Source organism: Sphingomonas sp. STIS6.2, assembly GCF_000732685.2.
Taxonomy (GTDB): domain Bacteria; phylum Pseudomonadota; class Alphaproteobacteria; order Sphingomonadales; family Sphingomonadaceae; genus Sphingomonas; species Sphingomonas aerolata.
The window spans coordinates 11277-68947 of sequence record NZ_JPDP02000101.1; the positions used below are offsets into that span (position 1 = coordinate 11277).

Sequence of the window (57671 nt, forward strand, 5' to 3'; positions counted from 1 at the left end):
TTCGGTGACTTCGAGCTTCCAGCCGCTCGGATGATCGACGCATTCGCCGATCTGCGGGACATGGCCTGCGAGCAGCGCGGCGAGGCCGCCCAGCGTGTCGATATCGCCATCGACCTCGGCGAGCCGCGGGTCGATCAGTTCGGCGGCGTCCTCGAGCTCGGCGCGCGCGTCGACGTCCCAGGCGCCGCCGTCGATCGGCGTCATCAGCACCTGCGGCGCGTCGTCATGCTCGTCCTCGATATCGCCGACGATCTCCTCGATCAGGTCCTCGAACGTGACGAGGCCCTCGGTGCCCGAATATTCGTCGAGCACGATCGTCAGATGGACGTGCTTCTGCCGCATGTCGGCGAGCAGATCGAGCGCGCCGCGCGACATCGGCGCGTAGAGCGGCTCGCGGATGAGGCCAGCGAGCGTCGTCGGATGCTCGGCGCCGGTCGCGAGGATCGTGAAGACGTCCTTGATATGGACCATGCCGATGATCGTATCGAGATTGTCGCGATAGACCGGCAGGCGGCTGTGGCCGGCCTCGGCGAACAGCTTGACGAGGTCGGCGAACGACGTCTCCTCCTCGACCGCGATGATGTCGGCGCGCGGCACGCCGACATCGCCTGCGTCCCGCTCGCTGAAATGCAGCAGGTTGCGGACCATTTGGCGCTCGAGCGGGGTGAGATCGCCCTTGGCATCGGGGGCGGGATCGCCCTCGTGCCGGTCGATCGCATCCTCGAGCTGATCGCGCAGCGATTCGTCGGGGGCACCGAAGATCAGGCCTTTCAGCCCGCGCCAGATACTGTCGGTACTATCGCCGTTTCCGGCATTGGGGCCATCGGCCATCGTGGTCGTCAGTCCTCTGTGATGAGATAGGGATCGTGGAGCCCGAGCGCGGCAAGCGCGTCGCGTTCGATCTGCTCCATACCCTCCGCCTCGTCGTCGTCCATATGATCATAGCCTAGCAGATGCAGCGTGCCGTGCACCATCAGATGCATCGCATGATCCTCGACCGAGATGCCGCGCTCGGCGGCTTCCGCGACGCAGACGCCGTGCGCGAGGATGATGTCGCCGAGCAGCACCTCGCCATCGTCCGAATTCTGCGCGATCGTCTCGAGCAGATCGGCCTGCACCATCGGGAAGGACAGGACGTTGGTCGGCTTGTCCTTCTGGCGATACTGCTTGTTGAGCGTGTGGACCTCGTCGTCCGAGGCGAGCCGGAACGAGATCTCGACCGTGGCGGCGCCGGTCAGCAGCTGGCCGTGCGGGGTGCGTTCGATCGCCGCGGTCGCGGCGCGCTGGGCAAGGCCGTCCCAGTCCTGGTCGGGCCAGGGAGCCTCCGAAGAGAGCGCGATTTCGAGCATGCGGGTCCTTCCGGCGGAAACGTCAGGACGAAATCATTACACAGGTGGCAAAGTTCCGCACCCTTTACGGTATGCGGACGGCCCGGCGGCTATCCCGGTATGTCCGGGACAGCCGCGTAGGGATCAGGCGTCACTGCCCTCATAGGCTTCGACGACGCGGCCGACGATCGGGTGGCGGACGACGTCGCCGACGGTGAAGCGGCACATCGAGATGCTCTCGACCCCTTCCAGACGGCGGACCGCGTCGGCCAGACCCGAGGCGGCGACGCCGCCGGGGATGTCGACCTGCTTGGGATCGCCACAGATCACCATCCGGCTGTTCTGGCCGAAGCGGGTGAGGAACATCTTCATCTGCGCCGGCGTGGTGTTCTGCGCCTCGTCGAGGATGACGAACGCGTCGGCCAGCGTGCGGCCGCGCATGAAGGCGATCGGTGCGACCTCGATCTCGCCGCTCGCGATGCGGCGTTCGACCTGCTCGGCCGGGAGGCAGTCGTAGAGCGCATCGTACAAGGGGCGGAGATAGGGATCGACCTTCTCCTTCATGTCGCCGGGGAGGAAGCCCAGCCGCTCGCCCGCCTCGACCGCGGGGCGCGACAGGATCAGCCGCTGGACGCTGCCGGTGATGAGCTGCTGGACCGCCTGTGCGACCGCGACATAGGTCTTGCCGGTGCCTGCCGGCCCGAGCGCGAAGATCATGTCGTTGCTGGTCAGCTCGCGCATGTAGTGCGCCTGTGCCGGCGTGCGCGGGACGATCGTCTTCTTGCGCGTGCGGATCATGATCGGGGGGGCAGCGCCGCCGCCGGCATGGGCGCGGATGATGCCTTCAAGCACGGGTTCGTCGGCCATCGCGATCGACGCGTCGACGAGGCCGGTGTCGACATCCTCGCCGCGCTGGATCCGGGCATAGAGATCGTGGAGCACGTCGCGCGCCTTGGCGACCTGTTCCGCGGTGCCCTCCAGACCAATCTTGTTGCCGCGCGCGGTGATGTACACACCGAGGCGGTTTTCGAGCGCTACCAGATTCTGGTCGTACTGGCCGAAGAGCCGGACGAGGAGTTGGGGCTTGTCGAACAGCAGCTCGACTCGGGCGCGGTCACCGGACTGGGCGGGAACGGGTTTACGGCTCATGCGGTCCTTTCGGGGGCAGACGTGTCGGATCGGTGATCGGGTATGGTCGGGCCGGCACGCATCACGCCTGGGATGGCGTTCGACCAGAGATGAGCATGGGAGCCCGCGCGTTCAAGCGGCGCCGGGGCGCCTGGCTGGCGATGATTCGAGTCGCGTGGGCGAAGCTGCATCGGGGGAGAGTGTGGCAGGGGATTCGGGTGGGGGACAGCGGTAGTTTTGGTGTTGCGTGCGAAGGCTGGGGGGGCGTTGCCTGAAAGCCTCAGCGGGTGGGCGGCGGGCGCGATTGCCACGATCACCATACTACCCCGGCGGAGGCCGGGGCCCAGTTGAGAAGGTCGATGTAACGGAGGATCGTCCGTTGTTACGTCCGTCCCCCAACTGGGCCCCGGCCTTCGCCGGGGTGGTGGGAAAAGGTGGGGGCTGTTTCAGGCGGCCTGCGCGATGCGTTCGATGCCGGTGAGCGAGTTGGGCCCGGCCGCCGCGAGCGTGACCTCCACCAGGTCGCCGATCGCGTGGTCGCCGATCAGGTGGACCGATTGCAGCCAGGGCGACTTGCCGATCAGCTGGCCGGGGAGCTTGCCGGGGCGTTCGAGCAGCACGGTGCAGGTGCGGCCGACGGTGGCGGCGTTGAACGCGTGCTGGTCGCGGTTGAGCGCGGCCTGGAGGCGCTGGAGGCGCTCGTCCATCACCGCCTCGGGGACCTGCTCGACGATCGCGGCGGCGGGGGTGCCGGGGCGCGGGCTGTATTTGAAGCTGTAGGCCTGCGCATAGCCGACCGCGTCGACGAGGCTCAGCGTATCCTCGAATTCGGCATCGGTCTCGCCGGGGAAGCCGACGATGAAGTCGCCCGACAGCGCGATGTCGGGGCGCACCGCCCGGACGCGGTCGAGCAGGCGGAGATAGGAATCGCGGGTGTGGCTGCGGTTCATCGCCTTGAGCACGCGGTCGCTGCCCGCCTGGACGGGAAGGTGGAGGAACGGCATCAGGCTCTCGACGTCGCGGTGCGCGTCGATCAGGCCCTGCGTCATGTCGTTGGGGTGGCTGGTGGTGTAGCGGATCCGCGCGAGGCCGGGGATCCGGTCGAGGTCGCGGATCAGGTCGTGGAGACCGCGCGTGTCCTCGGACCAGGCGTTGACGTTCTGGCCGAGCAACGTGATCTCGCGCGCGCCGGCGTCGACCAGCGCCTTGGCCTCGTCGACGATCGCCGCGAACGGGCGGCTGATCTCGGCGCCGCGCGTGTAGGGGACGACGCAATAGGTGCAGAACTTGTCGCAGCCTTCCTGCACGGTCAGGAACGCCGACGGCGCGACCTTGCGGCGGGTCGGAAGCGCGCCGAACTTCGACAGCAGCGGCATGTCGGTGTCGAGCGACGGCGTGCCCGCGGCGGCCTTGGCTACGAGGTCGGGGAGGTTGTGATAGGCCTGCGGGCCGACGACGACGTCGACCTTGGCGCGGGTGAAGATCTCCTGCCCCTCGGCCTGTGCGACGCAGCCGGCGACCGCGATCATCGGCGTCTTGCCGTTCTTGCGCAGCTGATCCTTGCGCAGGCGGCCGATGTCCGAATAGACTTTTTCGGTCGCGCGTTCGCGGATGTGGCAGGTGTTGAGCACGACGATGTCGGCGTCGACCGCATCGGCCTGGGTCAGCCCGTCGGCGGCCATCAGTTCGGCCATGCGCTCGCCGTCATAGACGTTCATCTGGCAGCCGAACGACTTGACGTGATAGGTCTTGAGTTTCGAGGTCATGCGCGCGCCGTACCAAATTTGTGTGCGTGGGGGGAGGGGCGTTGCTGTTCGTTCGTGAGAGCACGCTGCGATACGCACGATCTGCACCTCCCCGGCGGAGGCCGGGGTCCAGTTGGGGGACGTTGCTGACTGAGGGCAGCGCTTCGTTACTGCGGCCTTGCCAACTGGCCCCCGGCCTTCGCCGGGGTGGTGTTGGGGGCGGGGTGAGGGCAACGCGCGCCCCCCTGTTCTCCCGCGAAGGCGGGAGTCCAGGCTGGGTCCCCGCCTTTGCGGGGAAACATAGTCTTAAAGGGCTTCGATGCGGCGGCGGGCTTCGGTGGCGATGGCTTTGCGGTTGCCGTGGTCGGCGGGGTCGAACGGCTCGGCGAAGTGCAGCGTCGCGACGAAGCTGCCGCGGCGTTTCAGGACGCGGGCGGCGTGGTGCTGGCCGGGTTCGTCGCCGACCCAGGCGAGCTCGGGCGTGGCGGGGCCATAGTCGATGCGGACCGGCTGGACGCGGACGCCGGGCGGGGGCGGGTCGAGCGCGGCGAGCAGCGCGGCCTTGAAGGGGAGGAGCGTGACGCCGTCGCCGGTCGTGCCCTCTGGGAACAGCGTGACGGGCCAGTCGCGCGCGAGCGTGTCGCGAATCTGCGCGATCTGCGCGGTCACCGCCATGCGATCGGCGCGGCTGACGAAGATGGTGGCGTTCAGCGTGCAGAGCCAGCCGACCAGCGGTACGCCGCGCAACTCGGCCTTGGCGATGAAGGCGGTGCCGGTCGCGCCCGACAGCAGCAGAATGTCGATCCAGCTGAGATGATTGGCGACGAACACCACGTCATGGCGCAGCGGCGTGCCGACGATCCGTCGCCGCGCGCCGACGATCCGGCCGGCCAGCCCGAGAAAGCGCGGCGGCGCTGGCGATCGCCGGCCGAACAGCCGCCACAGCCCGTGGACCGGCAGCGCGAGCAGCAGCGCGATCAGCAGCGCCGCGAGCCGCGCGACGAGACGCAGGCGCCCGATCGGATCAGTCCTTGCGGGTCAGCGCGACGCCGTAGAGTTCCATGCGGTGATCGACCAGCCGGAAGCCGAGCTTCTCGGCGATCGCCTTTTGCAGCTGTTCGAGCTCGGGATCGACGAATTCGATCACCTTGCCACTCTCGACGTCGATCAGATGGTCGTGATGCGCCTCGGGTGCGGGTTCGTAGCGCGCGCGGCCGTCGCCAAAATCATGGCGGTCGAGAATGCCCGCCTCCTCGAACAGCCGCACGGTGCGATAGACGGTCGCGATCGAGATGCCGGGGTCGATCGCCGAGGCGCGCTCATAGACCTTCTCGACATCGGGATGATCATCCGCTTCCGACAGGACGCGCGCGATGACGCGGCGCTGCTCGGTAATGCGCAGGCCCTTCTCGTTGCAGAGGGCTTCCAGATCGATCTTGCGCGGCATGTGTCATTCCCTTGGTAAACCCCCATGTAGGCGGTTAACGCTGTTGCGAAAAGGGATAGTGACTCGCAATAAGCTTCAGCTGCCGAGCGCGCGCGAATAGGTGTGCGCGTCATGCGCCACCCCGGACCGGCCGCGGTAATAGGCGCGGCGCTCGCCGACCTTGGCAAAGCCGTGCGCGGTGTAGAGTTGGACCGCGTCATTGCCCGCGCGCACCTCGAGATGCAGCGTGGCGACGTTCGCGGCGATGCAGTCGGCGATCACCGCGCCGACCAGCGCGGTGCCGATGCCGCGGCGGCGCGCATCGGTCGCGACCGCGATCAGCAGCAGCTCCGCCTCGTCGAGCACGGTCCGCGTCATCGCGAAGCCCGCAGGGCGATCGTCGATGAAGGCGAGGACGAGCTGGATGCCGGGCAGCGCGAGCACGCCGAGGCACTGGGTGCGCGTCCACGCCTCGCCATACGCTGGGTCGAACGCGTCGCCCATCAGCGCGTCGACGATCGCGAGGTCGCGCGCGTCGCCCGCACGCAGCACGACCGCGGATGCCGCGTCTTCGTCGGAAGGCGGGGGCACGGCGCGGGTCGCCATCAGCGCGGCACCGCCGGACGGACCGCGGCGGGCTTCGCATCGGGCGCGCGGCCGTAGATCGGGACGGGCGGCAGCGCGGTGAGCGTCTCGGGCAGCAGGATCGCGGCGCCCGCATCGGGCAGCGCCTCGGTCAGGTCGAGATCATCGGCGAGTGCGGCAAGCCAGCGCACGCCGTTACCGACCGCGCGCCGTCCCGCCAGCGCCGCGAGCGCCGCGTCGGGCTTCAGCGACACCATGTCGGTGCGCGGCGACAGATCGGCGGCAAAGCACTGCATGAAGACCTCGCCATGCCCGCCCTCTAAAACTACTGCAATATCATCGGTTAAGCGATCGTCGAATCCCGCCGCGGCGACCAAAGGCAGCGACGAGAAGCCGGTGACCGTCGCCGACCAGCCGAGTGCCAGCCCGCGCGCGGCGGCAATGCCGACGCGGACGCCGGTGAAGCTGCCAGGGCCGACATCGACGAGGATGCGGTCGGCGCGGCCGCCGCCAGGCAGCGCGGCGATCATCGGCACGAGCCGTTCGGCATGGCCGCGTCCGACGACGTCATGCGTCCGCGCGACGATCACGCCGTCATCGGCGAGCGCGACCGAACAGGCGGCGGTGGACGTCTCTATGATCAGCGTGCGCATATCGGTAATCCCTCTCCCCTCCGGGAAGAGGGCGTCATGTCAGGCGATGCTGTTGAACTTCGCGAAGTCGGGGCGCGGCGACCTGGCGAAGATCGTCGCGGGGTCGCCATAGCCGAGCGTCGCGATGAAGTTGGTGCGGACCGCAGGCGTGTCGGCGAAGAACGCGGCATCGACCTTGTCCGCGTCGAACCCCGACATCGGCCCGGTATCCAGCCCGAGCATCCGCGCGGCGATGATGAAATATGCGCCCTGCAGCGTCGAATTGCGGAAGGCGGACGCCGCACGCAGTTCGGCACTGCCCGTGAACCAGGACTTCGCATCGGCGTGCGGAAACAGCTCGGGCAGATGCTCGTGGAAGTCGGTGTCCATGCCGATGATCACCGAGACGGGGGCGTTCAGGATCTTGGGCTGGTTCTGCGCGCTGCACGCGTCGGCGAGCCTCTGCTTGGACTCGTCGCTGACGCACCAGACCAGCCGCGCGGGCAGCTGGTTGGCGGACGTCGGACCCCATTTCATCAGGTCCCAGATCGCGTGCAGATCGGCCGTCGCGACCGGGCGGTCGGTATAGCCGTTATAGCTGCGCGCCTCGCGGAAGACCGCGTCGAGCACGGCGTCGGGCTGGGGACCGCGCAGGCTCATCAGACGGCGCGCACTTCGGTGACTTCGGGGACGTAATATTTCAGCAGCTGCTCGATGCCGTTCTTGAGCGTCGCGCTCGACGAGGGGCAGCCGGCGCACGCACCCTGGAGCTGGAGGAACACCTTGCCCTTGTCGAAGCCGCGATAGACGATGTCGCCGCCGTCATTCGCGACTGCCGGCCGGACGCGCGTCTCGATCAGGTCGCGGATCTGCGCGACGATATCGGCATCGGCGGGGTCGTCGGTCAGCACGGTATCGTCGGACGGCACCGAGAAGCCAGCGCTCGCGGGGCGGAACAGCGGCATCGCAGCGGAGAAGTGGTCGAGCATGATTGCCAGCACGTCGGGCTTCAGATCCGACCAGGCGACGCCGGGCGCGGCGGTCACCGAGACGAAGTCGCGCCCGAAGAACACGCCGGTCACGTCGCCGAGCCGGAAGATCGCATCGGCGAGCGAACTCGCCTCCGCCTCCTCGGGGGTGGCGAAGTCGCGGGTGCCGGACTCCATGACGGTGCGTCCCGGCAGGAACTTCAACGTCGCGGGGTTCGGGGTGGATTCCGTTTCGATCAGCATGGGGTGCATGTGGCGACGGGGGGCGGAGGGATCAAGCAAACTCTTCTTTGGCACCGGCATAGCGTTTGAGCGGCCGGATGCCGTCAGACGTCGAGCTGTTTTACCGCGGCGTTCCAGTCGCCGATGTTGCGGACCGCGTCCTGGACGAAGGCCGAGCGGCGGACGACGTTCAGGAAGGCGTCGGCGATCCACTTGCCGGGATTGCGCAGTGGCCGTTCGAACTGGATGAGCAGGACGACGCGCGTGCCGCTCGTGTCGTTCCAGACCGCGTGGTTATAGGTGTCGTCGAACACCAGCGTCTCGCCCTCCGACCAGCGCACGGTGCGGTCGTGGACGCGCATCCGGACGTCGCCGTCGCGCGGTACGATCAGGCCGAGGTGACAGGTGATCAGCCCCTTGGTCACGCCGCGATGCTCGGGGATGTGCGTGCCGGGCGCGAGGATCGAGAAGAAGGCGCTGTTGAGGCCCGGGATCTGCGCGACGAGATCGCGCGTGCGCGGGCAGCGCACCAGATTCTCGTCGATCGGATAGCCATAGCCCCAGAGGAAAAACGAGCGCCACTTGTCGATCTCGGCGATCGCGCGGTGATCGGGCGAGATCGTCGCGAGGCTGGGCGAGGCCTCGCCGCGCAGCGCGACCGCGACCGCCTCGTCACGGATGTCGCGCCAATGCTCGCGCAGCAGCTGCGTCCAGGCGAAGTCGCGGACGTCGAGCACCGGGTCGTTCGAGACCAGCGACGAGCTCGCGATCAGCCGGTCGAACACGCCGCGCAGATGCTTGCCGACGCGGATGATCAGTGGCCGGCCGGGTTCCGCCGCGAGCGGCGCGCCGGGCCGGGGCGCACCCGAAATGACCGTCAGATCGGGGGTGCGGTGGGGGGTGCTGCGGGGATCACGACCAGAATTTCGCCACATTGCCGGACCCGTCGCGGTCCCGGTCTTCGCCCTGACTTCGGCTTGCATTCGCACTCCACTCTTCGTCGTTCGCTCGTACCGCGCGCCCGTATCCGCGCTTGCAGGTGATTGAGATAGCGCGGCTATGGGACGAAATGATGGCGCCGGACGCGCGACGGCACGGCGCTGGCGGTCGGCGGCCGGGGGCGCTACAGGACGGCATGGCGTTTACCCCCCGCGCGCTCGGCGCTCCCGTCTTCCTGTCGCTCGTGCTGTGCCTGGCGATCCCTGCCATCGGCCAATCGGGGACGCGGCCCGCGTCTCGCGCCAAGCCGCCCGCGGCGGCACCTGCTGCACCCGTCCAGCCGCAGACCGTGGCGATGCCCGGCGAGGCGCCGACCCTGCCCGGGCTGCCCGGCATCGACACGACCGCGTGGCTGTACAAGGGCAGCGATCTCACCCGCGACCCCGAGTGGAAGTTCGGCACGCTGCCCAACGGGCTGCGCTTTGCCGTGCGCAAGAACGGCGTTCCGCCGGGTCAGGTGTCGGTCCGCGTGCGCGTCGATGCCGGATCGCTGAACGAGAGCGATGCCGAGCGCGGCTATGCGCATTTCATCGAGCATCTGTCGTTCCGCGGCTCGAAATACGTCCCCGACGGCGAGGCCAAGCGCGTCTGGCAGCGGTTCGGCGCGACGTTCGGATCGGATACCAACGCGCAGACCACGCCCGTCTCGACGACGTACAAGCTCGACCTGCCCTCGGCGAGCGAGGCGGGGCTCGACGACAGCCTGAAGATCCTGTCGGGGATGATGGAGCAGCCGGTGCTGACCGATGCGACGGTCACCGCCGAGCGCCCGGTGGTGCTCGCCGAACAGCGCGAGCAGCCCGGACCCCAGGTGCGGATCGGCGATGCGATCCGGTCGACCTTCTTCGCCGGCCAGCCGCTCGCGGACAGGTCGCCGATCGGCAGCATCAAGACGCTCGAGGCGGCGACCGGCGCGAGCATCAAGGCGTTCCACGATCGCTGGTACCGGCCCGAGAACACCGTCGTCATCATTTCAGGTGACATGGACCCGGCGCTGTTCGGACGGCTGATCGTCAAGAACTTCGCGGACTGGAAGCCGGTCGGCGCGTTCACCGCGGCGCCCGATTTCGGCAAGCCCGATCCCGCCGCCCCCGCCGCACAGGCGATCGCCGAGCCGTCGCTGCCCGCGGTCGTCACGCTCGGCGTGGTCCGGCCCTGGGTGTACAAGGACGACACCGCGATCATGAACCAGACGCGGCTGGTCGACGTGCTGGCGACGCGGCTGATCAGCCGGCGGCTCGAGACGCGCGCGCGCGCCGGTGGCAGCTATCTCCAGGCGGGGGTGTCGATCGACGACGTGTCGCGGTCGGCGAACCTGACCAGCGTCAACATCGTGCCGATCGGGACCGACTGGGAAGCGGCGCTGAAGGACGTGCGCGCGGTGATCGCCGACGCGCAGACCAATGCGCCGAGCCAGGCCGAGGTCGACCGCGAATATGCCGATTTCGACACGATCATGCGTACCCAGGTCGAGACCGCGCGGGTCGAGGCGGGCGCGCGCCAGGCCGACGACATGGTCGGTGCGCTCGACATCCGCGAGACCGTCGCGGGACCCGAGACGTCGTACAAGATCCTGCAGGACGCCAAGGCGAAGGGCATGTTCACCCCCGCCACGCTGCTCGCGGCGTCGAAGCGGATCTTCGAGGGGACCGCGACGCGCGCGCTGGTCAACACGATCACGCCTGACCCCGCCGCTGTGGCCAAGCTCGAGACCGCGCTGAAGGCCGATGTCTCGGGTCTCGCGGGGCTGCGTCGCCAGCAGAATGCGGTGACGTTCGCCGCGCTGCCGACGCTGGGCAAGCCCGGCGTCGTGGCGTCGCGCGAAAAGATCGCCGCGTTCGACATGGAGCAGGTGACCTATGCCAATGGCACCCGCCTGCTGCTGTTCCCCAATACGGGCGAGACCGGCCGCGTCTATGTCCGCGTCCGGTTCGGGCGCGGTTACAGCGCGATCCCGGCGAACAAGCCGAGTCCGGCCTGGGCGGGCGACCTCGCGCTGGTCGCGGGCGGGATCGGCAAGCTCGATCAGGGCGATCTCGATCAGCTGACCGCCGGGCGTCGTATCGGCCTCGACTTCGGGATCGACGACGACGCGTTCACGCTGGGCGCGCTGACCTCGCCTGCGGATTATGCCGACCAGCTGACGCTGATGGCCGCCAAGCTCGCTTTCCCGGCATGGGATGCGGCCCCGGTCGCGCGGGCGCGGGTCGCGGCGCTGGCGGCGTTTGCGGGCTATGGGTCGTCGCCCGACGGCGTGCTGTCGCGTGATCTGGAGAAGCTGTTGCGTGCGGGCGATCCGCGCTGGGGCACGCCGTCGCGCGAGTCGGTCGAGGCGCTCAACGCCAAGGACTTCCGCAAGTTCTGGGAGCCGCTGCTCAAGACCGGGCCGATCGAGGTGTCGGTGTTCGGCGACGTGAAGAGCGAGGAGGCGATCGCCGCGGTCGCCAAGAGCTTCGGCGCGATCGCCGCGCGCTCCGCGTCGACCGCGGTGGCGGCGCCGGTGCGCTTCCCCGCGCATGTCGCGACCCCGGTGATGCGCACGCATACCGGCCCGCAGAACCAGGCGGCGGCGGTCATCGCCTGGCCGACCGGGGGCGGGATCGAGGCGATCACGGAGAGCCGTCGCCTCGACGTGCTGGCGCAGGTGTTCGCCGACCGGCTGTTCGAGCGGCTCCGCCAGGCGGCGGGCGCGAGCTACAGCCCGAACGTGCAGAGCCAGTGGCCGACCGGGATGAACAGCGGCGGTCGCCTCGTCGCGATCGGCCAGGTCGCGCCGGAAAAGGTCGCGTTCTTCTTCGAGACCGCGCGCAAGATCGCCGCCGAGCTCGTCTCGACGCCGATCGCGGATGACGAGCTGCAGCGGATCAAGCGGCCGATGGGGCAGTATATCATGCGCGCCTCGACCGGGAACCAGTTCTGGATGCAGCAGCTCGGCGGGGCGACCTATGACCCGCGGCGGATCGACGCGACCAAGCGGATCGCCGAGGATCTGGTGTCGACGACGCCGGCCGACCTGCAGGCGGTCGCGGCAAAATATTTGCGCCCCGACCGCGACTGGACGATGGCGGTGGTGCCCGCCGCGGTGCCCAAGCCGGCGGCGAAATAAGCGGACCGGGAGGGCGCGTGCCGGTCGGTGCGCGCCCTTCGCCGAAGAAAATTTCCTCGCGCAACGTCGGGCGGCGGGGATCGATCCGCACCACCGGATCGATCGTCATGCTGCGGGCGTTTGAGCCTGATTCATACCCGGGAGTGTATTGATGAAGAAGACGTGGTTAGCGCTGGCGGTTGCCGGCGGATTGGGCGTGTCCGCCTGTTCGGGCGCGGCGTCGACCGATGCGGTCGATAACAATGCCATGAGCACTGCGGGCGTATCGCTGCGCAATCTGGGCGAAACCGAGGTCGCAGCGCCAGCGCCGCCCGCGCTGACGGTCAAGGGCGACCTGATCCCGACCCCGTCGGATACCGCCTCGCGCTATTTCCTGCTGCGCGAGCGCCGGGCGATCGGCGGCACGGTGATCGCGATCATCCGCCAGGAACATGCCGGCCGCGTCGCCTATGCCCGCACCGAAGTCGATTGCGAGCGTCGTCTGTTCCATGTCCTGGGCGTCGCGCCGCGCCGTTCGCTGGTCGAGACGAGCATCGCCTATGACGGTCCGTTGCGGCCGATCGCCGGGCTGCCGCTGCGCGAGGAGCTGGCGACCTATGTCTGCAAGCGCAGCAACCTTCCGCTGGGCGCAGCCTGAGGGGGCGGGGGGCCCGATGCGGCCCCCCGTTCGTCAGCCCTTGAGGTAGAGCGCGTCGAGCCGGCCGCCGTAAGCCTGGCGAATGACGTGGCGGCGGATCTTGAGGCTGGGCGTCAGCTGTTCGTTCTCGATCGTGAACGGCCCGTCCGCCAACACGAAGCGGCGGACGCGTTCGGTGACGGTCAGATCCTTGTTCACGCGTTCGATCGCGTGACCCAGCGCGGTCCGGAACTCGCTGTTCTCGGCCAGCCTGCTGAAATTGCACGCATCGCCGTTCGACGCGCACCATTGCTGCGTCCATTCGGGATCGGGCACGATCAGCGCGACCATATAGGGGCGCTTGTCGCCGGCGATCATCGCCTGGACGATCTCGGGCTGGAGCGTCAGCATCCCCTCGATCTTCTGCGGGGCGACATTGTCGCCCTTGTCGTTGATGATCAGGTCCTTCTTGCGGTCGGTGATGCGGATGCGACCCTGCGCGTCGATCTCGCCGACGTCGCCGGTGTGCAGCCACCCGTCCTTCAGCACCTTCGCGGTCTCGGCGTCGTTGCGCCAATAGCCGTGCATGACGAGCTCGCCGCGGACCAGGATCTCGCCATCCTCGGCGATCCGTACCTCGGTATCCTTGAGCGGCGGGCCGACCGAATCCATCCGCACGCCCGCCTTGGGGCGGTTGCACGAGATGACGGGCGCGGCCTCGGTCTGGCCATAGCCCTGGAGGAAGGTGAGGCCGATCGATTCGAAGAACAGCCCGACCTCCGGGTTGAGCGGCGCGCCGCCCGAGATCATCGCCTTCAGCCGGCCGCCGAACTTCTTCGCGATCTTGGGCTTGAACAGCGTCGCGACGGCGGCCTGCGCCGGCCGGTCGATCAGGCGGAGCTTGCCGGCATAGCGCCTGGCGCCGATGTCGAGCGCGCGGGCGAGCAGATAGGCCGACGCGCCGCCCTGTTTCTCGATCGTCTTCGAGATGCGCGTGCGCAGCACCTCGAACAGGCGGGGGACGACGAACATGATCGTCGGGCGCGTCTCCTCGATGTTCGCGGCGAGCTTTTCGAGGCCTTCGGCATAATAGATCTGGCCGCCCAAGGAGATCGGGAAATGCTGGCCGCCGGTATGTTCATAGGCGTGGCTCAAGGGGAGGAACGACAGGAAGACCTCGTCGTCCCAGCCGAAATCCTCCGAGATGACCGCGGCGCAGCCTGCGCAATTGTGCAGGATCGCGCCGTGATGCTGCATCACGCCGCGCGGCGCGCCGCCGGTGCCCGAGGTGTAGATGATGCAGGCGAGATCGTCGCGGGTGAAGGTCGCGCGCGCCGCCGCGGTCTCGGGCGTGGTGGGGTGCGCGGCGATCAGCGCGTGCCAGTTGTGGAAATCGATCGCGGCGGGAACGCGCATGTCCTCGAGCCCGATCACGATCTGCGCCTGGTTCGAGCGCAGGACCGCGGGGAGCACCGTCTTCGCCAGCTTCGCGGTCGAGACGATGATCGCGCAGGCGCCCGCATTCTCGATGATGTGCAGGTGATCGCGTTCGGTGTTGGTGACATAGGTCGGCACCGTCACGCAGCCCGCCGCCATGATCGCGAGGTCGCTGAGGCACCATTCGGGGCGATTCTCGCTGACCAGCATCACCCGGTCGCCGCGTTTCAGCCCGATCGCGGTGAGGGCCGTGGCGAGGCTCGCCACCTGTCGCGCGGCCTCGGCCCAGCTGGTCGCCACCCAGGCGCCGCTCTGCTTGGTCCAGAGGAACGGCGAGTCGCCCCTCTCCGCGGCGCGCGCGAAGAACATCGTGACGAGGTTGGGGAAGGGTTCGAGCTGGCGGGGCATGGTCTCTCCTGGGGCGCTCTTGCGAACTGTGTCCCCTCGCGGGGCCGCTCGGTCTTTGGTGCGGTATAGTCTGCTAACGGTCCGTCGTCATTCCCGCGGAGGCGGGAAGCCATATTGGCTGACCGGCATGTGGGATCACCGACGTCAGCGCCAATGGATCCCCGCCTGCGCGGGGATGACGACAAAGGCGCGGGGCATGCTATTCCGGCGCGCGCTGGAGCGCACCGACGCGCTGGATCTGTGTGACGGTGCCGTCCTGCGCGATTCCGACGCCTTCGCTGCGCGGGTCCGCCGCGCCGACCCAGCGGCCGTTCACCCGCTCGACCGCGTTCGCCTTGAGGCCGAGCGCGGTGACCTGCACCGTCTCGCCCAGTGCCTGAAGCGCGGGGACCATCGCCTCGCGCTCGGTGCCCTTCTCGACCGCGGCGACATGGCCGGGCGCGTAGATCAGGCCGAGCGCGATCGAATCCTGCGCGGACAGCTTCCAGTCGACGACGCCGATGATCACCTTCGCGACCTGCGCGATGATCGTCGAGCCGCCCGCCGCGCCGACCGCGAGCCGGACCTTGCCGTCGGGGCCGTAGACGATCGTCGGCGACATCGAGCTGCGCGGGCGCTTGCCGCCCTCGACGCGGTTGGCGACGAGATAGCCGTTCTTTTCAGGCACGGTGTCGAAGTCGGTGAGCTGGTTGTTGAGCACGGTGCCGTCGACGGTGAGGCCCGAGCCGAAATAGCCCTCGACCGTGGTCGTCACCTCGACGACGTTGCCGCGCGCATCGGCAACCGCGAGGTCGGTGGTGCCGGGGACTTCGCTGACCGGCGCGGACTGCCGGGCCGGGGCGCCGGGGGGCGAGCCAGCGCTGACGCTGGCCATCGTCGTGGTGGGCTGGATCAGCGCCGAGCGTGAGGCGAGATAGGCGGGGTCGAGCATGCCCTTGACCGGCACGGACACGAAATCGGGATCGCCGACATAGAGGTCGCGGTCGGCATAGGCGAGCCTCGAGCTTTCGGCGAACAGGTGCCACGCCTGCGGACTGTCCTTGCCGAGATTGGCCATGTCGAAGCGTTCGAGCTGTTTCAGGATCATCAGCACGGCGATGCCCCCCGACGAGGGCGGGCCCATGCCGCAGATGCGGTGGACGCGGTAGGTGACGCAGACCGGCGCGCGGGTCTTCGCGTCGTAGCTGGCGAGATCGCCGGTCGTCATCTTCGACGGGTTGCGCGCGGCGGTGTTGACCGTGGTGACGATCTTCTGCGCCTCGGGCCCGACATAGAAGCTGTCGGCGCCGCGTGCGGCGATCCGCTGGAGCAAAGCCGCCTGGGCGGGGTTCCTGATCATCGCGCCGATCGCGACGGGCGATCCGTCGGGGGCGGAAAAGAGCGTGCGCGTTTCAGGCGTGATGTGGCCGCCATACGCCTTCATCCCGTTGACGAGCCGCGGCGACGCCTTGAAGCCATTGGTCGCGAGCCGGATCGCGGGGTCGAACAGCCGCGCCCAGGGGAGCCTGCCCGAGGCGCGGTGCGCGAGCGCCATGCCGCGCAGCGCGCCGGGGACGCCGACGCTGCGACCGCCGGGGACCGCGTCGCGGTGGCTGAGCGGGGTGCCGTCGGCGGCGTAGAACCAGCGCGGATCGGCGGCGGCGGGGGCCTTTTCGCGCGCGTCGATCGTGCTGAGCCCGCCATTCGCCGCATGGCTGACCCAGAAGCTGCCGCCGCCGATCCCCGAGCTTTGCGGCTCGACGACGTTGAGCGCGAGCATCGTCGCGATCGCCGCATCGGTCGCGCTGCCGCCCGCGCGCAGGATCTCGACACCCGCGGCGGCGGCGCGGGGGTCGGCGGCGCTGACCATGCCCTGATCCTTCGCGGGGGCGGTTGCGGGGGTGGGGGCGGTCCGGCGGGCTTCGGCGGTGGCGGTGGGGAGGAGGAGGGCGAGCGCGAGGAGGGGAGTCTTCATCGCGTGCGAACCTAGCGCGGATCGGGTGCGAGGCAAGGCGTCCGCCGCAAACTCGCCGTCATCCCAGCTTTTGCCGGGATGACGAAATGTGTCAGCGGGCGTCGACGCCGATCGCATCGGCGATGGTGGCGAAGCCGTCGCGGGTGAGCAGCGCGTCGAGCTCGCGCAGCATCCGTGCGGGGAGGCCGGGGCCTTCATACACCAGCGCCGTGTAGAGCTGGACGAGGCTCGCCCCTGCGCGGAGGCGGGCATAGGCTTCCGCACCGCTGCCGATGCCGCCGACCGAGATCAGCGGGATCGCGGCGCCGGTTGCCTTGCGGAAGTCGGTGAGGCGCTGGCGGGCGAGGGGGGCGAGCGGGGCGCCCGACAGGCCGCCGGTTTCCGTCGCGTTCGCCGAACGCAGGCCGGGGCGGCCGATCGTCGTGTTGTTGACGATCAGCGCGTCGATCCGGTTGTCGATCGCGGCGCGGGCGATGTCGTCGATATCCGCGGGCTCGAGGTCGGGCGCGACCTTGAGGAAGATCGGCGTGGTGCCCTTGGCGGCGGTGCAGGCGGCGAGCAGGTCGCGCAGTGCTGCGCCATGTTGCAGGTCGCGCAGGCCGGGGGTGTTGGGCGAGCTGATGTTGATCGTGATGTAATCGGCGTGCGGCGCGGCGCGGGTGACGCCGTGGACGTAATCCGCGGTGCGGTCGCTCGCATCCTTGTTCGCGCCGACATTGATGCCCAGCACGCCCTTGCCGCGGCTGTGCGCCTTCGCCCGGTCGAGCGCCGCGTCGAGGCCGCCATTGTTGAAGCCGAGGCGGTTGATGACCGCGCGGTCTTCGGGGAGGCGGAAGATGCGCGGCTTCGGGTTGCCGGGCTGGGGCAGGGGGGTGAGCGTGCCGATCTCGACGCTGCCGAGCCCGAGCCCGAAGAACCCGTCGATCGCGCGACCGTCCTTGTCGACGCCGGCGGCAAGCCCGACCGGGTTGGGAAAGGCGATCCCCGCCACTGTCGTTGCAAGCCGCGGGACGGAGGGAGCGAGCGGCGTGCCGGCCTTGCCCCAGGCGGCGAGCGCGGCGATCGTCACGCCATGCGCGCGTTCGGCGTCGAGGCGGAAGAGAAGCGGGTGGTAGAAGGCCATGCGCGCTCTTACCCAGATCGGCTGGGGCGGCCAAACGCTTCTTCCGTCATTCCCGCGCAGGCGGGAATCCATCCGTCCGCAGGGGCAAACGGTAGCGTGGATTCCCGCCTCCGCGGGAATGACGGAGTGGACTCAGTTGCGAGTCGTTAGCACTGGCGGACGGGTTGACGCTGCCCGTCGCAAAGCCCATTTGTCAATCGGATCATATCGGTCCGATTGGACTCACAAGCCACCATGCGTCTTTCCAGCCTAGCCGACTATGCGGTCGTGATGATGAGCGCCGCGGCGCGTCATTGTGGCGGCATCGCGCGGCTGAACGCGACGCTGCTGAGCGAGGAGACCGGCGTGCCGCTGCCGACGGTGCAGAAGCTGGTAAGCCGCTTGTCGGCGGCGGGGCTGATCGAGAGCACGCGCGGGACCGGCGGCGGGTTTCGCCTGTCGCGGCCGCCCGCGTCGATCTCGCTCGCCGACATCATCGAGGCGGTCGAGGGCCCGATCGCGCTGACCGCATGCGTCGACGGTGCGGCGCAGGATTGCTGCATCGACCAGACGTGCAAGGTGAAGCCGCACTGGAACGCGGTCAACGGCGCGGTCCGCGGCGCGCTTGCCGACGTGACGCTCGCCAGCCTTTTGCAAGTCCCGAATTCGCCGGTGCCCGCATGACGCGCGCAGCGCCTAACCCCTTTCTCCGCGATCTCTGCGCCTCCGCGCGCAAAATCTCATATTCGCGCAGAGACGCAGAGATCGCAGAGTTTTTAGAGAGCCGCGTTGCGGCGGAGATGGAATGATGGCTACCCGGAACGCAGAGGCCTATGCCGCCGCGAACAAGACGTACGAGTGGGGCTTCTCCTCGGACATCGAACAGGAATTCGCGCCCAAGGGCCTGTCGGAAGACACGGTGCGCTTCATTTCCGCCAAGAAGGACGAGCCGCAGTGGATGCTCGACTGGCGGCTGAAGGCGTTCGCGCTGTGGCAGACGATGGAGGCGCCCGACTGGTCGAAGCTCAACGTGCCGCCGATCGATTACCAGGACGCCTATTATTACGCGGAGCCCAAGGCCAAGCCTAAGCTTGGCTCGCTCGACGAGGTCGATCCCGAGATCCTGCGCGTCTACGAAAAGCTCGGCATCCCGATCGGCGAGCAGAAGATGCTCGCGGGCGTGGTCGAGGATCCGCTCAACGAGGACGGCACGCCGAAGCGTCGCGTCGCGGTCGACGCGGTGTTCGACAGCGTCTCGGTCGCGACGACGTTCCGCAAGGAGCTCGAGGCCGCGGGTGTGATCTTCCGCTCGATCTCCGAGGCGATCAAGGAATATCCCGATCTCGTCCGCAAGTGGCTCGGCAAGGTCGTGCCGCAGCGTGACAATTATTTCGCGACGCTGAACTCGGCGGTCTTCTCCGACGGCACGTTCGTCTACATCCCCGAGGGCGTCCGCTGTCCGATGGAGCTGTCGACCTATTTCCGGATCAATGCCGAGAATACCGGCCAGTTCGAACGCACGCTGATCGTCGCCGACAAGGGGTCGTACGTCTCCTATCTCGAAGGCTGCACCGCGCCGATGCGCGACGAGAACCAGCTGCACGCGGCGGTCGTCGAACTCGTCGTGCTCGACGATGCCGAGATCAAGTACTCGACCGTGCAGAACTGGTATCCGGGCGACGAGAACGGCGTCGGCGGGATCTACAATTTCGTCACCAAGCGCGCACTGTGCCAGGGGAAGAATTCGAAGGTCAGCTGGACGCAGGTCGAGACCGGCAGCGCGATCACGTGGAAATATCCGTCGTGCGTTCTGGCGGGCGATGGCTCGGTCGGCGAATTCTATTCGGTCGCGGTGACGAACAATCGCCAGCAGGCCGATACCGGCACGAAGATGATCCATCTCGGCAAGAACACGCGTTCGACGATCGTGTCGAAGGGGATTTCGGCGGGGCGCTCGGACAACACCTATCGCGGGCTGGTGCGCGTCGCGCCGACCGCGGAGGGCGTGCGCAACTTCACCCAGTGCGACAGCCTGCTGCTCGGCGACCAGTGTGGTGCGCACACCGTGCCGTATATCGAGGTCCGCAACCCCTCCGCGCAGATCGAGCATGAGGCGACGACGTCGAAGATCTCCGAGGACCAGCTGTTCTACGCGATGTCGCGCGGGCTGGATGCGGAGGCGGCGGTGGCGTTGATCGTCAACGGCTTCGCGCGCGAGGTGCTGCAGCAGCTGCCGATGGAGTTCGCGGTCGAGGCGCAGAAGCTGCTGGGGATTTCGCTGGAAGGGTCTGTGGGGTGATGCTGGCGGCGCAGGACACTGATCGGCGCCTCAACTCCCCTCCCCTTCAGGGGAGGGGCCGGGGGTGGGGGCTCTCCGCGAACGCGATCGCGGCGTTGCACGAGCGCGCAGCCGACATGCGCCGCAACCCCACCGAACCCGAGAAGCGCGTCTGGCGTATCCTGTCCGGTTCGCAGCTCTCAGGCCGCAAGTTCCGCCGTCAGGCCGTGCTACCGCCGTTCATCGCCGACTTTCTCTGCCCGTCCGAGGCACTGATCGTCGAGGTTGATGGCGACACGCATGACGATGCCAAGGACCGTCTGCGCAACGATCTCTTGCTGATGCGGGGATACCCCACGGTGCGCGTCACCAATCTTGACGCGATGACGAATATCGAGGGCGTCGCGCATGCGATCGCCTCTGCTTTTAACGAAGGGTCGGCGCCCGCCGCCAGCCCCCACCCCAACCCCTCCCCTGAAGGGGAGGGGCTAGAAAGATGACGATGCTGAAAATTGAAAACCTTCATGCCGAGATCGACGGCAAGGAAATCCTCAAGGGCCTCTCGCTCGAGGTGAATGCGGGCGAGGTGCACGCGATCATGGGGCCGAACGGCGCGGGCAAGTCGACGTTGGGCTATGTGCTCGGCGGGCGGCCCGGTTACGAGGTCACGGCGGGATCGGTGACGTTCGACGGCGTCGACCTGCTCGAGCTCGAGGCGCATGAGCGCGCCGCGGCGGGCGTGTTCCTCGGCTTCCAGTATCCGGTCGAGATCCCCGGCGTGTCGAACGTCCAGTTTCTGCGCGAGGCCCTGAACGCGCAGCGCGCGACGCGCGACGAGAAGGCGCTGTCCGGCGGCGAGTTCCTGAAGCTCGCGCGCGGGCAGGCGGATCTGCTGGGCATGAATTACGACATGCTCAAGCGGCCGGTGAATGTCGGCTTTTCGGGCGGCGAGAAGAAGCGCAACGAGATGGTGCAGATGGGCATCGTCAACCCGAAGTTCGCGATCCTCGACGAGACCGATTCCGGGCTGGACATCGATGCGCTGCGCGTCGTCGGCGACGGCATCAACCGCATCATGCGCGCGCCCGACAAGGCGGTGCTGCTGATCACGCATTACCAGCGGTTGCTCGATTATGTGGAGCCGGACTTCGTCCATGTGCTCGCCGACGGGCGCATCGTCCGCTCGGGCGGCAAGGAACTCGCGCAGCAGCTCGAGAGCGAAGGCTATGTGGGGATCGCCGCATGATCTCCCTTCGCACCGCAGGCAGGAAAGATTGGGCTCACGCGAAGGCGCAAAGGCGCGAAGGGCGTGTGGTCAATAATCTCGTCAGCAATATCCTTCCAACGCCTCTTCGCGCCTTCGCGCCTTCGCGTGAACCATTCTCGTTTTCGTGGGCCGCATCATGAGCGTTCTCGAACTTCCCTCCACGCGCGAGGAGTCGTGGCGCTGGGGTGATCCGGCGGCGATCGCGGCGGCGGCCGGGTTGCCGCGCGGTGAGGCGCTGGCGGGCTCGTGGTTCCTCGAGCTCGAGGGCGCGCGGGCGGTGTTCGTCGATGGCGTGCTCGACGAGCGTCGCAGCGATCTGCGGCATGTCGCGATCGCGCCGCTCGAGGGTGGCACGCATGTGCTGGGCGCGCGGACGACCGGCCATGGCTGGTCGTTGCGCGTCGAGGCAAACGCTTCGGCGGAGCTGATCCAGATCGTCCATATCGCGACCGGCGGCGAGAACCATGTTCCCGCCGAGATCATCCTCGCGGACGGCGCGCAGGCGTCGGTGGTCGAGACCTATGTCGGGACCGGCTGGTCGAACCGGTCGACGCGGATGACGCTGGGCGCGGGCGCGAAGCTGACGCGTGCGGTGCGGTTGCTCCAGACCGCCGGCTTCGTGTCGGTGCGCGACGAGGCGGATGTCGGTGCGGGTGCGAGCCTGATCGTTACGATGCTCGGCGCGGGCGATGCGGGGACGCGGATCGATGGCGCGATCACCGTGTCGGGCGACGATGCGTTTGCTGAATATGGCGGCGCCTTGCTGACCCGGCGCGACCAGCGGCAGGAATGCGCGCTGTCGGTGCGGCATGCTGCGCTCAACGGGCAGAGCAAGCAGATCTGGCGCGCGGTCGCGGCGGACACGTCGACCGCGAGCCTTGCGGCGCGCGTCGAGGTGGCACGCGATGCGCAGAAGACCGACGGCGTGCAGTCGCTGCGCGGGTTGCTGCTCAAGCGGACCGCGACGGTCAATCTGAAGCCCGAGCTCGAGATCTTCGCCGACGACGTGAAGTGCGCGCACGGCGCGACGGTCGGCGAGCTCGACCAGCGCGCGTTGTTCTACATGCAGAGCCGCGGCATCCCGCATGCCAAGGCGCAGGCGCTGCTGACGCGTGCGTTCGTCGGCGATGCGTTCGCGCAGATCGCGGACGAGACGGTGCGCGATGCGTTCGTCGCGGACGCGGATGCGTGGCTGGAGGCGGCGCTGTGACCCTGACGATCGAAACGCGCCCGCTCGACCGGGTATCGGACTTTCCGGCTATCCCCGAGGGCTGGGCATATCTCGATACCGCCGCCACCGCGCAGAAGCCGCAAGCTGTGGTCGACGCGATCACGCGTGCGTACGGCGAGACCTATGCGACCGTGCACCGCGGTGTGTACCAGCGCTCCGCCGACATGACGGTCGCGTACGAGGCGGCACGCCGGGCGGTGGCGCGGTTCATCGGTGCGGGATCGCCCGACGAGATCGTGTTCGTGCGCGGCGCGACCGAGGCGATCAACCTGGTCGCGACCTGCTGGGCGGGGACCCAGCTGAAGGCGGGCGACCGCATCCTGCTGTCGATGCTCGAGCATCATTCGAACATCGTGCCGTGGCAGATGATCGCCGAGGCGCGCGGTGTCGCGATCGACGTGCTGCCGCTGACCGAAGACCACCGCATCGATCTCGATGCGATGGAGCGGATGATCACGCCTGCGCACAAGCTGGTCGCGCTCGGCCATGTGTCGAACGTGCTCGGCTCGGTGCTCGACGCGAAGCGCGCGACGGAAATCGCGCATTCGGTGGGTGCGAAGATCCTGCTCGACGGCTGCCAGTCGGTGCCGCGGATCGCGGTCGACGTGACGGCGATCGGCTGCGATTTCTACGTGTTTTCCGGGCACAAGCTGTACGGCCCGACCGGGATCGGCGTGCTGTGGGCAAAGCCTGAACTGCTCGACGCGATGCCGCCCTATCAGGGTGGCGGGTCGATGATCGACAAGGTGTCGTTTGCGAAGACGACGTACGCGCCGGCGCCGGGACGGTTCGAGGCGGGAACGCCGCATATCGTCGGTGCGCTCGGGCTGCATGCGGCGATCGACTATGTCGAGAGCATCGGGCTGGCGGCGATCCATGCGCACGAGACGGCGCTGGTGACCGCGACGCGCGAGGCGCTGTCGGGGATCAATTCGGTGCGGCTCTATGGCCCGGCGGATTCGGCGGGGATCGTCTCGTTCACGATCGAGGGGGTTCATCCGCACGACATCGGCACCATATTGGACGAAGAGCGCGTCGCGATCCGGGCTGGCCATCATTGCGCCCAGCCGCTGATGGAGATGCTGGGCGTCGAGGCGACGGCCAGGGCGAGCTTCGGTGTCTATAACGGCCCGGCAGACGTGGATGCGCTGGTGCGCGGTATCGCGCGAGTAACGAGGATATTTGGATGAGCGATCGGTTCGAGATCGAGGAAGTCGAGGCGGTGCAGTCGCCGCCCAAGGCGCGTGTCGTGCTCGACACCGACGGCGATGCGGAGCGCAAGCGCGACTATCTCGCCGGTTTCCTGGCGCAGAAGCCGCAGGTGGACTCCCCCGGCGAGCCGGGTGGCGCGGTCTATGATGCGATCATCGATGCGTTGAAGGACATTTACGACCCCGAGATTCCGGTGAACATCTATGACCTGGGGCTGATCTACGGCGTCGAGGTGACCGAGGACGGGCATGCGGTCGTCACGATGACGCTGACCACGCCGAACTGTCCGGTCGCGGAATCGATGCCGATGGAGGTCGAGATGCGCGTCGGTGCGGTACCGGGCGTCGGTGTTGCCGAGGTGAATCTGGTGTGGGATCCGGCATGGGATCCGCAGAAGATGTCCGACGAGGCGAAGCTCGAACTGGGCATGCTGTGACGACTTGCCCCTCCCCTTCAGGGGAGGGGACGGGGGTGGGGCCTTACCCCAAGCGCGCGGTCTGTTCGGGCGCCCCACCCCAACCCCTCCCCTGAAGGGGAGGGGCTTTTGATGGAAGGAACGAGCCATGGCGACGACATTACGAGCACGGCCCGCGGCGCTGAACCTGACTGCGACCGCGCATGCGCGGATCGCGGACCTGATGGCGCGCGCGCCGGAGGAGTCGATCGGGGTCAAGCTGTCGACGCCCAAGCGCGGCTGTTCGGGGCTCGCTTATTCGGTCGATTATGTGAGCGAGGCCAAGCCGTTCGACGAGCGGATCGACACGCCCGGCGGCACGCTGTTCGTCGATGGCGGGTCGATCCTGTACCTGATCGGCTCGACGATGGACTGGGTCGAGGACGACTTCACCGCCGGGTTCGTGTTCCAGAACCCCAACGCCAAGGGTGCGTGCGGGTGCGGGGAGAGCTTCACGGTTTGAGCTGAAGGCGGAGTGTTCGCTCCCTAATCCTTGATCGTCATCCCCGCGGACGCGGGGATCCATAACGGCAGACCGTGGTGATGGACCGCGAGCGTTAGCCAGTATGGCTTCCCGCCTTCGCGGGAATGACGGTAGGGGTTGGGGGCGTTACCGTCATACGGCCGCCCGGCCGGGCAAAGGTTGCTGACGGGACGGACCGCGTTACAAGGGCCGCGCCAACTGGACCCCGGCGCCTTGCCGGGGTGGCGCGCTGGACCGAACGGAATGATCCGCGTCCAGATGACGAGGGGATCTACGTGGCCAGTCTGTTTCGCCGAAAAATCGTCACCGAGCAGCCGCCCGAGCATCAGCTCGCGCGGACCTTGTCATGGCCGCATCTGGTCGCGATGGGTGTGGGCGGGATCGTCGGCACGGGGATCCTGACGCTGATCGGCGTCGGGGCGGGGCTCGCGGGCCCCGCGGTCATCCTGTCGTTCGTCATCGCCGGCGGGATCTGTGCCTGCGCGGCGCTCGCCTATGCCGAGATGGCGACGATGATCCCGGCGTCGGGCAGCGCCTATACGTACAGCTATGTCGTGCTAGGCGAGCTGATCGCCTGGGTGATCGGCTGGAGCCTGATCCTCGAATATTCGCTGGTCGTGTCGACCGTCGCGGTCGGCTGGTCGGGTTATGCCGCGCCGTTGCTGCGCGGCGCGTTCGGGTTTCCTGAGGCGCTGACGCTCAGCCCCGAGCTGGGCGGCGTCCTCAACGTGCCGGCGATCGTGATCATCGCGGTCGTCGCGGGCGTGCTGTCGTTCGGGACGCGCGAGAGTGCGACGCTGAACGCGGTGCTGGTGGCGGTGAAGATGATCGCGCTGACCGTGTTCGTGTTCATCGCGCTCCATTATTTCAACAGCGCGAATCTGCAGCCGTTCATGCCCTATGGCTTCCCCAAGGCGGTCCAGCCCGACGGCGCCGAGCGCGGCGTGATGGCGGCGGCGGCGATCATCTTCTTCGCCTTCTACGGGTTCGACGCGATCTCGACCGCGGCGGAGGAGACGAAGAATCCGGGGCGCGACCTGGCGATCGGTATCCTCGGGTCGATGGTGGCGTGCATCGCGATCTATATCCTCGTCGCGGTCGCCGCGGTGGGGGCGCTGTCCTACACGCGGTTCGCAGGCTCGGCCGAGCCGCTCGCGCTGATCCTGCGCGAGATCGGCAGGCCGGGGTTCGCGACCTTCCTGGGCGCGTCGGCGGTCATCGCGTTGCCGACCGTGCTGCTCGCCTTTCTGTTCGGGCAGAGCCGGATCTTCTTCACGATGGCGCGTGACGGACTGCTGCCGCTGGGCCTCGCCAAGGTGTCGAAGCGTGGTGCACCGGTGCGGATCACCTGGATCACTGCGGCAATCGTCGCGGTGATCGCGGGGCTGCTGCCGCTCGCCGAGATCGCGGCCCTCGCCAATGCAGGGACGCTCGCGGCGTTCGTTGCGGTGTGCGCCTGCATGCTGGTGATGCGTCGCCGCGCGCCGGATGCGGTGCGGACCTTCCGCGCGCCGGCCGCGACGCTGGTGGGCATCGTCGGCATTCTCGGCTGCCTGTACCTGTTCTTCAGCCTGCCCTCGAAGACGCAACTCTATTTCGGGCTGTGGAACCTGCTCGGGCTGGTAATCTACTTTGTCTACGCCCGGCCGCGGGCGCTTGCCGAATGAGCGGCTGGACGATCGGGATCATCGGCGGTTCGGGGCTGTACGCGGTCGAGGGGATCGAGGACGGGCGCTGGCAGACGGTGGAGACGCCCTGGGGGGCGCCGTCGGACGCGATCTATACCGGGCGGGTCGGTCCTGTCGGGGTGGCGTTCCTGCCGCGGCATGGGCGGGGGCACCGGATTTCGCCGTCAGACCTGAACGCCCGCGCGAATATCGATGCGTTGAAGCGCCTCGGCGTGACCGATGTGCTGGCGGTGTCGTCGGTCGGTTCGCTGGTCGAGGCGCGGCCGCCGGGAAGCTTCACGATCGTCGACCAGTTCATCGACCGGACCAAAGGGCGGGTGTCGAGCTTCTTCGGCACGGGCCTTGTCGCGCATGTGTCGATGGCGGACCCGGTGTGTCCGCGGCTGTCGGGCTATGCCGCAGATGCCGCGCGCCAGGCCGGGGCCGAGGTCGACGACCGCGGCACCTATCTGGCGATGGAGGGGCCGCAATTCTCGACGCGGGCGGAGAGCCGGCTCTACCGCCAATGGGGGTGCGACGTGATCGGGATGACCGCGATGCCCGAGGCGAAACTCGCGCGCGAGGCGGAGCTGCCCTATGCGCTGGTCGGGATGGTGACCGACTATGACTGCTGGCGCGAGGAGGCGGCGGGGGTCGATGTCGCGGAGGTGATTGCGCAGCTTGGTGCGAATACGGCGAAAGCGCGTGCGTCGGTGATGGCGCTGCTGCGCGGGCTGCCGGCGGAGCGTCCGGCGTCGCCGATCGATACGTGTCTCGACAGTGCGATCATCACGGCGCAGGGCGCGCGCGATCCGGCGCTGGTGGCCAAGCTCGACGCGGTGGCGGGGCGGGCGCTCTAGCGGCGGCGTGACGCGCGAGGCTCTGGGTCCTGACGTTCGTCAGGATGACGGTTCGGGGAGGTGGTGGTTTGCCACCGGGTGCGGTGATCGGCGGAAGAAATGCGGCGATCCGAGGGCTCCGACACATTGGTGCAACATATCGGCGCGATGAAGTGGGGGTCGCCGCTCCCTCTCCCCCTGTGGACGGCGACGTGGCCGGGTTGTTCCCCCTCCCGGTCCCTCCCTGAACTACGGGGCGATCGTCATGGTCGCCCCGCTTTTTTCTGCCGGGCCCGGGTCGCGTTCGAGACGCGCCGTCTGGTGAAACCCGCTATCCAAAACACGTCATCCCAGCGAAGACTGGGATATCCCTCGTGGTGGGCGACAGGAGCCTCACGGAGATACCTCGGCTTTCGCTGGGATGACGGTAGTTCAGGGGGCAGGCGTCGTCCCGGATCGCTCCGGGACGACGTCGCCGGATCAGGCGGCCAGCTTGCGCAGGACGTAGTGCAGGATGCCGCCGTTGAGGAAATATTCCAGCTCGTTGACGGTATCGATCCGGCACTTGGTCTGGAACGTCTCGCTGGTGCCGTCGGCGCGGGTCATCTTGACGCTCACGTCCTGACGCGGGCGGATGCTCGCCACGTCGAGGATGGTGAACGTCTCCGAGCCGTCGAGGCCGAGCGTCTTGCGATCGGTCCCTTCCGCGAACTGCAGCGGCAGCACGCCCATGCCGACCAGGTTCGAGCGGTGGATACGCTCGAAGCTCTCGGTGATGACCGCGCGGACGCCGAGCAGGTTGGTGCCCTTGGCCGCCCAGTCGCGCGACGAACCGGTGCCATATTCCTTGCCCGCGACGATCACCAGCGGCGTACCGTCCTGCTTGAAGCGCATCGCGGCGTCGTAGATCGCCATGACCTCGCCGTCATATTTGGACATGCCGCCTTCGACGCCGGGGACCATCTCGTTCTTGATGCGGATGTTGGCGAAGGTGCCGCGCATCATCACGTCATGGTTGCCGCGGCGTGCGCCATAGCTGTTGAAGTCGGCCTTGCTGACCTGATGCTCCTGGAGGAAGCGGCCGGCGGGGCTGTCCGCCTTGATCGAGCCTGCGGGCGAGATGTGATCGGTGGTGATCGAATCGCCGAGGATCGCGAGCGGCTTGGCGTCGATGATGTCCTGCACCGGCGAGGGCGTCATGCTGAGGCCCTCGAAATAGGGCGGGTTGGCGACATAGGTCGACCCTGCGCGCCAGGCGTAGGTGTCCGAACCCGTGACGTCGATCTCGCGCCACTTCGAGTCGCCGGCATAGACGTCGCCGTAGCGCGCACCGAACATCGACGCGTCGATGTTGGCGTCCATCGTGCTGCGGACCTCCTCGTTGGTCGGCCAGATGTCGCGCAGATACACGTCCTGGCCGTCGGTGCCCTGACCCAGCGGCGTCTCGATCATGTCGGTCGTGACGGTGCCCTTGATCGCATAGGCGACGACGAGCGGCGGCGATGCGAGGAAGTTGGCGCGGACGTCGGGCGAGACGCGGCCCTCAAAGTTGCGGTTGCCCGAGAGGACCGAGGCCGCGACGAGGTCGTTCTCGTTGATCGCCGACGAGATCGCCGGCGCCAGCGGGCCCGAATTGCCGATGCAGGTCGTGCAGCCATAGCCGACGAGGTTGAAGCCGAGCGCGTTCAGGTCGGCGGTGAGGCCGGCCTTGTCGAGATAGTCGGTGACGACCTGCGAACCCGGCGCGAGCGAGGTCTTCACCCAGGGCTTCGACTTGAGGCCCAGCGCGTTCGCCTTGCGGGCGACGAGACCGGCGGCGACGAGCACCGACGGGTTCGACGTGTTGGTGCAGCTGGTGATCGCGGCGATCACGACGTCGCCGTCGCCGATGTCATGCTCACGCCCCTCGACCGCGACGCGCTCGGGCTGCTCCTTGTGGTACAGCTTGTGGAGGTCGCTGTTGAACACCTCGTCGACCTTGTTGAGGCTGACGCGGTCCTGCGGGCGCTTCGGGCCGGCGAGCGATGCGACGACCGAGCCCATGTCGAGCTCGAGCGTGTCGGTGAAGACGGGGTCCTCGGCATTCTCGTCGCGCCAGAAGCCGTTGGCCTTGGCATAGGCCTCGACCAGCTCGACATTCTCGTCCGAGCGCGCGGTGAGGCGCATGTAGTCGAGCGTCTTGTCGTCGATCGGGAAGAAGCCGCAGGTCGCGCCATATTCGGGCGCCATGTTGGCGATCGTCGCGCGATCGGCGAGCGTCATCGACGACAGGCCGGGGCCGAAGAACTCGACGAAGCGGCCGACCACGCCCTTGGCGCGCAGCATCTGCGTGACGGTGAGCACGAGATCGGTGGCGGTGATGCCCTCGTTAAGTGCGCCGGTCAGCTTGAAGCCGACGACTTCGGGGATCAGCATCGACACGGGCTGGCCGAGCATCGCGGCCTCGGCCTCGATCCCGCCGACGCCCCAGCCGAGCACGCCGAGACCGTTGATCATCGTCGTGTGGCTGTCAGTGCCGACCAGCGTGTCCGGATAGGCGATCATCGTGCCGTCGCCGTGATCACCCGACGAGGCCGACGACCAGACGGCCTGGCCGATATATTCGAGGTTCACCTGATGGCAGATGCCGGTGCCGGGGGGGACGACCTGGAAATTGTCGAGCGCCTTGCTGCCCCACTTCAGGAACTCGTAGCGCTCGATGTTGCGCTCGTACTCGAGGTCGACGTTATCCTCGAACGCCTTGGGCGTGCCGAACTCGTCGACCATCACCGAGTGATCGATGACGAGGTGGACGGGGACCTGCGGGTTGATCTTCTCGGGGTTGCCGCCGAGCTTGGTCATCGCATCGCGCATCGCGGCGAGATCGACGACGCAAGGTACGCCGGTGAAATCCTGCATCAGCACGCGCGCCGGGCGATACTGGATCTCGCGGTCGCTGCGACGCTCCTTCTGCCAGTCGACGATCGCCTGGATGTCGTCGCGCGTGACGGTGACGCCGTCCTCGAAGCGCAGCAGGTTCTCGAGCAGCACCTTCATCGAGAAGGGCAGGCGGCTGATGTCGCCGAGCTGTTCGGAGGCCTTGGCGAGGCTGTAATAGTCATAGGACTTGCCGCCGGTCGAAAGGCTCGTGCGGGTCTTGAGGGTGTCCTGGCCGATGGCAGTCATAGGGGTCCTTCCCGTGGGCGTCGGGCCGCCGGGCGCCGAGGGGAAAGCGGCCTATGGGACCGCGGGGGCGCGTAGGGGACCGACCTGAATGCGGTTACTGCCGGGGCCTTAGCAAGGGGGGACGGGCGGGGGAAGGGCGGGTTTCGATTGAGACGCGGTTTCGCGTGCGCGACTAACATTGCGACCGACATTGCGACCGGGCCACAACCGGTTATGCTCCGGCTCCGTCGAAGGTCGATGCAGCAAGCACGCCGGAATGGAGAGGACCGTAAATATGTCAGACGATGTCAAAGCCGCGATCGACAAGGGTGCTGGTCGGGCAAAGGCCGCGACCGATCAGGCCGCGGATGCGGCGAAGACCGCGACCGACCGGATGCAGGCGGATGCGCAGAGCGCGCAGGCCGCGTTTTCGGATCATTTCGGCGAGCCCGCCAAGCGCGCGGGCGAGGCGCTGAAGGAATCGGGACGCAAGATGGCGGAGAACGGGTCGACGATCGGCGCGAAGATGATCGACCAGGCCGAGCAGAACACGCGTGAGGCGTTCGCGGCGATGCGCGAGGCGGCGTCCGCCAAGGACCTGACCGACGTGATGAAGATCCAGAGCGACTATCTGCGGACGCAGAGCGAGCGCAGCATGAGCCAGGCGCGCGAGATCGGCGAGCTGATCATGCGGTTCGGGCGCGACGCGGTCACGCCGATGAAGGGCGGCTGATCATCGATCCGCGCCGGGCCGACAGGATCGGCCCGGCGCGACCGGCCTATTCGGCGCGCGGTGCGCCGGTGGCGGTGACCGGGCGCGGTCCATTGGCGGTCGCCTCGAGCGTCGAGTCGCCGCCGAGCACGCGGTAGAGCGTGACGCGGTTGCTCGCGCCGACGAGCTGCGTCGCGACGAGGTTGCGCTGCGCGGTGTAGAGCGAACGCTGCGCGTCGAGCGAGCTGAGGAAGGTGTCGATGCCGCCGCGATAGCGCGCGTCGGACAGGCGATAGGTGTCCTGCGCCGCCGTGGCGAAATTGACGTTGGCGGCGAGCTGATCGGCGATCGTGCCCTGGCGCGCGAGCGCGTCGGCGGTTTCCTGGAACGCGGTCTGGATCGATTTCTCGTAGGTGGCGAGCGCGGCGTCGCGCTGCGCCTTGGTATATTCGACATTGGCGACGCCCGCGCCCGCGCGGAAGATCGGGTAGCTGATCGAGGGCGCGACCGAATAGTTGAACGCGCCGCCCGAAAACAGCGAGGTCAGCGCGCTGCTGGCAAAACCGAGCAGACCGGTGAGCGAGACGCGCGGGAACAGCTCGGCACGCGCCGCGCCGATTTCGGCATTGGTCGCACGCAGCTCATATTCGGCCTGAACGACGTCGGGGCGGCGGAGCAGGATGCCGCTGTCGAGGCCCGCGGGCAGGGTGGCGACGGTCGGCAGCGCCTGCTCGATCGACGCGGGCAGCAGCGCGGCGTCGACCGGCGCACCGACGAGCAGTTGCAGCGCGTTGATGTCCTGCGCGAGCGCGGTCTTCTGAGTCGCGAGGTCGGACTGCGCGGTGAACAGGATCTGCTGGGCCTGACGCAGGTCGGTGCGCGGCGCGACGCCGCCGCGGAGCCGCGCCTGGGTGAGGGTCACGCTGCGCTGCGAGCTGGCGACGGTATCCTGCGCGATCTTGAGCAGGCTCTGGTCGGAAGCATAGGTCAGCCACGCGTCGGCGATGTCGCCGACCAGCGTCAGCCGGGTCGCGCGCGCCGCGGCCTCGGTCTCGAAATAGCGGTTGAGCGCGGCACCGGTGAGCGAGCGGATGCGGCCGAACAGGTCGAGCTCGAACGCGGTGGTGCCGAGATCGACCGAGAAGGCGCTGTTCGAGCTGGACGAGCTGACGACGGTCCCGCCCGTGCCGGTGCCGCCGGTCCCCGTGCCGGTCCCGCCCGTGCCGGTGCCTGTCCCGGTTCCTGTGCCGCCGGTGCCCGTGCCTGTGCCCGTGTTGCTGGTCGCGGTGCTGCGCGCGCCATTGCCGCCGCCCGAATAGCTGTAGCGGCCGCTCGCATCGATCTGGGGGAGCAGGTCGGCGCGCTGGATGCGATATTGCGCGCGGGTCGCGGCGATGTTCGCGGCGGCGACGCGCAGGTCGCGATTGTTCGCCAGCGCCTGGACGATGATCTGCTGGAGCCGCGGGTCGCGGAACACGTCGCGGTAGGTGAAGGCCGGCAGCGCCGCTTCGGACTGGCGCAGATAGGCGTCGCCGACCGGCCAGGACACCGGCGTCGGCAGCTCGGGCCGGACATATTTGGGGGCGAGCGAGCAGCCCGCGAGCACGGTCGACGCGGCGAGGATCAGGAGTGGCGAACGCATCATGCGGGCTCCGGCCGGTGGGGGCCTGGTTGTTCGGGAGGGCCGAGCTTTTCGGAATCGCGACCGTCATGATCATCCTCGCCGCCGTGGAAGCCGGTCGGGCGACCACGCAGCTTGGCGATGCCGTCGCGCGCGCCGCGGCGGACGAGCACGAAGAACAGCGGGATGTAGAAGATCGCGAGCAGGGTCGCGGTCAGCATCCCGCCGACCACCGCGGTGCCGATCGCGATGCGGCTGTTTGCGCCCGCGCCGGTCGACAGCGCGAGCGGCAGCACGCCGAGGATGAACGCGAACGACGTCATCAGGATCGGGCGAAGACGTATCTTGGCGGCGGACAGCGCAGCCTCGATGACGCGCTTGCCCTTGCGCTCTTCCTGTTCGGCGAACTCGATCATCAGGATCGCGTTCTTCGCCGCGAGCCCCATCGTCGTGAGCAGCCCGATCTGGAGATACACGTCGTTGATGAGCCCGCGCAGCGTCACCGCGAGGATCGCGCCGACGAGGCCCAAGGGGATGACGAGCAGCACCGCGATCGGGATCGACCAGCTCTCATAGAGCGCGGCGAGGCACAGGAAGACGACGAGCAGCGACAGACCGTAGAGGATCGGCGCCTGACCCGAGGACAGGCGTTCCTGATAGGAGAGCCCCGACCACGCGACCGAGGTGCCGGGGATCTGCCCGGCAAGCTCGGCGATCCGGGTCATCGCGTCGCCCGAGCTGACGCCCGCCGCGCCCGACCCCTGGATCTCGTAGGACGAGATGCCGTTGAACCGCGACAGCGTCGTCGGCGCCTGCGACCAGCTGGTCCGCGCGAACGAGGAGAAGGGCGCCATCTGGCCGTTCGATCCGCGGACGAACCACTGGCTCAGGTCCGAAGGCGCGGCGCGGAACTGTGCGTCGCCCTGGACATAGACGCGCTTTACGCGGCCGCGGTCGATGAAGTCGTTGACATACTGGCCGCCCCAGGCGGTCGACAGCGTCGAGTTCACGTTCGCCTGGGTCAGCCCGAGCGTCGAGAGCTTCTGCTGGTCGGCATCGACACGCAGCGTCGCGACGTCGGGCAATTCGGTCAGGCGGATCGCGGTCAGCGAGGAATCGGCGCGGGCGAGCGCGAGCAGCTTGTCGCGCGCGGCGTTGAATTCGGTCTGGCTCAGGCTGCCGCTGTTCTGCAGCTGCATCGTGAAGCCGTTCGACGAGCCGAGACCGCGGATCGCCGGCGGGACGAGCGAATAGACCTGCGCATCGCGGAAACCCGCGAACGCCTGTGCCGCGCGGCCGGTGATCGCCTCGGCGGTGTTTTCCTTGCCCTCGCGGTTTTCCCACGGCGCGAACGAGACGAAGCCCTGGCCGGTATTCTGGCCGCTCGCACCACCGCCGCCGCCGCCGCTGACGGTGAACATCGTGCTCACATTCGCCTTCTCGTTCGTGAAGTAATATTTCTCGATCTGCTTCTGCAGCGCGAAGGTACGGCCTTGCGTCGCGCCCGCGGGCAGCTGGAACTGGACGATGCCGGTGCCCTGGTCCTCGGTCGGCAGGAAGCCCGTAGGCAGGCGGAGGAACATCACCGCGAGCAGCGCGACGACCGCGGCATAGATCAGCAGGAACAGCCATTTGCGATTGACCACCGACTGGACGGCGCCGACGTATTTCCTGGTACCCTTTTCGAACGTGTCGTTGAACTTGTCGCCCGCGCGCGTAAAAAAATGCGCGACCTTCGGAAATTTGCGCTCGCCCCAGCTCTGTTCGGGATTGCCGTCGGCATCCTTCTTCTTCTGCTTGAGCAACGTCGCGGTCAGCGCCGGCGACAGGATCAGCGCGACGAGCACCGACAGCACCATCGCCGACACCATCGTCAGCGAGAACTGGCGGTAGATCACCCCGGTCGACCCGCCGAAGAACGCCATCGGCAGGAACACCGCGGACAGGACGAGCGCGATCGCGACGAGTGCGACGGTGATCTCGTTCATCGACTCGATCGTCGCCTCGCGCGGCGACATGTCGGGATTTTCCTCCATCAGGCGCTCGACATTCTCGACGACGACGATCGCGTCGTCGACGAGCAGGCCGATCGCGAGCACGAGCCCGAACAGCGTCAGCGTGTTGATCGAGAAGCCCGCGAGATAGAAGACGCCGAACGTGCCGAGCAGCACGACCGGCACCGCGATCGTCGGGATCAGCGTCGCGCGCCAGCTCTGCAGGAAGACGAACATGACGATGACGACGAGGATGACCGCCTCGATCAGCGTCTTGATGACCTCCTCGATCGACAGCTTGATGAAGTTGGTCGTGTCGTTGGCGTAAGCGAATTTGAGGCCGGGCGGGAAGCTCTTGGCGGACTTCTCGACATAGGCCTTGACCAGCTCGGCGGTCTTGAGCGCATCGGCGCCGGGGGCCAGCAGCACCGCGATGCCCGCGCCCGGATGCGCGTTGACGCGGCTGCGCGCGTTGTAGTTCTCCGCGCCCAGCTCGATCCGCGCGACGTCGCGCAGCTTGACCGTTGCGCTGGTGTTGGTCGTCTTCAGGATGATGTTGGCGAACTGCTCGGGCGTCTGGAGACGCGACTGGGCGGTGACGGTCGCGTTCAGCATCTGCGTGTCGGGCTGGGGCTGGCCGCCGAGCTCGCCGGCCGCGACCTCGGTATTCTGCGCCTGGATCGCGGTCGTCACGTCGCTCGGGATCAGCTGGAAGCTCGCCAGCTTGTTCGGGTCGAGCCAGATCCGCATCGCGTACTGCGCGCCGAAGACGTTGCTGTCGCCGATGCCCGGAATACGGCCGAGCGGATCCTGGAGGTTCGAGACGAGATAGTCCGAGACGTCCTGGTTGGTCAGCTTGTCGGTCTCGTCATAGACGCCGACGATCAGGAGGTTGTCCGGGTTCGACTTGCGGACGACGAGGCCCTGCTGCTGCACCTGGGTGGGCAGGCGGGAGAGCGTTTGCTGGACCTGGTTCTGGACCTGGACCTGCGCGATGTCGGGATCGGTGCCCTTTTCGAACGTGACCGTGACCGTCACCGAGCCGCGCGACGACGAGGACGAGCTGAAATAGATCAGCCCGTCGATCCCGGTCAGCGACTGTTCGACGACCTGCGTCACGCTGTTCTGGATCGTCTGCGCGTTGGCGCCCGGGAAGGTGGCGCGGATCGTTACCTGCGGCGGCGCGACGTCGGGATATTGCGCGATCGGCAGGCTCATGATCGCGCCGATGCCGCCGAGCATCACGATGATCGCGAGCACCCAGGCAAAGATCGGGCGATCGATGAAGACACGGGATAACATAAGGGTCTAGCCGGCCTTTTTCTGGCTGGCCTTATCGCCACCCGAGGAGTCGCCCTTGGGCGCTTCGATCTTTTGCGCGGTGTTTTCGGGGACTGGCTTCACGCTCTGATTGGGGGCGATCTTCGACAGCCCCTGCGTGATGATCCGGTCACCGGGGTTGAGCCCGCTGGTGACGACCCAATAGGGGCCCTGCGTCCGGTCGGCCTTGATCGTCTTCTGCACCGCCTTGTTGTCGGCGCTGACGACATAGACGGTCGCATTGCCCTTCGCGTCGCGCGCGACGCCCGCCTGCGGCACCAGGAAGGCGCGCTGGTTGATCGCCTGCGCGAACTTCGCCTGGACGAACATGCCGGGCAGCAACAGCCCCTGGGGATTGGGGAAGCGCGCGCGCAGCGTCACGGTGCCGGTCTCGGTGTTGACCAGCGCCTCGGCGAATTCGACCGAGCCGGTCGCGCCGTAGTCGCTGCCGTCCTCGAGCTTGAGGCGGACCTCGGCGCGGGTCGGGACGATGCCGTTCTGGCCGAGCGAACGGCGCAGCGCGAGCAGGTCGCCCGAGGCCTGCTGGATGTCGACGAAGATCGGGTCGAGCCGCTGGATCTGCGACAGCGGATCGGTCTGCGTCGCGGAGACGAGCGCGCCGACGGTGAACAGCGAGCGGCCGATCCGCCCGGTGATCGGCGCGGGGACGGTCGTGAACTTCAGGTTGATCTGCGCGGTCTCGAGCGCGGCGCGGGTCTGTGCGACCGAGGCGGTCGCCTGGCGCGAGGTCGCGATCGCGTTGGTGTAATCCTGCTTGCTGATCGCCTCCATCTCGGCGAGCGGCTTGTAGCGCTGGGCGAGGATGCCCTGCGCCTCGGCATTGGCGCGCGCGCTCTGCAGGTTCGCCTGCGCCTCGTTGGCGGCGGCGCGGTAGAGGCGCGGGTCGATCTCGTAGAGCGGCTGGCCCTTCTTGACGAGCGTGCCCTCGGTGAAGAAGCGGCGGCGGATGATCCCGGTCACCTGGGGCCGGACGTCCGAGCTTTCGAACGCGGTGGTGCGGCCGCTGAGTTCGGTGGTCATCGCGACGCTCGACGGCTGGATGACGACATAGCCGACGGTGGGGGTGCCCTGGCCCGGCTGACCGCCCTTGCCCTTGCCTTTTGCGGCATCGCCGCCGCCGCCGGAACAGGCCGCGAGGCCGATCAGCGCGGGTGCCATCACGGCGTAGCGCCAAGGGGTAAGTCGTTTGGCTATCAAGTGGGGTATCCGCGATCAGATGAGGGCCGGCTAAACCATGCGGATGTACCAGAAGTATGTCAGTTGAAAAGCGGACGCGAAAAATAGGGAAGAAAGAGTAACCTGGTTTGTTGGTGGGGGTGTTTTCTGGGGTTTCCGGGGTGGGGTTTTTTCGCGGTTGGTTGTGGTGCTGGAGGGCAGGATCCAGGGGGCGAGGGGATCGTTGGGGGCTCTGGATCCTGACTTTCGTCAGGATGACGGGTAGTTTTTTGGAGGGGGCTGTTGCGAGGATCCCCGGGGCGGTTCGTTCTCCTGATCCGTTCGTATTCCAAATCCGTCCGTCCCCCCCCGTTCGTGCTGAGCGAAGTCGAAGCACCTTCTCCTGGGGCATGCCCTTCGACTTCGCTCAGGGCGAACGGGGAGGAGGGGTCAGTTGATTTGAAAAGGCGCAACACATGATCGATGACGACAAGCAGGCGGCGGCGGTGGCGGCGGTGGCGGAGGTTCGGGACGGGATGCTGGTCGGGCTGGGTACCGGGTCGACCGCGGCGTTCGCGATCCGTGCGCTGGGCGAGCGGGTCGCGGCGGGGCTCGACGTCCGCGCGGTCGTCACGTCCGAGGCGAGCGGCACGCTGGCGCGGCAGGTGGGTATTGCGGTACTCGACTTTGCCGATATCGCGCAGGTCGACCTGACGATCGACGGCGCGGACGAGATCGATGCGCGCTGTTTCGCGATCAAGGGCGCGGGCGGGGCGATGCTGCGCGAGAAGATCGTCGCCGCAAGCTCGGCACGGATGGTCGTGATTGCGGACGGATCGAAGCGGGTCGAACGGATCGGCGCGGCGAAGCTGCCGGTCGAGCTGCTGCCCTTCGCGCGGGCCTATGTGATACGCGCGCTGAGCGACCTTGGCGGAGCGCCGGTGATTCGGCCCAACTATCGGACGGATCAGGACAATCTGGTCGCGGATTGCCGGTTTCCGACGCTCGACGACCCGCACGCGCTCGCTGCGGTGCTGGCGGCGATTCCGGGCGTGCTGGGCCACGGATTGTTCCTCGACGAGGTCGATGCCGCGTATATTGCATCGAAAGGCGTCGTTACGCGACTGGAACGCTCGGGTGCATCCGCCTAAAGGCATCCTATGTTGGCAACCAGATCGGATGCGCGGCGTTCGGTCACCGTCTAGAGCGAGGCTTTCTTTCATGACCGATACCGCAACCGCCCCCACGATGAAGGCGGATCCGAACCTGCACGAGGACGGTTCGCCCGAGCGTCTGACGATCGATACGATCCGCACGCTGTCGATGGACGCGGTCCAGAAGGCCAATTCGGGCCATCCCGGCACGCCGATGGCGCTCGCGCCGGTCGGCTACACGCTCTGGTCGAAATTCCTGCGCTACGATCCCAAGCACGCCGACTGGCCCAATCGCGACCGGTTCGTGCTGTCGGTCGGCCATGCGTCGATGCTGCTCTATGCGCTGATCCACCTCGCCAAGATCGAGGAAATCAGCGCGGACGGCGAGAAGAGCGGCAAGGAGGCGGTCAGCCTCGAGGACATCCGGCAGTTCCGCCAGCTCTCGTCCAAGACCCCGGGTCACCCCGAATATCGCCACACGACGGGCGTCGAGACCACGACCGGGCCGCTCGGCCAGGGTTGCGGCAATTCGGTCGGCATGGCGATCGCCGAGCGCTGGCTCGCCGCGCGCTACAACAAGGACGGCTTCACGCTGTTCGACCATGACGTCTACACCATCTGTGGTGACGGCGACATGATGGAGGGCGTCTCCGCCGAAGCGGCGAGCATGGCCGGGCATCTGAAGCTCAGCAATCTGTGCTGGATCTACGACAGCAACCACATCTCGATCGAGGGCGCGACCGATCTCGCGTTCGACGAGGATGTCGGCCTGCGCTTCGACGCTTACGGCTGGAACGTCATCCATGTCGACGACGCGAACGACACCGCGGCGCTGAGCCGCGCGATCGAGACGTTCAAGGCGACCACCGACAAGCCGACCTTCATCGTCGTGCATTCGGTGATCGGTTACGGCAGCCCCAAGGCGGGCAGCGAGAAGGCGCATGGCGAGCCGCTCGGCGACGAGAATATCCGCCTCACCAAGCAAGCCTATGGCTGGCCCGAGGACAAGTCCTTCTACGTGCCCGACGGCGTGATCGAGCATTTCAACGGTGCGATCGCAGAGCGCGGCGCCAAGCTGCGCGACGAATGGGTCGCGCTGACCGACAAGTATCGTGACGCATATCCCGAGCTGTCGGCCGAGCTCGACCTGCTGCTCAAGGACGAGCTGCCCGAGGGCTGGGACGCGGACATTCCCGTGTTCGAGGCCGATCCCAAGGGTGTCGCCAGCCGTGATTCGGGCGGCAAGGTGCTCAACGCGATCGCCGCCAAGGTGCCGTGGCTGATCGGCGGCTCGGCGGATCTCGCGCCGTCGACCAAGACCGACATCAAGGGCCAGCCTTCGTTCGAGGCGAACAACTATGCCGGCCGCAACTTCCATTTCGGCATTCGCGAACATGGCATGGGCGCGATCGTCAACGGCATGGCGCTGTCGCATCTGCGCTCCTACGGCTCCACCTTCCTTGTGTTCGTCGATTACATGCGCGCACCGGTGCGCCTGTCGGCGATCATGGAAGTCGGCGCGGTCTGGGTGTTCACGCATGATTCGATTGGCGTCGGCGAGGACGGCCCGACGCACCAGCCGATCGAGCATCTGGCCACGCTGCGCGCGATCCCCGGGCTCGACACGATCCGCCCGAGCGATGCGAACGAAGTCGTCGCAGCGTGGAAGGCGGTCCTGAAGGACGCCAGCACGCCGGCCGCGCTGATCCTGTCGCGCCAGGCGCTGCCGACGCTCGACCGGACCAAATATGCGAGCGCCGACGGCGTTGCGCAGGGCGGGTATGTGCTCGCTGATTGTGACGGCACGCCCGACGTGATCCTGATCGCGACGGGCAGCGAAGTGTCGCTCGCGGTCGACGCGCATGAGAAGCTGGTTGCGGACGGCGTGAAGAGCCGGGTCGTGTCGATGCCGAGCTGGTATCGCTACGAACTGCAGGACGCCGCCTACAAGGAAAGCGTGCTGCCGCGGGGCGTGCGGGCACGCGTCGCGATCGAGATGGCCGGGTCGATCGGCTGGGACCGCTATGTCGGGCTCGACGGCGCGACCGTGACGATGTCGACCTTCGGTGCCTCGGCACCGCTCGCCAAACTGCAGGACAAGTTCGGGTTCACCGTCGACAATGTCGTCAAGGTTGCCCGCCAGGTTATGGAGACCAAGTGATGGGTGCGCTCAACGATCTCGAAGGCTTCGGCCAGGCGGTATGGCTTGATTTCGTCGACCGGAAGTTCCTGGAGGCCGGCGGTCTTCAGAAGCTGGTCGACGCGGATGGCTTGACCGGCGTCACGTCCAACCCATCGATCTTCGAAAAGGCGATGGGCCACGGCGAGGCCTATGACTCGACGCTCGCGAAGTTCGACGAGGAGAATCCCGGCGCGGCGACGATCGACCGCTACGAGCATCTCGCGATCCAGGACATCAAGGCGGCGGCGGAGACGCTGAAACCGGTGTACGACCGGCTCGACGCGAAGGACGGCTATGTCAGCCTCGAGGTGTCGCCCTATATCTCGGACGATACCGACGCGACGATCGCCGAGGCGCGCAAGCTGTGGGCGGCGGTCGACCGGCCAAACCTGATGATCAAGATCCCGGGGACGCTCGCGGGCGGCCCGGCGATCTCGACCGCGATCTCGGAAGGGATCAACGTCAACGTGACCTTGCTGTTCTCGATCGACGCCTATGTCCGCGTCGCCGAGGCCTATGCGGCGGGGCTCGAGAAGCGCGTCGCCGAGGGCAAGCCGATCGATAGGATCGCCAGTGTCGCGAGCTTCTTCGTCAGCCGGATCGATACGATGATTGACAAGCAGATCGATGCGCGCCTCGAAAAGGGTGATGCCGAGGCGGATGCGCTGAAGGCGGTGCGCGGCAAGGTCGCGATCGCCAATGCGAAGATGGCGTATCAATGGTATCTCGAGTTCCTGAAGTCGGACCGCTGGCAGGCACTCGCCGCCAAGGGCGCACAGCCGCAGCGGCTGTTGTGGGCGTCGACCGGGGTCAAGGATCCGAGCTATCCCGACACGCTCTACATCGACACGCTGATCGGCCGTGACACGGTCAACACGATGCCGCCAAAGACGATGGACGCGTTTCGCGACCATGGCACCGCGGCGGAGACGATCACCGCGGATGTCGACGGCGCGAAGGATGTGCTGGCGGAAGCCGAGCGGCTGGGCCTCGACCTGACCGGCGTGACCGGCACGCTGGTCGAAGAGGGCGTCGCCTCGTTCGTGAAGGCGTTCGACGACCTGCTCGGGTCGATCGCGAAGAAGCAGCCGGCGACGGCGTAAGACCTATGCTCCCTCTCCCCCGCTGGGGAGAGGGTTGGGATGAGGGGCTGCCAGGCGCGCCCCCGCCCGGACCTGCCCCTCACCCCGACCCTCTCTCCGGAGGGGAGAGGGAGAAGACAAGGATTTCCCTATGAAGATCGGACTGATCGGCCTCGGCCGGATGGGCGGCAATATCGCGCGCCGGTTGATGAAGAACGGCCATGAGGTCGTCGCGTTCGATCGCGATGCGGAGGCGGTGAATAAGCTCGCGGCGGATGGTGCGATCGGTGCGGACTCGCTAGACGACATGCGTGGCAAGCTCGACACGCCGGCGATCTGGTGGGTGATGGTGCCCGCCGGCGAGCCGACCGAGCAGACCGTGCAGGCGATTGCCGAAAAGGCCGCCGAGGGCGACATCATCATCGATGGCGGCAACAGCTTCTACAAGGACGACGTCCGCCGTGCGAAGGAGCTTGCCGAAAAGGGCATCCGCTATGTCGACGTCGGCACGTCGGGTGGCGTCTGGGGCCTTGAGCGCGGCTATTGCATGATGATCGGCGGCGAGACGGAGACGGTCGATTATCTCGACCCGATCTTCGACACGCTGGCGCCGGGCATGGGCGAGATCGTCCGCACGCCGGGCCGCATCGAGGGGCAGGCCGATCCGCGTGCGGAAAAGGGCTATATCCATGCCGGCCCTCCGGGTGCCGGGCATTTCGTCAAGATGGTCCATAACGGTATCGAATACGGCCTGATGCAGGCCTATGCCGAGGGCTTCGACATTCTCAAGGGCAAGTCGGGCGAGCATGTCGCCGAGGACCAGCGCTTCGACATCAACCTGACCGACGTCGCCGAAGTGTGGCGTCGCGGCAGCGTGATCTCGTCGTGGCTGCTCGACCTGTCGGCGATCGCGCTGGCCAAGGACGGTACGCTCGAAGGGTTCAGCGGCAGCGTCGCGGATTCGGGCGAGGGTCAGTGGACGATCGACGCGGCGATGGAGGAGAAGGTGCCCGCCAACGTGCTGAGCGCCGCGCTCTACGCACGCTATCGCAGCCGGGTCGACCATACGTTCGGCGACAAGCTGTTGTCGGCCATGCGCTTCGGCTTTGGCGGGCATGTCGAGATGCCTCAGTGAACGACATCAAGCTGCTCGTGTCCGACGTCGACGGCACGCTCGTCGACAAGGACAAGAAGGTCGCGCCCGCGACCGTCGATGCGGTCAGGCGGCTGAAGGCGGCGGGCCTGGGCTTCACGATCATCAGCGCGCGGCCGCGATCGGGGATGATGCCGATCGCCGAACTGCTCGGCATCGACGAGCCGATGGGCGCGTTCAACGGCGGCATCGTGTTCAAGCGCGACGGCACGGTCATCGAGCATCACATGGTCGATGTCGACGTCGTGCGCGGCGCGATGGACATCATCGGTGACGCCCCCGTCGATACCTGGATCTTCGCCGACGACGTCTGGTATGCCAGCACCGACCAGGGCAGCCATGTCGACAGCGAGCGCAAGGCCTCGGCGCAGGATCCGGTGATCGTCGCCGACTTCACCGAGCTGCTCGGCAAGGCGGACAAGGTGACGTTCGTCAGCGACGACGAGGATCTGCTCCGCGACCTGCACGCCAAGGTGGCGGCGCAGTTCGACGCGCAGGCGACGATCGTCCAGAGCCAGACCTATTATCTCGACATCACGCCCGTGGCGGGCAACAAGGGCAGCGGGATCGAGGAACTCGCGGACGCGTTCGGTATCAGCCTGACGCAGACCGCGGCGATCGGCGACCAGGCGAACGACATCGCGATGCTCAAGCGGGCCAGGCTGGCGATCGCGATGGGCAATGCGCCGCAGTCCGTCCGCGACGTCGCGCATGAGATTACCACCGCGAACGATGCCGATGGCGTCGCGCACGCGATCGACACATTTATCCTGACTGGAGTTTCCGCATGAAAGAGTTGGTTGCCTTTGACCTCGACGGAACGCTGGCCGAAAGCAAGCAGCCCTTGCAGGAGCCGATGGGCGAGGCGCTCGCGGACCTGCTCGACGTCGCGCATGTCGCGGTGATCTCGGGTGGCGACTGGCCGCAGTTCGAAAAGCAGGTCGCGAGCCGTCTGCCCGAGCGCGCCGATCGCACCAAGCTGTGGCTGATGCCGACGACCGGCACCAAGCTGTACCGGTTCGACGACGCCTGGCGTGCGGTCTATGCCGAGCTGTTCGAGGAAGACGAGAAGCAGAAGATCCTCAAGGCATTCGACGAGTCGCTCGAGGCGACCGGGTTCGTCCCCGAGCAGACCTGGGGCGAGCGGATCGAGGATCGCGGGAGCCAGATCACCTTCTCCGCGCTCGGCCAGGAAGCGCCGATCGACGCCAAGCACAGCTGGGATCCCGACTTCGCCAAGCGCAAGGTGATCCAGGCCGATCTGCGCCAGCGTCTGCCGGGTCTGTCGATCAACATGGGCGGCGCGACCTCGATCGACATCACGCGCGAGGGTGTCGACAAGGCGTATGGCCTGAAGAAGCTCAACGAGGCGAGCGGGATCGCGCTCGACAAGATGATGTTCATCGGCGACGCGATCTTCCCGGGCGGGAATGATTATCCGGCCGAGCAGCTCGGGCTCGACGTCGTGAAGGTGAAGAATGTCGACGGCACGCTGGCGGCGATCGCCGGGATCGTCGCATGCCTGAAGTAAGAGCATGAGCGTCGCGTTTCGCCGTGAAAGCGACGAGGAACATCTCGAGCCGAAATTCGAACAGCCGATCGCGCCGGGGCCCAATCTGGTCACGGCGCGCGGCCTTGCGCTGATCGGCGAGCGCGTCGAGACGATCGAGGCGGCGGTGGCGGTCGAGACCGACGAGGAAGCGCGCAAGGTCCTGCTGCGTGACCTGCGCTACTGGCATACGCGCCAGACGACCGCCGAACTCGCGCCCGAACCCGAAGAGGGTGAGGTCGGGATCGGATCGTCGGTGCGCGTGCGGATGAACGGCGCGGAACGGACGATCGTGATCGTCGGCGGTGACGAGGCGGAGCCGGGCGAGGATCGCCTCGCTTTCTCCGCCCCGCTCGCACGCGCGCTGATGGGCGCCGCGGTGGGCGAGACGGTGGCGTTTGCCGGCAAGGCGGATGCGATCGAGATAGTGGAGATCGCATAATGGCCGAGGCGAAATTCGAACGGCACCGCCAGCCCTGGACCCAGGACGAGATCCAGAAGCTGCACACGCTCGCCAAGAAGGGCATGGCGCTGAAGGCGATCGCCAAGGCGCTGACGCGGAGCGAGGAATCGGTGAAGACGCGCGCGAAGGAAGATTCGCTGAACATCGCGAAGCTGCGGTAGCCGCTCGTCATCCTAGGTCCTGACTTTCGTCATGATGACGATTGAAGAATGCACCACCCCGGCGGAGGCCGGGGTCCAGTTGGAGAGGTTGGGGGTAACGGCGCGCGACGTGCGTCATTGCCGTCCCCCAACTGGGCCCCGGCCTTCGCCGGGGTGGTGCTTTTGTTAAGAGCCGGTGGCACCTATATGGGCGATCCCCAACGCGCTGAATCCGGCCTTGTTCTCTCGCAAAGGCGGGAGCCCAGTCCGGGTCCCGACCTTCGCGGGGAAACACCTTTCTTTAGCGGCCGGCACCCCGCGCCGCACGGAGCGAACCTTGTCCGACTATGACGCGATCATCCTCGGGGCGGGCGCCGCCGGGCTCATGTGCGCCGCGGTCGCGGGGCAGCGCGGGCGGCGAATCCTGCTCGTCGACCATGCCGAGCAGGCGGGGAAGAAGATCCTGATCTCGGGCGGCGGGCGGTGCAACTTCACCAACATGCACACCGCCGCCGACCGCTATATCTCCGCCAATCCGCATTTCGCCAAGTCCGCGCTCGGCCGTTACACCGCGCAGGATTTCCTCGCGCTCGTCGAGAGTTACGGGATCGCGTGGCACGAAAAGACGCTGGGGCAGCTGTTCTGCGACGGCTCGGCGAAACAGATCGTCGAGATGCTGCTCGACGAATGCGACAAGGGGCGGGTCGATCTGTCGCTCGGGCGCGCGGTCACTGCGGTCGAGCATGGCGATGGCGGCTACCGCGTCGCGATCGACGGCCGCGCGGTCACCGCCCCCGCGCTGGTGATCGCGACCGGTGGGCCGTCGATCCCGAAAATGGGCGCGACCGGCTTTGCCTATGATCTGGCGCGGCAATTCGGGCTGAAGGTGGTCGAGCCGCGGCCCGCGCTCGTCCCGCTGACGCTCGGCGGCGACGAGATCCTGTTCCGCGAATTGTCGGGCGTCGCCGCCGACGTCGTTGCGACGGCCGGCAAGACCGCGTTCCGTGAGGCAGCGCTGTTCACGCATCGCGGGCTGTCGGGGCCGGCGATCCTGCAGGCCTCGTCCTATTGGCGGCACGGTCAGCCGGTGGGCATCGATTTCGTCCCCGACCGCGACTCCGGCTGGCTCCCCGCGGCCAAGCGCACCACGCCGCGCGCGACCTTGCGCAAGCTGCTCGGGGGGACGCTGCCCGACCGACTCGCCGAGACGCTGAGTGAGCGGCTCGGGATGACGGGGGAGATTTCAACGCTCACCGATCGCCGGCTGCAGGACGCGGAGCGTGCGCTAAGCCACTGGCAATTCACGCCAAATGGCAGCGAAGGCTATGCCAAGGCGGAGGTGACGGCGGGCGGAATCAGCACTGCTGAGCTTTCTTCACAAACAATGGAAGCCAAACGCGTAAAAAACCTGTATGCGGTCGGCGAAGCGGTCGATGTCACAGGGTGGCTCGGCGGCTACAACTTCCAATGGGCATGGGCGAGCGGGTGGGCCGCGGGCCAAGTCCTGTAGGGACCACCACGCCAGTGCTTTGCCGTAGCGTCAAGCCGGCCACCAATTAGGACGTACATGCCTTTTTCAAATATTCCGTCGCTTCTTTCCGAAGCGCTCGCCGCGCGTGGCTATACCGCGCTCACCCCCGTCCAGGCACATGTGATCGAGGAGAATGCGGTTGGTCGCGATCTCGTCGTGTCGGCGCAGACCGGTTCGGGCAAGACCGTCGCGTTTGGCCTGGCGATGGCCGGCGAACTGCTCGGTGAAGCAGGCGAGGACGGCGTCCAGCGCCTGCCGGCCCCGCACAAGCCGCTCGTGCTCTGCATCGCCCCGACGCGCGAACTCGCGCTCCAGGTCAGCCGCGAGCTGATGTGGCTCTATGCCAAGGCCGGCGCGCGCATCTCGACCTGTGTCGGCGGGATGGACGCGTCGAAGGAGCGTCGCAGCCTCGCGCACGGCGCGCATATCGTCGTCGGCACGCCCGGCCGTCTGCGCGACCATCTCGAGCGTGGCGCGCTCGACCTGTCGGCCCTGAAGGTCGCGGTGCTCGACGAGGCCGACGAGATGCTCGACATGGGCTTCCGCGAGGATCTCGAGCAGATCCTCGACGCGTCGCCCGAGCAGCGCCGCACCTTGCTGTTCTCGGCGACGATGCCGCGGCCGATCGTCGCGCTCGCCAAGCGCTACCAGCGCGACGCGGTGCGGATCTCGACCGTCGGCGAGGATCGCGGTCATGGCGACATCTCGTACCAGGCCGTCACGGTCTCGCCGTCCGAGATCGAGCATGCGGTGATCAACCTGCTGCGCTTCCACGAAGCGGAGACGGCGATGCTGTTCTGCGCGACGCGCGATAACGTGCGCCATCTGCATGCGAGCCTGGTCGAGCGCGGTTTCGCCGCGGTCGCGCTGTCGGGCGAGCATTCGCAGAACGAGCGCAACGCCGCGCTTCAGGCGCTGCGGGACCGTCGTGCGCGCGTCTGCGTCGCGACCGACGTCGCCGCGCGGGGGATCGATCTGCCGACGCTCAGCCTCGTCGTGCACGTCGAACTGCCACGCGATGCCGAGACGCTCCAGCATCGCTCGGGTCGTACCGGTCGTGCGGGCAAGAAGGGCACCGCCGTGCTGATCGTGCCGTTCCCGCGTCGCCGTCGCGTCGACATGATGCTGAAAGGTGCGAAGATCAACGCGGAGTGGGTCAACGCCCCGACCGCCGAGGATATCCGCAAGAACGACCATGAGCGGCTGATCACGATGCTGATGCAGCCGGTCGAGGTCGAGGACGAGGATCGCGAGCTGGCGACCCGCCTGATGGCCGAGAAGACGCCAGAGGATATCGCCGCGGCGCTGGTGCACATGCACCGCGCGACGATGCCGCAGGCCGAGGATCTGATCGACCAGAGCAAGCAGTCGGTCAGCGACGATCGTTCGCAGGGGCCGCGCGCCGGGTTCGAGGACACGGTCTGGTTCCGCATGGACATCGGCCGTCGCCAGAACGCCGATCCGCGCTGGATCCTGCCGCTGATCTGCCGTCGCGGGCACATCACCAAGTCCGAGATCGGTGCGATCCGCATCGGCCCGAACGAGACCGCGTTCGAGATCCCGCGCGCCGTCGCGTCGCGCTTCTCGGCGGCGATCCAGCGTACCGCGCAGGCGGGCGAAGAGGAGAGCGGCGTCGCGATCGAGGCAATGCAAGGCGCGCCCGAGAGCACCGCACGCCATGCCGGCGGCGGTGGTCGCAGCAACGCGGGCGCCCCGCGCTCGACGCTGCACCGCGCGGCGCCGCGCGGCGGTCCGGCGCCGGCGCGCAAGGCGCCGTATCGCGGCAATCGCGAGCGCAGCTGACTCTGCCGCCTTCCGTTCGTGCTGAGCGACGTCGAAGCACCCCGGCTTGGGGCATGCCCTTCGACTTCGCTCAGGGCGAACGGGGTGAGGGCGCGGGCCGCCTCCGGCGCCGTCATCCTGACGATGCCGAGAACCCTTTCAGCCCCGTCATCCTGACGAAAGTCAGGATCCAGAGCGGCGGACGCCGTCCTGCTTGATCCTGGATCCTGACTTTCGTCAGGATGACGACGTTGGTGAAATCGGGAGATAGCCGATGACGACCGCACCCACCGCACCCACCGCCCTCCGCATCCTCGTCGACGCCGATGCGTGTCCCGTCAAAGACGAGATCTACAAGGTCGCGTGGCGGCACGAGGTGCCCGTCACCATCGTCGCGAACAGCCATTTTCGGATACCCGTCCACCCGCTCGTCAACCGCGTCGTCGTCAGCGACGGGTTCGACGCCGCCGACGACTGGATCGCCGAGCAGGCCGATGCGAAGGCGGTGGTGATCACCGCCGACATCCTGCTCGCCGATCGCTGTGTGAAGGCAGGCGCGACCGTGCTCGCCAACACCGGCAAGCCGTTCACCACCAGCTCGATCGGCGGTGCGATCGCGACGCGCGCGATCATGGCCGATCTGCGCGCGGGCGGCGACGTGATCGGTGGCCCTGCACCCTTTGGCAAGGCGGACCGGTCGCGCTTCCTGTCCGCGCTCGACGCTGCGCTGGTCCGGCTGAAGCGCGGCTGAGGCATGGCTCGACTTCCCGGGTCTCTCCGGGCACACATAGGTTATGCGTCCCCCTCTGCTCGATCGTGATGAACTGCTCGCGCGACAGGCGTTCCAGCTCGCGCTGGTCGACCTGTTCCGCACGATGGCGCGGCCCGACGACATCATGGCGGCCGCCGCCGCGGCGCTGGGCTCGCATCTCGACGTCGCGCGCTGCGGCTATGACGAGGTGTCGGCGGACGGCGCGATGACCCGGGGCGTCAGCGACTGGTCGAACGGGACGCTGCCCGGCCTCGCCGCGACGCCAGACGGAGACGGAGACGGGGACGCGGACGCGGCGCTTGGCGCGGGCGTGATCGCCGATCTGCGGCGCGGGCACACGGTGATCGTCGACGATTGCACGACCGACGCACGCGCGCGCGATCCGGCGACCGCGCGGTGCTGGGCGCAGGCCGGCGTCGGCGCACTGATTGCCGCGCCGCTGCTCCGTGACGGGCGGCTGGCGGCGGTCCTGTATCTGCACGAGGCCACGCCGCGCGACTGGACCAGGGCGGATATCGCGCTGGTCGAGGACGTCGCGCTGCGCACCTCGGACGCGGTCGACCGGGTGCGCGGTGAGATCGCGGTGAAGGCGAGCGAGGCACGCTATCGCTCGCTGTTCGAATCGATCGATGCGGGGTTCTGCGTGATCGAGGTGCTGTTCGCCGACGGCGCGCCGTACGACTATCGCTTCCTCGAGGTGAACCGGGCGTTTGCGCGCAACACCGGGCTCGACGACATGATCGGGCGGACGATGCGCGACGTCGCGCCCGACATGGAACAGCGCTGGTTCGACCTGTACGGCCATGTCGCGACGACCGGCGAGCCGCTGCGGTTCGAGGATCCCGCCTCCGCGCTGCAGGATCGCTGGTTCGAGGTCTATGCCTACCGCGTCGATGCGCCCGAGCTGAATCATGTCGCGGTGCTGTTCAACGACATCAGCGAGCGCCGCCGCAACGAGGTGGCGCTGTCCGAAAGCCGTGAGGAGCTGGAACTGGCGACGCGGGTCGCGCGGCTGGGCCGGTTCGACTATCGTCCGGCGGACGGGATGCTGCGCTGGGACGACCGGTGCCGCGCGCTGTTCGGGATCCCGGCGGGCGCGCCGGTCGAGTACGAGTCCGCCTTCCTCGCCAATCTCCACCCCGACGACCGCGCGGCGGCCGATGCGCAAGTCGCCGCCGCGCTCGATCCGCGCGGCACGCGGATGTTCGATTCGGAATATCGCACGATCGGCCAGAGCGACGGCGTCGAGCGCCATATCGTCGCGCACGGCATCGCGTTCTTCGACGGAGATACGCCGATCCGGCTGGTCGGGACGGTCGTCGACATGAGCGACGATCGTCGCGCACAGGCGGCGCTGCGCGAGACGAGCGAGCGGCTGCGGCTGGCCAGCCGTGCGACGAACGACGCGATCTGGGACTGGGACCTGCGCCGCAATTCGGTGCTGTGGAACGAAGCGCTGACGCGCGCCTATGGCCATGTCCTGCCCGATGCGAAGTCGACCGGCGACTGGTGGCTGGACCAGGTCCATCCCGATGACCGCGCGCGGATCCATGCGAGCATCGATGCGGTGATTTACGGGCAGGACAGCGACTGGACCGACGAATACCGGTTCGCCTGCGCCGACGGCCGCTATGCCGATGTGCTCGACCGCGGCTACGTCATCCGCGACGAGGACGGCGCGCCGACGCGGATGATCGGCGCGATCCTCGACCAGTCGACGCGCAAGGCGGCGGAGCGCCAGCTGCGCGCGATCAACGAGGGACTGGCCGAAGCCGTCGAGGTGTCGACCGCCGACCGCGACCGGTTGTGGGAATTGTCGTCCGACATCATGCTGCGCGCCGAGTTCGACGGCACGATCGTCGCCGCCAATCCCGCCTGGACCGACATGCTCGGCTGGTCGATGGACGAGATCGTCGGACGCCAGCTCTTCTCGCTGCTCCACCCCGACGACGTCGCGCATACCGGCCTGGCCGCGGCGGGGATCGCCCGCGGCGAGGCGGTCGCGCGGATCGACAATCGCTATGCCCACAAGGATGGCAGCTATCGCTGGATCAGCTGGGCGGCGCGGCCGGGCGACGGGCTGATCAACGCGGTCGGGCGCGACGTCACCGCGGACAAGGAACGCGAGGCGCAGCTGGCGCGCGCCGAGGATGCGCTGCGCCAGGCGCAGAAGATGGAGGCTGTCGGTCAGCTGACCGGCGGCATCGCGCACGACTTCAACAACATGCTCACCGGCATCCTGGGCGGGCTCGACATGGTCCGGCGCAACGTGCCCGAACCGCGCCCGGACAAGGTCGACCGCTATCTGGAGGCGGCGACGGTCTCCGCGCAACGTGCCGCCGGGCTGACGCAGCGGCTGCTCGCCTTTTCGCGGCGCCAGTCGCTCGACGTGAAGGCGACCGATGTCGACCGGCTGATCGCCGACATGGAGGATCTGCTCGCACGGACGCTCGGCGAGAATGCGCGGCTCGAGATCCGGCGGCAGGACGCGACCTGGCCGGTGACGACGGATGCCAACCAGCTCGAAAGCGCGCTGCTCAACCTCGCGATCAACGCGCGCGACGCGATGCCCGAGGGCGGGCGGCTGACGATCGAGACCGAGAATACGCATCTCGACGCGCAGTATACCGAGGCGATCGGCGATCTCGCGCCCGGCGACTATGTCGCGATCGGCGTCAGCGACACCGGCACGGGCATGTCGAAGGCGGTGATCGAGAAGGCGTTCGACCCGTTCTTCACCACCAAGCCGATCGGGCAGGGCACCGGGCTCGGCCTGTCGATGATCTATGGCTTTGCGCGCCAGTCGGGCGGGCATGTCCGGATCTATTCGCAGGAGGGCGAGGGCACGACGGTCAAGCTGTACCTGCCGCGCTTCCACGGCACTGCGGCGGCCAGCGTGCCGACCGCGGACCGCGACCTGCCGCGCGCGGACGGCGAATGCGTGCTGGTGGTCGAGGACGATGTCGCGGTGCGGATGCTGATCGTCGATATCCTCGGCAGCCTTGGTTACGGCGTGATGGAGGCGGGCGACGCGCACGCGGCGATCCCGATCCTCGAAAGCGAGCGGCGGATCGACCTGCTGGTCAGCGATGTCGGCCTGCCCGGGATGGACGGGCGCCAGCTGGCCGAGGTCGCGCGGCGGCATCGACCCGATCTGCGGATCCTGTTCGTCACCGGCTATGCCGAAAAGGCGGCGGTGCGCGGCGAGTTTCTGGGTGCGGGGATGGAGATGATCACCAAGCCGTTCGCGCTCGACATGCTCGCCGAACGGATCCGCGAGATGGTCGCGCGCTGACCCCGGGCGAGCGCGAAGACGCCTCGCCCGTGACTTTACCGGTTGCCATCCCGGGGCCCCGGTCGGCATAGGCAGGCGCCACCCGCTCCCGGAGACCTTCATGCAAACGCCAGCCGCGAGTCCCGCACTGGGGCTCGACTTCGGCACGACCAACAGCGTCGTGGCGCTCGGGACGCCCGGGGGCACGCCCGAACTCGTGACCTTCGCCGCGCCCGCCGAGACCAGCCCGGTGTTCCGCTCCGCGCTCTGTTTCTGGCAGGACGACAGCGGCAAGGGGCTCGCGGTCGATGCGGGGCCGTGGGCGATCGCGGAATATATGGAATATCCGCTCGACAGCCGGTTCATCCAGTCGTTCAAGTCGGTCGCGGCGATGAAGACGTTCGAGCAGGCCTCGGTCTTCGACAAGCGTTATCGCTTCGAGGAGATGGGCAAGCTGTTCCTCGACAAGCTGATCGCGCATGCGGGCGGCAGGCTCGACACGCGGCCGCAGCGGATCGTCGTCGGGCGGCCGGTCGAATATGCCGGCGCGCGGCCCGACGAGGCGCTCGCGCGGACGCGCTATGACGCGATGTTCAAGGGCTTCGGCGCGGAGATCCATTATGTCTACGAACCGCTTGGTGCTGCGTACAGCTATGCGACGCGGCTGACCGAGCCTGCGACGATCCTGGTCGCCGATTTCGGTGGCGGGACGAGCGACTTCTCGGTCGTGCGCGTCGCCGAGCCGGGCGCGGCGCGACGCTGCACGCCGCTGGGGCATGCGGGCATCGGGATTGCCGGCGACCGGTTCGATTACCGGATCCTCGACCGTCTGGTGCTGCCGATGCTCGGCAAGGGCGGCGCGTACAAGTCGTTCGGCAAGGAGCTCGAGATCCCGCGCGCCTATTTTGCCGATTTCGCGGACTGGTCCAGGCTCGCGCTGATGCGCAACCGCAAGACGATGACCGAGCTCGAGCGGTTGCAGAAGACCGCGATCGACCCGGATGCGATCGGGCGGATGATCGCGGTGATCGAGAACGAGCTCGGCTATCCGCTCTACGACGGGGTCGGCACGCTGAAGCGGGCCTTGTCGCAGGGCGAGGACGCGCATTTCCACTTTGCGGGCGCGGGGCTGGAGATCGAGGCGGAGGTGACTCGCGCGCAGTTCGAGGGCTGGATCGCCGACGACGTCGCGCGGATCGAGGCGACCGTCGATCAGGCGCTGGCGGCGGCCAAGGTCGGCGGCGGCGATATCGACCGCGTCTTCCTGACCGGCGGATCGTCGCTGATCCCGCGGGTGCGGCAGATCTTCGTCGAGCGGTTCGGCGAGGCCGCGATCATGAGCGGCGGCGAGCTGACCTCGATCGCGCACGGCCTCGCACTGATCGGCGAGCAGGACGACATCGCGGCGTGGTCTGCATGATCCCGCGGGTTCTTCTCGGGACGGCGCAGGTGCCGGGCGGTGGCGAATTGCGGCTGCTCCAGCGCGGCGCGGAATTCTCGATCATGCTCGGCGCGAACGAGCTGATGAACAGCCGGCTGAGCGGGTCCGAAGAAGCGCTGGCCGAGCAGGCGTGCGAACGGATCGGCGCGCGGCCGGGTGTGCGGATGCTGATCGGCGGGCTCGGCATGGGCTTCACGCTGCGTGCAGCGCTCGCACGGCTCGGGCCCGATGCCGAGGTGGCGGTCGCCGAGATCGTACCCGCGGTGGTCGAATGGGCGCGCGGGCCGATGGCGGCGCTGCACGGCGACAGCCTGACCGACCCGCGCACGCAGGTCTTCGAGGGCGATGTCGCCGCGGCGATCGCCGAGGGCGCGTGGGACGCGATCCTGCTCGATGTCGACAATGGGCCCGACGGGATTTCGCGGCCGGGCAACGACCGGCTCTACGGCGCGGCGGGGCTGGCGCGGGCACGCGCCGCGCTCCGACCGGGCGGGGTGCTCGCGGTCTGGTCGTCGGCGCCGAGCAAGCCGTTCACTCGCCGGCTCGACGAGGCGGGGTTCGCGGTCGACGAGGTCGTCGCGCGCGCGACGCGCAAGGGCGGCGCGCGTCACGTGATCTGGTTCGCGACCAAGGCATGATCTGGCGCTGGGTTCTGCTGGTCGCGCTGTCGGCGCTGGTGGCGGGGGCGCTGGAATGGATCGGACTCCCCGCCGGACTGCTGCTCGGGCCGATGATCGCGGCGGTCTTGCTCGCGGTGCGCGGCGGGTCGCTGGGGGTGCCGATCCTCGCCTTTCGCGGCGCACAGGCGGCGGTCGGGACGCTGATCGCGGGGTCGATCACCACCGGGATCGTCGCGACCGTCGCGCAGCACTGGCCGGTGTTCCTCGCGGTCAATGTCGCGACGCTCGCGGCGAGCAGCGTGCTCGGCTATCTGCTCAGCCGCTGGCAGGTGCTGCCGGGGACGGTCGCGGTATGGGGTTCGACGCCGGGCGCGGCGAGCGCGATGGTGCTGATGGCACAGGCCTATGGTGCGGATTCGCGGCTGGTCGCGGTGATGACCTATACGCGCGTCGTGTGCGTCGCGGTCGTCGCCTCGGTGCTGGCGGCGGTGATGGTCGGCGGCGGGAGCGGGCACCATCCGGCCGCGGCGTGGTTCGTGGGCGTCGATCCGGTCGCGGTGCTGCGGACGGTGGCGATTGCCGGTGTCGGCGCGATTCTTGGCGTCAAGCTGCGGCTGCCCGCGGGCGCGCTGCTCGGACCGCTCGTGCTGGGCGGGGTGCTCAACGTCACCGGGATCGCGCAGCCGGTGCTGCCGCAATGGCTGCTCGCGATCAGCTATGCGGTAGTCGGGTGGAAGATCGGGCTGTCGTTCACGCGCGATACGCTCCGGGTCGCCGGCAAGGCGATGCCGCGGATCCTGCTGTCGGTCGGGCTGCTGATCGCGTTCTGTGGCGGCATCGCGGCGGCGCTGACGCGCTGGGCGGGGATCGACCCGGTCACCGCCTATCTCGCGTCGAGCCCCGGCGGGATGGATTCGGTCGCGATCATCGCCGCGTCGAGCCCGGTCGACGTGCCGTTCGTGATGGCGCTGCAGGTGATGCGGTTCCTGGGCGTGCTGCTGATCGGACCGCCGCTCGCGCGGTTCGTGGCGACGCGGCAGGGCGGGGTGGTCCCGGTCATTCCGACCTAGGGATGAATCGACCCGCCTAACCCCAATCCGTTCGTGCTGAGCGAAGTCGAAGCATCTGCGCGCGCGGCCTGCCCTTCGACTTCGCTCAGGGCGAACGGAGTTGGGGGCGTTACCGGTAGTCTCGGCCTGCCCTTCGACTTCGCTCAGGGCGAACGGGGTTGGGGCGTTACCGGTAGTCCCGGCCTGCCCTTCGACTTCACTCAGGGCGAACGGAATGGGCCCGTCACCCCTTGGTCGGGCGATAGGCCTCGACGTCGATCTCGTGGCGTTTCAGCTTGTCGTAGAAGGTCTTGCGCGGGATGCCGAGCGCGGCGAGCGCGGAGCGGACGTCGCCGCTGACCTGGTGCAAGGTCGCGCGGATCGTCGCTTCCTCGAACTTGTCGACGCGCGCGGGCAGCGGCAGGTCACCATCCTCGTCCGCCGGCGCATCCGCCTCGACGCGCAGCACCAGCCGTTTCGCCAGATTGTCGAGCTCGCGGACATTGCCCGGCCAGTCGTGCTGGCCGAGATAGGCGAGCGTCGCGGTGTCGATCGTCGGCACCTCGCGCCCGAACCGCTCGGCGGCCTGGTGCAGCAGATGCCCGAACAGCAAGGGCACGTCGTCGCGGCGTTCGCGCAACGGCGGGATGCGCAGCCGCACCGCGTCGAGCCGGAACAGCAGTTCGGCGCGGAACCGGCCATCCTCGACCGCCTGGTCGAGCCCGGGTTTCGCCGCGGCGATCACGCGCAGGTCGAGCGCACGCGGCAGGTCGCCGCCGACCGGCATGACCTCGCGCTCCTCGAGCACGCGCAGCAATTTGGCCTGGACCGCGGGCAAGGTGCTCTCGATCTCGTCGAGGAACAATGTGCCGCGGTTCGACGCCTCGATCCGGCCGGTGCGGGGCAAGCGCGAATCCCCGTCATGGCCGAACAGCTCGATCTCCGCGACCGCCTCCGGTAACGCAGCGCAGTTGACCGCGACGAACGGCCGCGACCGGCGGTTGCTCCAGCGGTGGAGCAGCACCGCGACGAGCTCCTTGCCGGTCCCGGTCTCGCCCTCGACCAGCACGTCGATATCGGCCTGCGCGATCTGGCGCATCGTCTCGCGCAGCCGGACCATCACCGGGGTCTCGCCGATCAGCGGCTCGGCGCCGATCGTCTCCTCGGCGGCGGCGCGCAGCCGGCGGTTGTCGAGGACGAGGCGGCGCATCTCGAGCGCCCGCCTGGCGCCCGCGATCAGATGGTCGGTCGCAAACGGCTTGGGGATGAAGTCGAACGCGCCGTTCTTGAGGGCTGCGACCGCCATCGCGACGTCGCCATGGCCGGTCATCAGCAGCACCGGGATCTCGTGGTCGATCGCGGCGATGCGGCGGAACAGCTCGAGCCCGTCCATCTTGGGCATGCGGATGTCGGACACCACCGCGCCGTCGAACCCCGCATCGATCCGCGCGAGCGCGACGGTCGGGTCGCGCTCGGCGATCACCGCAATCCCGGCGAGTTCGAACGACTGTTCGAGCGCACCGCGCAGCACGTCGTCGTCGTCGACGAGCAGGACGCTCTGCTCGCTCATGCTTTTACCAGGATCATGCGGAAGACGGCGCCTTGTGGAGCAGGGACGAGGTCGAGCGTGCCGCCGAACTCGGTCATGATGTCGCGCGCGATGCCGAGCCCGAGGCCGAGGCCGTCGGTCTTGCTGGTCGCGAACGGGGTGAACAGGTCGTCGGCGATGCCGGGATCGATGCCGGGGCCGTTGTCGGCGACGGTCAGCACGACATCGCGGCCCTTGCGCCCGACGGTGACGTCGACGCGCGCATCGGGCCGCTCGGCAACCGCGTCGAGCGCGTTCTGGAGCAGGTTGACGAGCACCTGTTCGAGGCGGACGCGGCCGGCGATCACGGTCAGCCGCGCCTCGGGCCCGCTCGGCAGGTCGAGCGTCACGCCCTTCGCCCGGAAGCGGTCGCCGATCAGCAGGCGGACGCCGTCGATCGCCGCGTCGAGCGCGACCGGGCCGATCGAGCCCGCGCCGCGCCTGGCATAGCGGCGCAGCCCCGCGGTGATCGTGCCGATCCGGCTGGTCAGCTCGACGATCGCCTGCAGGTTGGTCGCGGCGCGCGCGGGTTCGTCGCGCGCAAGGAACGCGGCGGCATTGTCGGCAAAGGTGCGGATCGCGGCGACCGGCTGGTTGATCTCGTGCGCGACGCTGGCGGTAATCGTGCCGATCGAGCCGACACGGTTGGCATGGGCGAGCTCCTCGCGTGCCTGGCGGAAGCGCTGGTCGGCGGCTTCGCGCTGCTCGACCTCGATCTGCAGCCGGTCCGCGGTGGCGCTGAGCTCGGCGGTGCGGCGTGCCACCTCGGCCTCGAGTTCGGCGCGCGCACCGGCGTTGCGCTTGCGGCGCTGGTG

General features: G+C 67.9%; 48 protein-coding genes (1 of these 48 only partly in view). 28 read left to right on the forward strand and 20 right to left on the reverse strand.

Translation table 11 applies throughout. The features are described from left to right. From sphst_RS13030 to sphst_RS13080, 11 genes are all read right to left on the reverse strand, one after another. Positions 1 to 831, reverse strand: an 831-nt coding sequence (locus sphst_RS13030; protein WP_107045652.1) for a hemolysin family protein, incomplete at its 3' end; no start/stop codon positions are given. 8 nt (positions 832 to 839) lie between these two features. Further along, positions 840 to 1349 (reverse strand): rRNA maturation RNase YbeY, encoded by a 510-nt coding sequence (ybeY, locus tag sphst_RS13035; protein WP_031393855.1) that lies wholly within the window; start codon positions 1347 to 1349, stop codon positions 840 to 842. A 123-nt stretch (positions 1350 to 1472) separates the two neighbouring features. Next, entirely contained in the window at positions 1473 to 2477 is a 1005-nt protein-coding gene (locus sphst_RS13040) for a PhoH family protein (protein WP_031393854.1), read from the reverse strand. 425 nt (positions 2478 to 2902) lie between these two features. Further along, positions 2903 to 4222, reverse strand: coding sequence for a tRNA (N6-isopentenyl adenosine(37)-C2)-methylthiotransferase MiaB (miaB, locus tag sphst_RS13045; RefSeq protein WP_107045653.1), 1320 nt, complete (start codon positions 4220 to 4222; stop codon positions 2903 to 2905). Positions 4223 to 4507: 285 nt separating this feature from the next. Continuing rightward, the gene (locus tag sphst_RS13050) at positions 4508 to 5035 is read right to left on the reverse strand and encodes a lysophospholipid acyltransferase family protein (RefSeq protein ID WP_234387645.1); all 528 of its coding nucleotides are present in this window, start codon (positions 5033 to 5035) and stop codon (positions 4508 to 4510) included. Positions 5036 to 5225: 190 nt separating this feature from the next. Beyond that, positions 5226 to 5648 carry a Fur family transcriptional regulator gene (locus sphst_RS13055; protein WP_031394622.1) on the reverse strand — a complete coding sequence of 141 codons (423 nt, stop codon included), beginning with the start codon at positions 5646 to 5648 and terminating at the stop codon, positions 5226 to 5228. Between the two features lie 75 nt (positions 5649 to 5723). Next, complete coding sequence (locus sphst_RS13060) at positions 5724 to 6233, reverse strand: GNAT family N-acetyltransferase (RefSeq protein ID WP_107045655.1); 510 nt, start codon at positions 6231 to 6233, stop codon at positions 5724 to 5726. After that, a complete protein-coding gene (gene tsaB / locus sphst_RS13065) occupies positions 6233 to 6865 on the reverse strand; it encodes a tRNA (adenosine(37)-N6)-threonylcarbamoyltransferase complex dimerization subunit type 1 TsaB (protein WP_056409152.1) in 633 nt (210 codons plus the stop codon). The genes sphst_RS13060 and tsaB overlap by 1 nt, the downstream gene beginning before the upstream one ends. Positions 6866 to 6904: 39 nt before the next feature. Further along, positions 6905 to 7504: a malonic semialdehyde reductase gene (locus sphst_RS13070; RefSeq protein WP_031396533.1), complete on the reverse strand. Its 600-nt coding sequence runs from the start codon at positions 7502 to 7504 to the stop codon at positions 6905 to 6907. Continuing rightward, positions 7504 to 8076 (reverse strand): NifU family protein, encoded by a 573-nt coding sequence (locus sphst_RS13075; RefSeq protein ID WP_031396534.1) that lies wholly within the window; start codon positions 8074 to 8076, stop codon positions 7504 to 7506. The genes sphst_RS13070 and sphst_RS13075 overlap by 1 nt, the downstream gene beginning before the upstream one ends. An 83-nt stretch (positions 8077 to 8159) precedes the next feature. Then, on the reverse strand, positions 8160 to 9038 hold the full coding sequence (locus tag sphst_RS13080) for an aspartyl/asparaginyl beta-hydroxylase domain-containing protein (RefSeq protein ID WP_107045656.1): 879 nt from the start codon (positions 9036 to 9038) through the stop codon (positions 8160 to 8162). Positions 9039 to 9190: 152 nt separating this feature from the next. On the opposite strand from sphst_RS13080, the gene sphst_RS13085 reads away from it, so the two are divergent. Continuing rightward, the gene (locus tag sphst_RS13085; RefSeq protein WP_056409298.1) at positions 9191 to 12160 is read left to right on the forward strand and encodes a M16 family metallopeptidase; all 2970 of its coding nucleotides are present in this window, start codon (positions 9191 to 9193) and stop codon (positions 12158 to 12160) included. A gap of 151 nt (positions 12161 to 12311) precedes the next feature. Beyond that, on the forward strand, positions 12312 to 12797 hold the full coding sequence (locus sphst_RS13090) for a hypothetical protein (RefSeq protein ID WP_031395720.1): 486 nt from the start codon (positions 12312 to 12314) through the stop codon (positions 12795 to 12797). 33 nt (positions 12798 to 12830) lie between these two features. On the opposite strand, the gene sphst_RS13095 is transcribed toward sphst_RS13090, so the two are convergent. From sphst_RS13095 to sphst_RS13105, 3 genes are all read right to left on the reverse strand, one after another. Further along, positions 12831 to 14621 (reverse strand): AMP-dependent synthetase/ligase, encoded by a 1791-nt coding sequence (locus sphst_RS13095; protein WP_107045657.1) that lies wholly within the window; start codon positions 14619 to 14621, stop codon positions 12831 to 12833. A 199-nt stretch (positions 14622 to 14820) separates the two neighbouring features. Continuing rightward, positions 14821 to 16575 carry a gamma-glutamyltransferase gene (gene ggt / locus sphst_RS13100; RefSeq protein WP_199848974.1) on the reverse strand — a complete coding sequence of 585 codons (1755 nt, stop codon included), beginning with the start codon at positions 16573 to 16575 and terminating at the stop codon, positions 14821 to 14823. Positions 16576 to 16666: 91 nt separating this feature from the next. Further along, on the reverse strand, positions 16667 to 17698 hold the full coding sequence (locus sphst_RS13105) for a quinone-dependent dihydroorotate dehydrogenase (RefSeq protein ID WP_107045658.1): 1032 nt from the start codon (positions 17696 to 17698) through the stop codon (positions 16667 to 16669). 234 nt (positions 17699 to 17932) lie between these two features. Between sphst_RS13105 and sphst_RS13110 the strand changes: the two genes are divergently transcribed. The 10 genes from sphst_RS13110 (at position 17933) to mtnP (ending at position 27130) form a co-directional block, all read left to right on the forward strand. Next, positions 17933 to 18361 (forward strand): SUF system Fe-S cluster assembly regulator, encoded by a 429-nt coding sequence (locus sphst_RS13110; protein ID WP_031396624.1) that lies wholly within the window; start codon positions 17933 to 17935, stop codon positions 18359 to 18361. 124 nt (positions 18362 to 18485) lie between these two features. Continuing rightward, on the forward strand, positions 18486 to 19976 hold the full coding sequence (gene sufB, locus sphst_RS13115) for a Fe-S cluster assembly protein SufB (protein WP_107045676.1): 1491 nt from the start codon (positions 18486 to 18488) through the stop codon (positions 19974 to 19976). After that, positions 19976 to 20455 carry an endonuclease domain-containing protein gene (locus sphst_RS13120; RefSeq protein ID WP_107045659.1) on the forward strand — a complete coding sequence of 160 codons (480 nt, stop codon included), beginning with the start codon at positions 19976 to 19978 and terminating at the stop codon, positions 20453 to 20455. Before sufB ends, sphst_RS13120 begins: the two co-directional genes overlap by 1 nt. Before the next feature lie 2 nt (positions 20456 to 20457). Beyond that, entirely contained in the window at positions 20458 to 21201 is a 744-nt protein-coding gene (gene sufC / locus sphst_RS13125; RefSeq protein WP_107045660.1) for a Fe-S cluster assembly ATPase SufC, read from the forward strand. A gap of 157 nt (positions 21202 to 21358) precedes the next feature. Beyond that, entirely contained in the window at positions 21359 to 22432 is a 1074-nt protein-coding gene (locus sphst_RS13130; protein WP_107045661.1) for a SufD family Fe-S cluster assembly protein, read from the forward strand. A gap of 2 nt (positions 22433 to 22434) precedes the next feature. Then, a complete protein-coding gene (locus sphst_RS13135) occupies positions 22435 to 23643 on the forward strand; it encodes a cysteine desulfurase (protein WP_442800403.1) in 1209 nt (402 codons plus the stop codon). Next, entirely contained in the window at positions 23640 to 24101 is a 462-nt protein-coding gene (locus sphst_RS13140) for an SUF system Fe-S cluster assembly protein (RefSeq protein ID WP_031395029.1), read from the forward strand. The genes sphst_RS13135 and sphst_RS13140 overlap by 4 nt, the downstream gene beginning before the upstream one ends. 127 nt (positions 24102 to 24228) lie before the next feature. Then, the gene (locus sphst_RS13145) at positions 24229 to 24582 is read left to right on the forward strand and encodes a HesB/IscA family protein (protein ID WP_031441054.1); all 354 of its coding nucleotides are present in this window, start codon (positions 24229 to 24231) and stop codon (positions 24580 to 24582) included. Positions 24583 to 24878: 296 nt separating this feature from the next. Further along, complete coding sequence (locus tag sphst_RS13150) at positions 24879 to 26270, forward strand: amino acid permease (protein ID WP_107045677.1); 1392 nt, start codon at positions 24879 to 24881, stop codon at positions 26268 to 26270. After that, positions 26267 to 27130, forward strand: a complete 864-nt coding sequence (mtnP, locus tag sphst_RS13155) for an S-methyl-5'-thioadenosine phosphorylase (RefSeq protein WP_031396443.1) — start codon at positions 26267 to 26269, stop codon at positions 27128 to 27130. Before sphst_RS13150 ends, mtnP begins: the two co-directional genes overlap by 4 nt. A 459-nt stretch (positions 27131 to 27589) precedes the next feature. Here the strand turns inward: mtnP and acnA are convergent, their stop codons facing one another. Beyond that, the gene (acnA, locus tag sphst_RS13160) at positions 27590 to 30274 is read right to left on the reverse strand and encodes an aconitate hydratase AcnA (protein ID WP_031396444.1); all 2685 of its coding nucleotides are present in this window, start codon (positions 30272 to 30274) and stop codon (positions 27590 to 27592) included. A gap of 274 nt (positions 30275 to 30548) precedes the next feature. Here acnA and sphst_RS13165 point away from each other — a divergent pair, with 274 nt between their 5' ends. Continuing rightward, positions 30549 to 30986, forward strand: coding sequence for a phasin family protein (locus sphst_RS13165; protein ID WP_056409166.1), 438 nt, complete (start codon positions 30549 to 30551; stop codon positions 30984 to 30986). Between the two features lie 46 nt (positions 30987 to 31032). Here sphst_RS13165 and sphst_RS13170 read toward each other — a convergent pair whose 3' ends face one another. The 3 genes from sphst_RS13170 to sphst_RS13180 are packed head-to-tail and all read right to left on the reverse strand — an operon-like array spanning position 31033 to position 37079. Continuing rightward, complete coding sequence (locus sphst_RS13170) at positions 31033 to 32607, reverse strand: efflux transporter outer membrane subunit (RefSeq protein WP_442800402.1); 1575 nt, start codon at positions 32605 to 32607, stop codon at positions 31033 to 31035. Then, entirely contained in the window at positions 32607 to 35882 is a 3276-nt protein-coding gene (locus tag sphst_RS13175; protein ID WP_056679547.1) for a multidrug efflux RND transporter permease subunit, read from the reverse strand. Before sphst_RS13175 ends, sphst_RS13170 begins: the two co-directional genes overlap by 1 nt. 6 nt (positions 35883 to 35888) lie before the next feature. Next, positions 35889 to 37079 carry an efflux RND transporter periplasmic adaptor subunit gene (locus sphst_RS13180; protein WP_056679550.1) on the reverse strand — a complete coding sequence of 397 codons (1191 nt, stop codon included), beginning with the start codon at positions 37077 to 37079 and terminating at the stop codon, positions 35889 to 35891. A 473-nt stretch (positions 37080 to 37552) separates the two neighbouring features. Here sphst_RS13180 and rpiA point away from each other — a divergent pair, with 473 nt between their 5' ends. The 15 genes from rpiA (at position 37553) to sphst_RS13255 (ending at position 55289) form a co-directional block, all read left to right on the forward strand. Further along, positions 37553 to 38227: a ribose-5-phosphate isomerase RpiA gene (gene rpiA, locus sphst_RS13185; RefSeq protein WP_107045663.1), complete on the forward strand. Its 675-nt coding sequence runs from the start codon at positions 37553 to 37555 to the stop codon at positions 38225 to 38227. A gap of 70 nt (positions 38228 to 38297) precedes the next feature. Further along, positions 38298 to 40391: a transketolase gene (gene tkt, locus sphst_RS13190; protein WP_031396451.1), complete on the forward strand. Its 2094-nt coding sequence runs from the start codon at positions 38298 to 38300 to the stop codon at positions 40389 to 40391. Continuing rightward, the gene (gene tal, locus sphst_RS13195) at positions 40391 to 41515 is read left to right on the forward strand and encodes a transaldolase (protein ID WP_107045664.1); all 1125 of its coding nucleotides are present in this window, start codon (positions 40391 to 40393) and stop codon (positions 41513 to 41515) included. The genes tkt and tal overlap by 1 nt, the downstream gene beginning before the upstream one ends. Before the next feature lie 130 nt (positions 41516 to 41645). Further along, positions 41646 to 42629 (forward strand): phosphogluconate dehydrogenase (NAD(+)-dependent, decarboxylating), encoded by a 984-nt coding sequence (gene gnd / locus sphst_RS13200; protein ID WP_031396454.1) that lies wholly within the window; start codon positions 41646 to 41648, stop codon positions 42627 to 42629. Then, positions 42626 to 43438 carry a Cof-type HAD-IIB family hydrolase gene (locus tag sphst_RS13205; RefSeq protein WP_031396455.1) on the forward strand — a complete coding sequence of 271 codons (813 nt, stop codon included), beginning with the start codon at positions 42626 to 42628 and terminating at the stop codon, positions 43436 to 43438. Before gnd ends, sphst_RS13205 begins: the two co-directional genes overlap by 4 nt. Continuing rightward, positions 43435 to 44178 carry an HAD-IIB family hydrolase gene (locus tag sphst_RS13210; protein ID WP_031396456.1) on the forward strand — a complete coding sequence of 248 codons (744 nt, stop codon included), beginning with the start codon at positions 43435 to 43437 and terminating at the stop codon, positions 44176 to 44178. Before sphst_RS13205 ends, sphst_RS13210 begins: the two co-directional genes overlap by 4 nt. Before the next feature lie 4 nt (positions 44179 to 44182). Continuing rightward, positions 44183 to 44638, forward strand: coding sequence for a GreA/GreB family elongation factor (locus sphst_RS13215; RefSeq protein WP_031396457.1), 456 nt, complete (start codon positions 44183 to 44185; stop codon positions 44636 to 44638). Next, positions 44638 to 44820 carry a hypothetical protein gene (locus sphst_RS13220; RefSeq protein ID WP_031396458.1) on the forward strand — a complete coding sequence of 61 codons (183 nt, stop codon included), beginning with the start codon at positions 44638 to 44640 and terminating at the stop codon, positions 44818 to 44820. Before sphst_RS13215 ends, sphst_RS13220 begins: the two co-directional genes overlap by 1 nt. A 316-nt stretch (positions 44821 to 45136) precedes the next feature. Beyond that, positions 45137 to 46309 (forward strand): NAD(P)/FAD-dependent oxidoreductase, encoded by a 1173-nt coding sequence (locus sphst_RS13225; RefSeq protein ID WP_031396459.1) that lies wholly within the window; start codon positions 45137 to 45139, stop codon positions 46307 to 46309. A gap of 57 nt (positions 46310 to 46366) precedes the next feature. Next, positions 46367 to 48133: a DEAD/DEAH box helicase gene (locus sphst_RS13230; protein ID WP_056409192.1), complete on the forward strand. Its 1767-nt coding sequence runs from the start codon at positions 46367 to 46369 to the stop codon at positions 48131 to 48133. Between the two features lie 253 nt (positions 48134 to 48386). Next, complete coding sequence (locus sphst_RS13235; protein WP_031395340.1) at positions 48387 to 48863, forward strand: YaiI/YqxD family protein; 477 nt, start codon at positions 48387 to 48389, stop codon at positions 48861 to 48863. 43 nt (positions 48864 to 48906) lie between these two features. Further along, positions 48907 to 52179, forward strand: a complete 3273-nt coding sequence (locus sphst_RS13240; protein WP_107045665.1) for a PAS domain-containing protein — start codon at positions 48907 to 48909, stop codon at positions 52177 to 52179. Positions 52180 to 52279: 100 nt separating this feature from the next. After that, on the forward strand, positions 52280 to 53578 hold the full coding sequence (locus tag sphst_RS13245; RefSeq protein WP_107045666.1) for an Hsp70 family protein: 1299 nt from the start codon (positions 52280 to 52282) through the stop codon (positions 53576 to 53578). Then, positions 53575 to 54237, forward strand: a complete 663-nt coding sequence (locus sphst_RS13250) for a hypothetical protein (RefSeq protein WP_107045667.1) — start codon at positions 53575 to 53577, stop codon at positions 54235 to 54237. The genes sphst_RS13245 and sphst_RS13250 overlap by 4 nt, the downstream gene beginning before the upstream one ends. Next, positions 54234 to 55289: an AbrB family transcriptional regulator gene (locus tag sphst_RS13255; RefSeq protein WP_107045668.1), complete on the forward strand. Its 1056-nt coding sequence runs from the start codon at positions 54234 to 54236 to the stop codon at positions 55287 to 55289. The genes sphst_RS13250 and sphst_RS13255 overlap by 4 nt, the downstream gene beginning before the upstream one ends. 223 nt (positions 55290 to 55512) lie before the next feature. Here sphst_RS13255 and sphst_RS13260 read toward each other — a convergent pair whose 3' ends face one another. Together sphst_RS13260 and sphst_RS13265 are read right to left on the reverse strand one after the other, a co-directional pair. Further along, positions 55513 to 56838: a sigma-54-dependent transcriptional regulator gene (locus tag sphst_RS13260; protein WP_056409201.1), complete on the reverse strand. Its 1326-nt coding sequence runs from the start codon at positions 56836 to 56838 to the stop codon at positions 55513 to 55515. Then, a protein-coding gene (locus tag sphst_RS13265) for a sensor histidine kinase (RefSeq protein ID WP_199848975.1) crosses the window boundary here: on the reverse strand, positions 56835 to 57671 show its final stretch. 924 nt of this gene lie beyond the right edge of the window; only the last 837 of its 1761 coding nucleotides appear in the window; its start codon lies off the right edge, out of view; the stop codon is at positions 56835 to 56837. The genes sphst_RS13260 and sphst_RS13265 overlap by 4 nt, the downstream gene beginning before the upstream one ends.

Bases quoted from the DNA above. Each gene is read 5' to 3' on its own strand.
- sphst_RS13040 (WP_031393854.1), bottom strand. From the start codon at position 2,477: ATGAGCCGTAAACCCGTTCCCGCCCAGTCCGGTGACCGCGCCCGAGTC.
- sphst_RS13220 (WP_031396458.1), top strand. From the start codon at position 44,638: ATGGCCGAGGCGAAATTCGAACGGCACCGCCAGCCCTGGACCCAGGAC.
- gnd (WP_031396454.1), top strand. From the start codon at position 41,646: ATGAAGATCGGACTGATCGGCCTCGGCCGGATGGGCGGCAATATCGCG.
- sphst_RS13175 (WP_056679547.1), bottom strand. From the start codon at position 35,882: ATGTTATCCCGTGTCTTCATCGATCGCCCGATCTTTGCCTGGGTGCTC.
- sphst_RS13080 (WP_107045656.1), bottom strand. From the start codon at position 9,038: ATGCAAGCCGAAGTCAGGGCGAAGACCGGGACCGCGACGGGTCCGGCA.
- sphst_RS13090 (WP_031395720.1), top strand. From the start codon at position 12,312: ATGAAGAAGACGTGGTTAGCGCTGGCGGTTGCCGGCGGATTGGGCGTG.
- acnA (WP_031396444.1), bottom strand. From the start codon at position 30,274: ATGACTGCCATCGGCCAGGACACCCTCAAGACCCGCACGAGCCTTTCG.
- ggt (WP_199848974.1), bottom strand. From the start codon at position 16,575: ATGAAGACTCCCCTCCTCGCGCTCGCCCTCCTCCTCCCCACCGCCACC.
- sphst_RS13075 (WP_031396534.1), bottom strand. From the start codon at position 8,076: ATGCTGATCGAAACGGAATCCACCCCGAACCCCGCGACGTTGAAGTTC.
- tsaB (WP_056409152.1), bottom strand. From the start codon at position 6,865: ATGCGCACGCTGATCATAGAGACGTCCACCGCCGCCTGTTCGGTCGCG.
- sphst_RS13140 (WP_031395029.1), top strand. From the start codon at position 23,640: ATGAGCGATCGGTTCGAGATCGAGGAAGTCGAGGCGGTGCAGTCGCCG.
- sphst_RS13210 (WP_031396456.1), top strand. From the start codon at position 43,435: ATGAAAGAGTTGGTTGCCTTTGACCTCGACGGAACGCTGGCCGAAAGC.
- sphst_RS13245 (WP_107045666.1), top strand. From the start codon at position 52,280: ATGCAAACGCCAGCCGCGAGTCCCGCACTGGGGCTCGACTTCGGCACG.
- sphst_RS13145 (WP_031441054.1), top strand. From the start codon at position 24,229: ATGGCGACGACATTACGAGCACGGCCCGCGGCGCTGAACCTGACTGCG.
- sphst_RS13170 (WP_442800402.1), bottom strand. From the start codon at position 32,607: ATGCGTTCGCCACTCCTGATCCTCGCCGCGTCGACCGTGCTCGCGGGC.
- sphst_RS13215 (WP_031396457.1), top strand. From the start codon at position 44,183: ATGAGCGTCGCGTTTCGCCGTGAAAGCGACGAGGAACATCTCGAGCCG.
- sphst_RS13085 (WP_056409298.1), top strand. From the start codon at position 9,191: ATGGCGTTTACCCCCCGCGCGCTCGGCGCTCCCGTCTTCCTGTCGCTC.
- sphst_RS13250 (WP_107045667.1), top strand. From the start codon at position 53,575: ATGATCCCGCGGGTTCTTCTCGGGACGGCGCAGGTGCCGGGCGGTGGC.
- mtnP (WP_031396443.1), top strand. From the start codon at position 26,267: ATGAGCGGCTGGACGATCGGGATCATCGGCGGTTCGGGGCTGTACGCG.
- sphst_RS13110 (WP_031396624.1), top strand. From the start codon at position 17,933: ATGCGTCTTTCCAGCCTAGCCGACTATGCGGTCGTGATGATGAGCGCC.
- sufB (WP_107045676.1), top strand. From the start codon at position 18,486: ATGGCTACCCGGAACGCAGAGGCCTATGCCGCCGCGAACAAGACGTAC.
- sphst_RS13095 (WP_107045657.1), bottom strand. From the start codon at position 14,621: ATGCCCCGCCAGCTCGAACCCTTCCCCAACCTCGTCACGATGTTCTTC.
- sphst_RS13120 (WP_107045659.1), top strand. From the start codon at position 19,976: ATGCTGGCGGCGCAGGACACTGATCGGCGCCTCAACTCCCCTCCCCTT.
- ybeY (WP_031393855.1), bottom strand. From the start codon at position 1,349: ATGCTCGAAATCGCGCTCTCTTCGGAGGCTCCCTGGCCCGACCAGGAC.
- sphst_RS13105 (WP_107045658.1), bottom strand. From the start codon at position 17,698: ATGGCCTTCTACCACCCGCTTCTCTTCCGCCTCGACGCCGAACGCGCG.
- sphst_RS13070 (WP_031396533.1), bottom strand. From the start codon at position 7,504: ATGAGCCTGCGCGGTCCCCAGCCCGACGCCGTGCTCGACGCGGTCTTC.
- rpiA (WP_107045663.1), top strand. From the start codon at position 37,553: ATGATCGATGACGACAAGCAGGCGGCGGCGGTGGCGGCGGTGGCGGAG.
- miaB (WP_107045653.1), bottom strand. From the start codon at position 4,222: ATGACCTCGAAACTCAAGACCTATCACGTCAAGTCGTTCGGCTGCCAG.
- sphst_RS13260 (WP_056409201.1), bottom strand. From the start codon at position 56,838: ATGAGCGAGCAGAGCGTCCTGCTCGTCGACGACGACGACGTGCTGCGC.
- sphst_RS13130 (WP_107045661.1), top strand. From the start codon at position 21,359: ATGAGCGTTCTCGAACTTCCCTCCACGCGCGAGGAGTCGTGGCGCTGG.
- tkt (WP_031396451.1), top strand. From the start codon at position 38,298: ATGACCGATACCGCAACCGCCCCCACGATGAAGGCGGATCCGAACCTG.
- sphst_RS13240 (WP_107045665.1), top strand. From the start codon at position 48,907: ATGCGTCCCCCTCTGCTCGATCGTGATGAACTGCTCGCGCGACAGGCG.
- sphst_RS13055 (WP_031394622.1), bottom strand. From the start codon at position 5,648: ATGCCGCGCAAGATCGATCTGGAAGCCCTCTGCAACGAGAAGGGCCTG.
- sphst_RS13180 (WP_056679550.1), bottom strand. From the start codon at position 37,079: ATGGCACCCGCGCTGATCGGCCTCGCGGCCTGTTCCGGCGGCGGCGGC.
- tal (WP_107045664.1), top strand. From the start codon at position 40,391: ATGGGTGCGCTCAACGATCTCGAAGGCTTCGGCCAGGCGGTATGGCTT.
- sphst_RS13060 (WP_107045655.1), bottom strand. From the start codon at position 6,233: ATGGCGACCCGCGCCGTGCCCCCGCCTTCCGACGAAGACGCGGCATCC.
- sphst_RS13165 (WP_056409166.1), top strand. From the start codon at position 30,549: ATGTCAGACGATGTCAAAGCCGCGATCGACAAGGGTGCTGGTCGGGCA.
- sphst_RS13255 (WP_107045668.1), top strand. From the start codon at position 54,234: ATGATCTGGCGCTGGGTTCTGCTGGTCGCGCTGTCGGCGCTGGTGGCG.
- sufC (WP_107045660.1), top strand. From the start codon at position 20,458: ATGCTGAAAATTGAAAACCTTCATGCCGAGATCGACGGCAAGGAAATC.
- sphst_RS13235 (WP_031395340.1), top strand. From the start codon at position 48,387: ATGACGACCGCACCCACCGCACCCACCGCCCTCCGCATCCTCGTCGAC.
- sphst_RS13230 (WP_056409192.1), top strand. From the start codon at position 46,367: ATGCCTTTTTCAAATATTCCGTCGCTTCTTTCCGAAGCGCTCGCCGCG.